The organism is Enterococcus sp. AZ126 (genome assembly GCF_051714545.1).
In the GTDB taxonomy this organism is placed as follows: domain Bacteria; phylum Bacillota; class Bacilli; order Lactobacillales; family Enterococcaceae; genus Enterococcus_L.
Map to the genome: position 1 here is coordinate 2,652,881 of NZ_JBIOSB010000001.1, position 57,671 is coordinate 2,710,551.

Annotated in this window: 47 protein-coding genes (2 of these 47 running past the window's edge); 41 read left to right on the forward strand and 6 right to left on the reverse strand. The window is 34.5% G+C overall.

All coding sequences use genetic code 11. The features are described from left to right. The 5 genes from IGI43_RS12525 to IGI43_RS12545 form a co-directional block, all read left to right on the forward strand. Positions 1 to 842: the 3' portion of a hypothetical protein gene (locus IGI43_RS12525; protein ID WP_438758121.1), read on the forward strand. It extends 445 nt beyond the left edge of the window; only the last 842 of its 1,287 coding nucleotides appear in the window; its start codon lies off the left edge, out of view; its stop codon occupies positions 840 to 842. Between the two features lie 10 nt (positions 843 to 852). Beyond that, positions 853 to 1,176, forward strand: a complete 324-nt coding sequence (locus IGI43_RS12530) for a hypothetical protein (RefSeq protein WP_438758122.1) — start codon at positions 853 to 855, stop codon at positions 1,174 to 1,176. A gap of 4 nt (positions 1,177 to 1,180) precedes the next feature. Continuing rightward, entirely contained in the window at positions 1,181 to 1,459 is a 279-nt protein-coding gene (locus IGI43_RS12535; protein WP_438758123.1) for a hypothetical protein, read from the forward strand. Positions 1,460 to 2,175: 716 nt separating this feature from the next. After that, on the forward strand, positions 2,176 to 3,630 hold the full coding sequence (locus IGI43_RS12540; protein WP_438758124.1) for a glycoside hydrolase family 1 protein: 1,455 nt from the start codon (positions 2,176 to 2,178) through the stop codon (positions 3,628 to 3,630). After that, positions 3,631 to 4,974 (forward strand): PTS sugar transporter subunit IIC, encoded by a 1,344-nt coding sequence (locus IGI43_RS12545; protein ID WP_438758125.1) that lies wholly within the window; start codon positions 3,631 to 3,633, stop codon positions 4,972 to 4,974. A gap of 51 nt (positions 4,975 to 5,025) precedes the next feature. Here IGI43_RS12545 and IGI43_RS12550 read toward each other — a convergent pair whose 3' ends face one another. Next, a complete protein-coding gene (locus tag IGI43_RS12550; RefSeq protein WP_438758126.1) occupies positions 5,026 to 5,769 on the reverse strand; it encodes a MurR/RpiR family transcriptional regulator in 744 nt (247 codons plus the stop codon). Positions 5,770 to 6,352: 583 nt separating this feature from the next. Here IGI43_RS12550 and IGI43_RS12555 point away from each other — a divergent pair. The 6 genes from IGI43_RS12555 (at position 6,353) to IGI43_RS12580 (ending at position 13,674) form a co-directional block, all read left to right on the forward strand. Continuing rightward, positions 6,353 to 7,948, forward strand: coding sequence for a type I restriction-modification system subunit M (locus IGI43_RS12555; RefSeq protein ID WP_438758127.1), 1,596 nt, complete (start codon positions 6,353 to 6,355; stop codon positions 7,946 to 7,948). Beyond that, a complete protein-coding gene (locus IGI43_RS12560; RefSeq protein WP_438758129.1) occupies positions 7,938 to 9,053 on the forward strand; it encodes a restriction endonuclease subunit S in 1,116 nt (371 codons plus the stop codon). The genes IGI43_RS12555 and IGI43_RS12560 overlap by 11 nt, the downstream gene beginning before the upstream one ends. Positions 9,054 to 9,067: 14 nt before the next feature. Continuing rightward, on the forward strand, positions 9,068 to 12,226 hold the full coding sequence (locus IGI43_RS12565) for a type I restriction endonuclease subunit R (RefSeq protein ID WP_438758131.1): 3,159 nt from the start codon (positions 9,068 to 9,070) through the stop codon (positions 12,224 to 12,226). A gap of 199 nt (positions 12,227 to 12,425) precedes the next feature. Then, a complete protein-coding gene (locus IGI43_RS12570; protein ID WP_438758132.1) occupies positions 12,426 to 13,040 on the forward strand; it encodes a DUF4230 domain-containing protein in 615 nt (204 codons plus the stop codon). Next, positions 13,027 to 13,287 (forward strand): hypothetical protein, encoded by a 261-nt coding sequence (locus IGI43_RS12575; protein WP_438758133.1) that lies wholly within the window; start codon positions 13,027 to 13,029, stop codon positions 13,285 to 13,287. The genes IGI43_RS12570 and IGI43_RS12575 overlap by 14 nt, the downstream gene beginning before the upstream one ends. Before the next feature lie 21 nt (positions 13,288 to 13,308). Continuing rightward, positions 13,309 to 13,674, forward strand: a complete 366-nt coding sequence (locus IGI43_RS12580; protein WP_438758134.1) for a hypothetical protein — start codon at positions 13,309 to 13,311, stop codon at positions 13,672 to 13,674. 103 nt (positions 13,675 to 13,777) lie between these two features. Here IGI43_RS12580 and IGI43_RS12585 read toward each other — a convergent pair whose 3' ends face one another. Next, positions 13,778 to 14,668, reverse strand: coding sequence for a tyrosine-type recombinase/integrase (locus tag IGI43_RS12585; RefSeq protein WP_438758135.1), 891 nt, complete (start codon positions 14,666 to 14,668; stop codon positions 13,778 to 13,780). Between the two features lie 90 nt (positions 14,669 to 14,758). On the opposite strand from IGI43_RS12585, the gene IGI43_RS12590 reads away from it, so the two are divergent. Beyond that, positions 14,759 to 15,763, forward strand: coding sequence for a hypothetical protein (locus IGI43_RS12590; RefSeq protein ID WP_438758136.1), 1,005 nt, complete (start codon positions 14,759 to 14,761; stop codon positions 15,761 to 15,763). On the opposite strand, the gene IGI43_RS12595 is transcribed toward IGI43_RS12590, so the two are convergent. After that, positions 15,758 to 16,465: a methyltransferase domain-containing protein gene (locus IGI43_RS12595; protein ID WP_438758137.1), complete on the reverse strand. Its 708-nt coding sequence runs from the start codon at positions 16,463 to 16,465 to the stop codon at positions 15,758 to 15,760. The genes IGI43_RS12590 and IGI43_RS12595 overlap by 6 nt on opposite strands. A 181-nt stretch (positions 16,466 to 16,646) precedes the next feature. On the opposite strand from IGI43_RS12595, the gene IGI43_RS12600 reads away from it, so the two are divergent. The 5 genes from IGI43_RS12600 to IGI43_RS12620 all read left to right on the forward strand — a co-directional run bounded on the left by IGI43_RS12600 (position 16,647) and on the right by IGI43_RS12620 (position 19,727). Then, positions 16,647 to 17,066, forward strand: a complete 420-nt coding sequence (locus IGI43_RS12600) for a hypothetical protein (protein ID WP_438758138.1) — start codon at positions 16,647 to 16,649, stop codon at positions 17,064 to 17,066. A gap of 246 nt (positions 17,067 to 17,312) precedes the next feature. Then, positions 17,313 to 17,759, forward strand: coding sequence for a hypothetical protein (locus tag IGI43_RS12605; RefSeq protein ID WP_438758139.1), 447 nt, complete (start codon positions 17,313 to 17,315; stop codon positions 17,757 to 17,759). Further along, positions 17,759 to 19,117 carry a triacylglycerol lipase gene (locus IGI43_RS12610; protein ID WP_438758140.1) on the forward strand — a complete coding sequence of 453 codons (1,359 nt, stop codon included), beginning with the start codon at positions 17,759 to 17,761 and terminating at the stop codon, positions 19,115 to 19,117. The genes IGI43_RS12605 and IGI43_RS12610 overlap by 1 nt, the downstream gene beginning before the upstream one ends. A gap of 19 nt (positions 19,118 to 19,136) precedes the next feature. Further along, positions 19,137 to 19,448 carry a hypothetical protein gene (locus IGI43_RS12615; RefSeq protein ID WP_438758141.1) on the forward strand — a complete coding sequence of 104 codons (312 nt, stop codon included), beginning with the start codon at positions 19,137 to 19,139 and terminating at the stop codon, positions 19,446 to 19,448. 15 nt (positions 19,449 to 19,463) lie between these two features. Next, a complete protein-coding gene (locus IGI43_RS12620; protein WP_438758142.1) occupies positions 19,464 to 19,727 on the forward strand; it encodes a hypothetical protein in 264 nt (87 codons plus the stop codon). A gap of 222 nt (positions 19,728 to 19,949) precedes the next feature. On the opposite strand, the gene IGI43_RS12625 is transcribed toward IGI43_RS12620, so the two are convergent. Next, positions 19,950 to 21,254, reverse strand: coding sequence for an ISL3 family transposase (locus IGI43_RS12625; protein WP_438758143.1), 1,305 nt, complete (start codon positions 21,252 to 21,254; stop codon positions 19,950 to 19,952). Positions 21,255 to 21,608: 354 nt separating this feature from the next. Between IGI43_RS12625 and IGI43_RS12630 the strand changes: the two genes are divergently transcribed. From IGI43_RS12630 to IGI43_RS12640, 3 genes are all read left to right on the forward strand, one after another. Then, entirely contained in the window at positions 21,609 to 21,839 is a 231-nt protein-coding gene (locus IGI43_RS12630; RefSeq protein WP_438758144.1) for a hypothetical protein, read from the forward strand. Between the two features lie 853 nt (positions 21,840 to 22,692). Then, complete coding sequence (locus tag IGI43_RS12635) at positions 22,693 to 22,899, forward strand: helix-turn-helix domain-containing protein (protein WP_438758145.1); 207 nt, start codon at positions 22,693 to 22,695, stop codon at positions 22,897 to 22,899. 29 nt (positions 22,900 to 22,928) lie between these two features. Continuing rightward, positions 22,929 to 24,191 carry a hypothetical protein gene (locus tag IGI43_RS12640; protein WP_438758146.1) on the forward strand — a complete coding sequence of 421 codons (1,263 nt, stop codon included), beginning with the start codon at positions 22,929 to 22,931 and terminating at the stop codon, positions 24,189 to 24,191. Positions 24,192 to 24,823: 632 nt separating this feature from the next. Here the strand turns inward: IGI43_RS12640 and IGI43_RS12645 are convergent. Continuing rightward, positions 24,824 to 25,801, reverse strand: coding sequence for an LPXTG cell wall anchor domain-containing protein (locus IGI43_RS12645; protein ID WP_438758147.1), 978 nt, complete (start codon positions 25,799 to 25,801; stop codon positions 24,824 to 24,826). A gap of 527 nt (positions 25,802 to 26,328) precedes the next feature. Here IGI43_RS12645 and IGI43_RS12650 point away from each other — a divergent pair. The 6 genes from IGI43_RS12650 to IGI43_RS12675 all read left to right on the forward strand — a co-directional run bounded on the left by IGI43_RS12650 (position 26,329) and on the right by IGI43_RS12675 (position 33,990). Next, positions 26,329 to 27,471 carry an LPXTG cell wall anchor domain-containing protein gene (locus IGI43_RS12650; RefSeq protein WP_438758148.1) on the forward strand — a complete coding sequence of 381 codons (1,143 nt, stop codon included), beginning with the start codon at positions 26,329 to 26,331 and terminating at the stop codon, positions 27,469 to 27,471. Between the two features lie 638 nt (positions 27,472 to 28,109). Then, positions 28,110 to 28,937 (forward strand): PRD domain-containing protein, encoded by an 828-nt coding sequence (locus IGI43_RS12655; protein ID WP_438758149.1) that lies wholly within the window; start codon positions 28,110 to 28,112, stop codon positions 28,935 to 28,937. A 147-nt stretch (positions 28,938 to 29,084) separates the two neighbouring features. Beyond that, a complete protein-coding gene (locus tag IGI43_RS12660) occupies positions 29,085 to 30,974 on the forward strand; it encodes a beta-glucoside-specific PTS transporter subunit IIABC (protein WP_438758150.1) in 1,890 nt (629 codons plus the stop codon). Between the two features lie 36 nt (positions 30,975 to 31,010). After that, a complete protein-coding gene (locus IGI43_RS12665) occupies positions 31,011 to 32,474 on the forward strand; it encodes a glycoside hydrolase family 1 protein (protein ID WP_438758151.1) in 1,464 nt (487 codons plus the stop codon). 125 nt (positions 32,475 to 32,599) lie between these two features. Further along, complete coding sequence (locus IGI43_RS12670; protein ID WP_438758152.1) at positions 32,600 to 33,064, forward strand: RNA polymerase sigma factor; 465 nt, start codon at positions 32,600 to 32,602, stop codon at positions 33,062 to 33,064. A gap of 2 nt (positions 33,065 to 33,066) precedes the next feature. Next, entirely contained in the window at positions 33,067 to 33,990 is a 924-nt protein-coding gene (locus tag IGI43_RS12675) for an anti sigma factor C-terminal domain-containing protein (RefSeq protein WP_438758153.1), read from the forward strand. Between the two features lie 154 nt (positions 33,991 to 34,144). Here IGI43_RS12675 and IGI43_RS12680 read toward each other — a convergent pair whose 3' ends face one another. After that, entirely contained in the window at positions 34,145 to 35,521 is a 1,377-nt protein-coding gene (locus IGI43_RS12680) for an MDR family MFS transporter (RefSeq protein ID WP_438758154.1), read from the reverse strand. Positions 35,522 to 35,876: 355 nt separating this feature from the next. On the opposite strand from IGI43_RS12680, the gene IGI43_RS12685 reads away from it, so the two are divergent. From IGI43_RS12685 to IGI43_RS12755, 15 genes are all read left to right on the forward strand, one after another. Then, a complete protein-coding gene (locus tag IGI43_RS12685) occupies positions 35,877 to 36,872 on the forward strand; it encodes an SPASM domain-containing protein (RefSeq protein WP_438758855.1) in 996 nt (331 codons plus the stop codon). 78 nt (positions 36,873 to 36,950) lie between these two features. After that, positions 36,951 to 37,802 carry a formylglycine-generating enzyme family protein gene (locus IGI43_RS12690; protein ID WP_438758155.1) on the forward strand — a complete coding sequence of 284 codons (852 nt, stop codon included), beginning with the start codon at positions 36,951 to 36,953 and terminating at the stop codon, positions 37,800 to 37,802. 303 nt (positions 37,803 to 38,105) lie between these two features. Continuing rightward, positions 38,106 to 39,563 (forward strand): DUF4822 domain-containing protein, encoded by a 1,458-nt coding sequence (locus IGI43_RS12695; protein ID WP_438758156.1) that lies wholly within the window; start codon positions 38,106 to 38,108, stop codon positions 39,561 to 39,563. Positions 39,564 to 39,652: 89 nt separating this feature from the next. Next, complete coding sequence (locus tag IGI43_RS12700) at positions 39,653 to 40,642, forward strand: DUF916 and DUF3324 domain-containing protein (RefSeq protein ID WP_438758157.1); 990 nt, start codon at positions 39,653 to 39,655, stop codon at positions 40,640 to 40,642. Next, entirely contained in the window at positions 40,617 to 40,892 is a 276-nt protein-coding gene (locus IGI43_RS12705; RefSeq protein ID WP_438758158.1) for an LPXTG cell wall anchor domain-containing protein, read from the forward strand. Before IGI43_RS12700 ends, IGI43_RS12705 begins: the two co-directional genes overlap by 26 nt. A 1,423-nt stretch (positions 40,893 to 42,315) precedes the next feature. Next, positions 42,316 to 46,545, forward strand: coding sequence for a MucBP domain-containing protein (locus IGI43_RS12710; RefSeq protein ID WP_438758159.1), 4,230 nt, complete (start codon positions 42,316 to 42,318; stop codon positions 46,543 to 46,545). A 17-nt stretch (positions 46,546 to 46,562) separates the two neighbouring features. Then, positions 46,563 to 46,919, forward strand: a complete 357-nt coding sequence (locus IGI43_RS12715) for an LPXTG cell wall anchor domain-containing protein (RefSeq protein WP_438758160.1) — start codon at positions 46,563 to 46,565, stop codon at positions 46,917 to 46,919. Continuing rightward, a complete protein-coding gene (locus tag IGI43_RS12720) occupies positions 46,920 to 47,729 on the forward strand; it encodes a WxL domain-containing protein (protein ID WP_438758161.1) in 810 nt (269 codons plus the stop codon). Positions 47,730 to 47,875: 146 nt separating this feature from the next. Continuing rightward, positions 47,876 to 50,731, forward strand: a complete 2,856-nt coding sequence (locus IGI43_RS12725) for an InlB B-repeat-containing protein (RefSeq protein ID WP_438758162.1) — start codon at positions 47,876 to 47,878, stop codon at positions 50,729 to 50,731. A gap of 297 nt (positions 50,732 to 51,028) precedes the next feature. Further along, on the forward strand, positions 51,029 to 51,808 hold the full coding sequence (locus IGI43_RS12730; protein WP_438758163.1) for a WxL domain-containing protein: 780 nt from the start codon (positions 51,029 to 51,031) through the stop codon (positions 51,806 to 51,808). Between the two features lie 95 nt (positions 51,809 to 51,903). Further along, entirely contained in the window at positions 51,904 to 52,974 is a 1,071-nt protein-coding gene (locus IGI43_RS12735) for a DUF916 and DUF3324 domain-containing protein (RefSeq protein WP_438758164.1), read from the forward strand. A gap of 16 nt (positions 52,975 to 52,990) precedes the next feature. Then, a complete protein-coding gene (locus tag IGI43_RS12740) occupies positions 52,991 to 53,656 on the forward strand; it encodes a YccF domain-containing protein (RefSeq protein WP_438758165.1) in 666 nt (221 codons plus the stop codon). A 22-nt stretch (positions 53,657 to 53,678) separates the two neighbouring features. After that, positions 53,679 to 54,383: a signal peptidase I gene (lepB, locus tag IGI43_RS12745; protein WP_438758166.1), complete on the forward strand. Its 705-nt coding sequence runs from the start codon at positions 53,679 to 53,681 to the stop codon at positions 54,381 to 54,383. Positions 54,384 to 54,407: 24 nt separating this feature from the next. Continuing rightward, positions 54,408 to 55,052 carry a signal peptidase I gene (lepB, locus tag IGI43_RS12750; protein ID WP_438758167.1) on the forward strand — a complete coding sequence of 215 codons (645 nt, stop codon included), beginning with the start codon at positions 54,408 to 54,410 and terminating at the stop codon, positions 55,050 to 55,052. Positions 55,053 to 55,070: 18 nt separating this feature from the next. Further along, on the forward strand, positions 55,071 to 57,671 hold the 5' portion of the coding sequence (locus IGI43_RS12755; protein WP_438758168.1) for a YfhO family protein. 15 nt of this gene lie beyond the right edge of the window; only the first 2,601 of its 2,616 coding nucleotides appear in the window; it begins with the start codon at positions 55,071 to 55,073; its stop codon lies beyond the right edge, outside the window.

The following is a 57,671-nucleotide window of genomic DNA, read 5'->3' on the forward strand; positions in this document are numbered from 1 at the left end:
CTTCTTCAAATGCCCAATATGCTTTAGGAGCATTGGATTCAAAAGATAAATTAAACCGAGTGAATGGTGCCTTTCTTTATCAAGGACCGAATGCTTACTGTATGATGACAGAAAAGCAACGAAAGCGAGTGGCTCAGTTAAAAGACCGTATCTTTAATTTCGTAGATGAAAAAGATATTGTGCCTATTGGATATAGACATACAGATTGGAACATTAAATTGTCACATGTAGGAATGCTTATTTTTGTTGATTCAAAGAAAAAAGGAATGATCGACCAACATATGTGGGGCGGGTATCAGTTTAAGAACGGAAACCTACAAGTAACGAAAGAATCGTTAGTACAATTCCAACAAGCAAAACATGCGTATAATATGTTGATTATGCGTGATCAAGTAAAGAACTTGGAACAATTAAAGAAGAAATTCACGGCAAGCGGTGGGGGTCTGTCATCTGGTGAACAAATTTATTTAGATGATAGCCGAGCATTAGCGGTTGTGAACCATGCTTCCTCAGAATTTGAAACAGCGATGTTATCAGTTGTGATGGTGTATCAAACAGGCATACAAAACGCAGAAAAATTATGGATAGAAACATTATCTGATGCCCGATCGATCGGTGTTGATTTATCTGAAGGAGAAATCAAATCTGCCTTAGCAGAAGGTGGTTGTACAGAACGAAGTATTGTGACAGAACCCGTAAATGAATATAAAGAAAAGATAAATAAAGCCAAAAAAATGGCTGAAAAGTTCCAACAATTAGCCCAAGAAATACGAAGTAAAATGAATGAACTTGTTCAAAGAGATAAAGAACTAGCGAAACAATTAAAAGGGCTTGTTTCATAGAGGAGAAAAAATGACTATAGATGCAGAAGAAAAATTATTCCAAGAGTATCAAAAAACTAGAGCCGATTTAGAAGAACAAGAAGATATCGTGAAAGTCTATCTCCGAAATGGAGCGGATTATACGCAAGAACTGTTGTATCAAGTACGGCAAGTAGTAGGAAAAAGAGAGCGTTCTCTGGATTCATTGATGGATATACAACGAGAATTACAACGCAATGAAGCGAATTACTTGGAAGAATTAACCCAAGAACGAAAAATATTGATTCAACAACAAGACGAAACGGAATATGATTATCGAAAAAAACGTCAAGAATTAATCCAACAGGAGGACTAAAGGGATGTCAAAAGAAGCAAAAGAACGGGAACAAAAAGCACGAGAAAAAGCGTTCCGAAAAGAAAGTCAAAAAATAGCGCTGCGTGGACTGGGACAAAGTACAAGTGCCCAAATGAACACGGATAAAGAATCAGTCAAAGTAAAAGGAGAAAAAGGGATGAGTGAAGCGTCTGCGATGATTGGATCAACAGAAAGCTCCTTTCAAGAATCAGTGAAAGGTCAATTTAGTAAAAAGGTAACGCAAGTATTTGAGGAACAAAAACAAACGTTAGATTCTTTTTAATAGGTATTTTCCCGAAATTTCATTCTAGTTCATTTGCCGTGGTCATGGCAATTATATACGTTATTTATGAAAAGTATAACAACTAATGAAAAAAGCTGGCTCTGTTTTGTATCTTGAGTAAACTGATGTATCTAGCTCAAAAATAATTATATAGTATATCTATGAAGATCAATCATCTTAAATAGTGATTGGTCTATTTTTGTGTTTTAAGGAGGGAAATAAAATGTTTAATAACAAAGAGAAACGCTATGTTACGAATGGAGTGAACGAACAAGTATCAAAAAAATCCAATTATATTGCTGGAACTTGATCGACAAAAAGAAGTGAAGCTGAAACCGAATTAGACTACTTACAAATCTTTGAATTCAATCCAGATAATCAACGCCAAGCAATTGAAGTGATTCATCAACAAGAAGAACCATTTTTCACTGATTATCATACCTGCACAATAAATGGAATAATGCCAGATGTCCAAATTGAAAAAATATGGGGGATAGATGATGGTAGTCATCATACCAGAAGACTATTAATTGGCATTTTTCTAAGAACCGACTACAACAATCATAAAGGAGAAAAACATGAAAAAAAATCGACCGAGAACATTTCCCTGTTTCATAATCTTGCAACGCGTTTCACATTTTAAGAAAACGGTTACAAAAAAATATTATTTCAATTATGATCAAGTTGTACAAATATTATTGAAATGAGGAATGTATATGCGTCACATAAAATTAGATCCATTTCCCGTTAATTTTTTATGGGGAAGTGCTTCTGCTGCCTATCAAGTTGAAGGAGCCTACAAAGAAGATGGAAAAGGACTATCTGTTTGGGATACATTTGCTAGAAAACCTGGAACGACATTTAAAGATACAAATGGTGATGTTGCAGTAGATCATTATCATCTATTTAAAGAAGATGTGAAATTAATGGCGGAACAGGGACTAAAAGCTTATCGTTTTTCCATAGCATGGTCTCGTATTTTCCCTAATGGTAAAGGAAAACTTAATCAAGCGAGGCTAGATTTTTACAGTCAATTAATTGATGAATTATTAAAATATAATATAGAGCCGATTGTTACTATTTATCATTGGGATCTTCCTCAAGCACTACAAGATGAGTACAGTGGTTGGGAATCGCGCAACATAATTGAAGACTTTACACATTACGCAAAAGTTTTATTTGATGCTTTCTCAGGTAGAGTGAGATATTGGGTAAGTTTGAATGAACAAAACGTTTTTATCACTCATGGCTATCTACTTGGAACTCATCCACCGGCAGTTCGCGATAGCAAGCGAATGTTTGCTGCCAATCATATAGCCAATCTTGCCAACGCTTCTGTCATTAAAGCTTTCAAAAAAGGTGGTTACTCTGGAAAAATTGGTCCGAGTTTTAATTATGGGCCTGCATATGCTTTCGATAGTAATCCTTTAAATGTTTTGGCTAAAATTGATACAGAAGAACTAATGTCTTATTTTTGGTTAGATGTTTATGCAACTGGAAAATATCCACGAACCGTATTAAAACAATTGGAAAAGTTAGACTTAGCTCCTGCTATTACCGAAGATGATCAGAAATTGTTACTAGAAGGCACGCCCGATTTTATCGGGTTAAATTACTATCAAACGGCCACTGTTGAGAAGAGCACGAACGATTCATTTTCAAAAGAACTAAAGATGAATAACTCTGGGAAGAAAGGAACTAGCAAGGAGCTAGAAATTCCAAGAATTAGTAAATTTGTTAAAAATCCCTATCTTGAGCAAACGAATTGGGACTGGACTATTGACCCGGTTGGCATTCGTATCGCTCTGCGAACAATTGAAAGTCGTTATCAACTACCTGTATTAATTACGGAAAATGGTTTGGGTGAGTATGATAAGCTTGAAAACAAGAAGATTCATGATCCTTATCGTATCGAATATTTAAAAAGGCATTTACAAGAAATTCAAGAAGCAATTTCTGATGGAGTGAACGTTTTAGGCTACTGTACTTGGAGTTATACAGATTTGCTTAGTTGGTTAAACGGTTATCAAAAACGCTATGGTTTTGTTTATGTTGATCGAGATGAAGCCTCAGAAAGGACTTTAAAGCGTTACAAAAAAGATAGTTTTTATTGGTATAAAAAAGTAATCGAAACAAATGGTGGTTTTTTAAACGAACAGGAGGAAAAATAAATGGAAGCTTTAGAAAGATTTTTGAACAAATTTATTGGTCCTATTGCTCAAAAAATGAACAATAGTAAGTTTTTTAGCGCTTTGGCTGAAGCGTTTATGAGAACAACGCCAATTACATTAGGTATTGCCTTATTAATGATCATTGGTAATTTCCCCATTAGTGCATGGATCGATTTTTTAGCAAAAACTGGTATGAATGTTCATTTTAATGCAGCATTAGGGGCAACTATCAACCTACTTTCAGTATATGTTACGTTCAATTTTGCATATATCTATTCTAAAAAAGAAGGACATGATCCATTACCAGCAGGTCTTTTAGCAATAGGCTCGTTTTTCTTATTAATGCCCCAAACCATTCAAACCTATACATTAGAAAAAACAGTAACCGAATTTCCAGCGCAAGTTGTTGTCTCAGCAAGTAATAATGTAGAAGCATTTGCTAGCAATTACACTGGTGGTAGTGGTTTATTTGTTGCAATCATGGTAGGGTATTTTACGGCTATTTTGTATAGTTTTTTTATCAGAAAAAACTTAATAATTAAAATGCCTGATACTGTTCCATCAAACGTTTCAGAATCATTAAGTCCAGCTATTCTATCTGGTATTATATTGGCACTTTTCTTTATTGTAAGAGTTTTATTCTCGTTTACACCATTCGGAAACATATTTGAATTTATCACAACATTGATTCAAACACCATTGCAAGCATTGACTGGTTCGCCCATTGCGATTATCTTAATTTACACTCTAGCAAATACGCTATGGTTTTTTGGTATCCATCCAAATATGGTTTATGGAGTTGTAATGCCTGTAATGACAGCAAATTTATTAGCAAATATGACCGCATATCAGCAACACCGTGAATTGCCCTATCTTACTATGGCAATAGTTGCTTTTGTTTGCGGCAATGCATTTGGTGGTCAAGGAAGTACGTATGGCTTGGTAATATCAATGTTCACTGCAAAATCTGAACGCTATAAACAATTATTTAAGCTAGCAGGTCCTCCCGTTATATTCAATGTCAATGAACCTTTGATTTTTGGAATGCCCTTAATGCTAAATCCATTCTTTTTTATCCCGATGATCGCTTCTCCGCTATTAATGGGTAGTGTTGCCTGGGGACTACTGTCAATATTGGATTTCTCTAAGTATAACCCTTTGATTGCGTTACCTTGGACGACACCAGCACCAATTGTAATGGCACTTAAAGGTGGTTTTAACTATCTGATTATCTTTTTTATCGTATTGTGTATCAACATTTTAATTTGGTATCCTTTCTTCAAAATGGCTGATAGAAAAGAATATGAATTGGAGCAAGAAATAGCTCAAGAACTTACGAAGTAATTGATGAAATGATAGAGATCAATAATTAAAACTAAAATAAGCTGACCGGCATTAAATACGTTCCTGTTTTTTTAGCAAAAAAGCAACTAAATATTCAATTAAGGCAACAGTCGGTAATTGAGATGATAAATCAAAATTGTATGGTAAACGTCGATTTTCTATATAATAAGGAATGTTTAGAGTCGAAAGCTTAGCCAAAGTATTATTATGTGTATTAGTAACACTAATTATTTTTTGATTATTTGATGTTAATAGCTGAACTGTTTTAATTATTTCAGCGGTCTCGCCTGAACTAGAAAAAATGAGGCATATGCTATCATTTTGTCGTTTAGAATCAGAAAAAAAGGGTGCATAAGGTTCATTTGAATGCATGGATTTAAGACCAATAGTATTCAATTTTCGCGCTGCATAACTTGCCATGATTCCAGATGAGCCCATTCCGACACAGTAAATAAAGTTTGCTTGATTTAATAAATTACTTGCTATCTCAATCTGCTCGTCTATGTCATCAGCAAACACTTGATTAACAAAAATTTGTTCAAGTGATATCGTATCTGAGATACCCTTTCCAGCAAGTTGATTTATTTCATTTTTCATATAGTTTTGAAAATCATAATATGAAGAAAACCCACATTTTTTTATAAATCTTGTAATCGTTGAAGGAGAACAAGGAATTTGTAACGCAAGTTTGCGAGCCGAATAAGTAACAATAGTTTCTAAATTTCTAAAAATATAATTTTGAATAATTTCATCAGCATCAGACAGATGTTTGATATCTGATATTTTTTCCAGCATTTTATTTAGCCTACTTACTTTTTAAATTTATATGTAAATTATAGTGGACACGCTTATATAAGTAAAGTAGTGTTTATTGCCATTAGTTACAAATTTTAGGTGGTCTACCCATGAAGAAAATTCTTGTATTGGATATTGGAGGAACATTTATTAAATATGGTCTGATTGCTGACGGGAAATTAGAACTAGTTCATCTGTCATGCGAACTCGATCCGAGCAGATCAAGCAGCTATACCGAATCTTTATTCAAAAGATTACCTTTACGCCAGATAATAAAGAGCACTTACAATTGAGGATATATTTTGACCAATCAATCATTGATCAGCTGAACAAGCACTATAGAGAAACCGTATCCCCTTCAGAGAATACGGTTCTTTTTGTCTTAACAACACCGTTTCTCTTTACTGTATAGTACCAATGATTAATCGGATCGACTGTGATCGGTCTCGTATCAATTCCCTAGCGGTTCATAATCACTAGGGGAACTGTTCTGGAAGTGCGTAACACACTCTTTGATTCTTTTCCCCTTTTTTTCAGTTTGATGATAAAATAGAGACATGACAAGTAGTAGGAGAGTGTAAAAATGGGAGCAGAATTAAATCATCAATTATTTAGTGCCGCAGATAACCTACGCAGTAAAATGGATGCGTCTGAATATAAAAATTATTTATTAGGATTGATTTTCTATAAATACTTATCTGACAAACTACTGGTTCAAGTGGTGGAATTAGCCGATGAATCGCTAGAAGAATATGACACCCAAGAAAAACAAACGAAACTGTATGAAGAATTAGTATCTGACCCAGACGTTAAAGGTGACCTACTAGCAACTATAGTTGATACGTTAGGTTATGAAATTGAACCGAAATATCTTTTCCATGTATTAGCGACACGAGCAAAACAAAATATCTTCCAATTAAACGAACTGAATACCGCTTTTATTCACTTATCCACGAACTATGAACAGTTTAATGGTTTATTCGATGATGTGGATTTACAGTCTAAAAAACTAGGATCAGATGATCAACAACGCAATGTGACGATCACCGAAGTCTTGAAAAAATTAGATGCGATCGATGTTTTAGGGCATGAAGGAGATGTCATTGGTGATGCGTATGAGTATCTAATCAGTGAGTTTGCCTCTGAAGCGGGAAAAAAGGCAGGAGAGTTTTATACGCCACATATGGTCTCTGATATGATGGCTCAAATTGTCGCAATCAACCAAGAAGATAAGAAGCTTTTTAGTGTATTCGATCCAACGATGGGTTCAGGATCATTGATGTTAAATGTGCGGAATTATCTAAATTATCCTGATTCAGTGAAATACCATGGACAAGAATTGAATACGACGACATATAATTTAGCCAAAATGAATTTGATCTTACATGGGGTAGAAGCGGAAGATATGAACTTACGAAATGGCGATACGTTGAATAAGGATTGGCCAACGAATGAACCCTATACCTTTGATTCTGTCGTGATGAATCCACCCTATTCAGCCAAATGGTCAGCAGATACCACATTCCTAGATGATTCTCGTTTTAATCGCTATGGAAAACTAGCACCGAAATCAAAAGCAGATTTTGCCTTTCTTTTGCATGGCTATTATCATTTAAAAGAAACAGGAACGATGGCGATTGTCTTACCTCATGGTGTCCTCTTTAGAGGAGCAGGTGAAGGTGTTATTCGTCAGAAATTATTAGAAGATGGCAGTATTTACGCAGTGATTGGGATGCCAGCGAACTTATTTTTCGGGACATCCATTCCAACTACGGTGATTATCTTGAAAAAGAATCGAACGAATCGTGATGTCTTATTTATTAATGCCAGTAAAGACTTTATTAAAGGCAAGAATCAAAATAAGTTATCCAAAGAAAACATTGATCAAATCGTAGCTACTTATAAAGAACGAAAAAATGTGGAAAAATACGCTCATTTGGCTAGTTTTGAACAAATCAAAGAAAATGACTATAACTTGAATATCCCGCGCTATGTAGATACGTTTGAAGAGGAAGCACCGATTGATATGGCAGCCGTTGGTAAAGAAATGAAAACCATCCAAGCGGAAAAACGAGCATTAGAAAAAGAACTGTATGAGACTATTGCATCTTTACAAACTAGTTCAGAGAATGAAGCATGGCTTAAAGGGGCTTTAGAGGTGTTTGATTATGGGGAATAGAAAACAACCAGAAATTAGATTTAGTGGATTTTCTGACGATTGGGAACAGCGTAAGTTAGGGGAAGTGACCGAATCATTCGATGGAAAGCGAGTTCCCATTGATTCAGGTCTTCGTGTTTCAGGTGAATACCCCTATTATGGTGCTACGGGAATTATCGATTATGTTGATGATTATATATTTGATGGTGAATATGTTCTACTTGCTGAAGATGGAGCAAATATCACTATGAGGAATTATCCAGTAGCTTATTTAACCCAAGGAAAGTTCTGGTTAAATAATCATGCTCACATTATGAGGATGATAGATGGAAGTAACTATTTTTTAGTTCAAATATTAGAAAAAATAGATTATATGAAATACAACACAGGAACAGCACAACCAAAATTGAATAGTAAAGTAGTTAAAAATATTGAATTTAAACTTCCACATGTTGAAGAACAACGAAAAATCGGTTCCTTCTTCAAACAACTCGACAACACTATCACTCTTCATCAGCGTAAGTTAGATTTGTTGAAAGAACAGAAAAAAGGTTTCTTACAAAAGATGTTTCCAAAAGCAGGGGCAAACACCCCAGAGATAAGATTTGCGGGATTTACTGATGATTGGAAAGAGCGCAAGTTAATTGATGAAGTAGTAAATATAGGAACTGGTAGGAGTGTTTTTTCTTCAGGAGTAAAGAAATCGGAGTTAACTCCTTATGAAGTTTTAGGATCAACTTCAGTTATATCTTATGCTAGTGACTTCGATCATTCAGGGGAGTTTGTTTTGACAGCTAGAGTAGGAGCTAATGCTGGGAATTTATATACATTCTCTGGAAATGTAAAAATAAGTGACAACACTGTATATATTCAAGCTAGTAATTTGAATTTTATTTATTATTTACTAACTAAATTTGATGTAAAAAGACTCTCTTTTGGAACAGGTCAACCATTAGTTAAAGCCAGTGAGCTAAAAAATTTAATTTTATATTTTCCAAATAAAGAAGAACAACAAAAAATTAGCTCATTCTTCAAACAACTAGACGATACGATCGCTCTAAATCAAAAGGAACTAGATCTACTAAAAGAAACCAAAAAAGGATTTTTACAAAAAATGTTTGTGTAGGAGGAACGGGTTGAATGAACACCATACATCGGGATGAAGCAGAAATTGAACAACGATTGATTGATGTTCTAGGGGAAGGACACAATCAATGGACGTACCGGCCAGACATCAAGTCAGAAGCCGCACTTTGGCAAAATTTAAAGGAAAAAATCACGCAAAATAACTTGTTTGAATTAGGCGATGTCCCACTAACAGAAAAAGAATTTGAGTCAATCAAAACTGAACTTTTATTGAAAACACAAACCCCATTTTATGCCGCTAAGTGGTTAAAAGGGGAGAATGGCATTGCGCGCTTATCAATCGAGCGGGAAGATGCTTCATTAGGTAGATTGTCATTGATTCTTTATTCAAATCAAGATATCGGTGGAGGAATTTCCACCTATGAAGTCGTTCATCAAGTAGCCAAGCAACGAGAAAGCATTGACCGTCGAGATCGTCGCTTTGATGTGACCTTATTGATCAATGGCTTACCGATTGTCCAAATTGAATTGAAACAAGTAACCGCTAAGGATGGTGTTTATCAAGCCTTCAATCAAATTAAAAAGTATGCGGAAGAGGGACTGTTTCGGAATAATATCTTTTCGACACTCCAATTATTTGTGGTGTCCAATGAACAAACCACGCGTTATTTTGCCAATGCCTTACCAAAAGATATGCATAAAAAGTTCTTATTTAGCTGGCGAACCAAAGACAATAAGAAAGTCGATCAATTGTACGAATTTTGTAAGCAAGTCTTGAATATTCCGGATGCCCATCGTTTGATTGCAAGTTATACGATTGTTAGTGAAGATCAAGACAATAAAGCCTTAATGGTATTACATCCTTACCAAGTCCATGCGATTGAAGCACTATTTACAGCAGCCAATAAACATCAATCAGGTTACGTTTGGCATGCGACGGGTTCAGGTAAAACGTTGACGAGCTTTGTCGCAACCAAACTCTTAGCACGAAAGTCAGGGATTGATCGCACGATTATGCTGGTCGATCGAAAAGACTTAGACAACCAAACAACGAGTGAGTTTACCAAGTTTGCTTCTGAATTTAACACAGGAATTTCATCAGGAGACGGAAAAGCCAATAGCTTGATTGTTGGTACAGGAAGTGCCAAAGAATTAAGTGATACGCTGTTGTCAGATGCCAACTCCAACGTGATTATCGTTACTACACGTCAAAAATTAGATGCAGCCTTGAAGTATGCGCGAAAACAAGAAGCGCAAAAAGGAACGAACCGCTTTGAAAAATTAATGGGGCAACACATTGTGTTTATCGTCGATGAATGCCATCGTGCGTTAAGTGCAGAAAATATGGAAGAAACCAAGAAATTCTTTCAAAATACTACTTGGTTTGGTTTTACAGGAACGCCTATTTTTGAAGAAAATAAAAAACAAGCCAAAGGGAAACTGGCACGAACAACCTATGACCAATATGGTGATTGCCTACATACTTATACGATTAAAAATGCGCTAGAAGATGGTGCGGTTTTAGGTTTTCAAGTAGAACATGAAACAACAATTGAACCAACCTCAATAGATAACCAATTGTATCGTCAGTTAATGAATGACCCAAGCTATGCTTCATATACACCAGAGCAGTTGAACGAAGAAGTCGATGCGATGACTGACGTTCAAAAGGAAGCTAGTTTATCAAAAGAAATCTATGTGCAAGAGGAACATATTCAAAAAGTCATTCATAAGATATTTCGTCCAGATAACGCCTATACGAAGTTTGATTTCCGCAATGGTCGTCCCACGAAAGCCGCGATTTTAACCACTAGCTCAATCGCCATGGCAAAACGATATTATCATGCAATTAAGGCTATGACAAAAAATAGTGAATGGATGCAAGAAACCTTTTCGAATCATCCTATTCGCGAAGGAAGAACGATGGATGATCCTGATTTTCCACGGATTGCGATCACCTACTCCTTAGAAGAAAACAGTGATACGTCACAACAAGAGCAAGAAGAAATGACGGCGATTATTCAGGACTATAATACGTATTATCGTACGGCTTGGTCCCTACAAGATATTGAGCGTTATAACGGTGATATCAACAATCGTTTAGCACGAAAGAAAGCGGAGTTCAAAGAATTTGGTCGTCAAGTGGATGTAGTCATTGTTGTGGATCGTTTATTGACGGGATTTGATGCACCAACGATTCAAACGTTATTTGTGGACCGTAATTTAGAATATGCAGGATTGATTCAAGCTTTTTCACGAACCAATCGAACCTATCCAGAGAAAACCAAAGGATTAATTGTGACCTTTAGAAAACCAGCAACGATGGAAGAAAATGTTAGTAAGGCGACGAAGCTTTATTCAGAAGCACAAGAAGAATCTGGGCTGATTTATCCAACATATGAAGAATCGAAGAAACGATTCAAGAAGGCGTTTCGTATGCTAAAAGAAATCACGGAAACAACAGAAACGATTGATGAACATACACCGATTGAAACGCGTGTGGATTATGTTAAAGCTTTTCAAGAGTTTAGTCATGCCTATGAAGCATTGGTGACTTATGACGATTATAATAACGATATGGAACAATCACCTGCATTGAAAGAACAAGTATCGATTCTAGAGGAACAGGTAGGAACCTATGAAACAGTCAAAGGCTCCTTGATGAAGGGCGAAGAGGATTCGGAAGTTATCGAGGAAGATTTTTCGGGAATTACCTTTTATAGTGACGCCTCAGTGAAGTTATATGACATTGATTCTGCTTACATTGACCAATTATTAGGCACCTATGCCGCGAATAGTTCAGATGTACGGGAAGAACTTGAAAAAGCGTTACAAAAACTAAATAAGACAGAGCAAGTCAAAGAAGTGTACCGTTCGATCTTAGCAGCTATTGATCAACAACAAGTAGCAGAACATGAAGATATTTTCAGTCTGAAGCGTCACTATTTCACTCAAGAGCGTAATCAACTCATTCATGTATTTTCCAAAGAATGGTTTGTATCAGAAGAAGAGCTTCAATCCTCAGCAATGCAATATATGATTGGGATGGATCCCATCCCTAATATAGGAGCCATTATAGAGAGCAAAAATTATGAAGGATATAAAGCGATTCATCCAGAAATGAAACTATTTAAGTATCCACAAGCGATGAAACGAGCGTGGAGAGAACTATTGAATGAAGCGATAATTCCGTTAGAGGATGAATTGAGGTAACCGATTGAAAAATTGTCTGTATTTTTTTATATAGATTTTATTGGAATTCTACATCATAAAGAACATATTGGAGGAGAAAAATGGTAAAAAAAGTATTTTGGTTACTATATGTTATGTTAATTGTTTTAATGGTATTTTTAAATCCATTGATTAGTCTGTTACTAGTAATAGCTGGGACAATAAGGTTGGTGGTTAAAAAATGAAAAAGATAACAAAATTTTTAAGTTTTAAAGTATCTTTATGGATTCTTATATTATTAGTTGTTATTTCGATAGGTTTTTATATCTATGGAAATATAAATGCAATTTCTTCGGGCACTAAGAGTTCCTATTCTATGGTTCAATCAATTGAAAAAGTAAATGAGCAAGTATTTTTAAACGTTGGTATCGCAACAGTTATTTCAAGTTCAGAACATACTGAATTTCCGTTGACGAAAATAAAAATTCCTTTGACTGAAAAAAAAGCATTGATTGTTGTAAATTACAAAGCGAAATTAGGCATAAAAAAATCTGTAAAAATTGAAATGAAGAAAGAGCAGGAATACAAGATAATTGTTCCTAAATACGAAGTAATCGGTATTAGTTTGGACAAAGATAATCCTTATAAGGTCTATGACAATTCTGGGGATATTCTAAGCTATTCAACCAAAGATATTGATACAGGGGAACTAGTAACTGATGAGTTATCTGATGAGATGCAGAATAAGTATTTGAAAGAATATAAAACGCAAATGGATGAATCGGCAAAAGAATACTATGAGACCTTATTCAAGGCTGTAGATACTGAGAATAAAGTAGAAGTTGTCTTCGAATAGAATTGTTGAGATACGTAAAATAGGAGGAAAATGTAATGGAGCCAAAAAAGAGAATAAGGACTTAAAAATTGAAGAAGCAGAAATTTCATTTATAAAATGGATAGTAGAACAAAAAATACCTGTAATTCTAGTATTAACTAAGTGTTATGATTTGACTAAAGCTATTCTACTAAAAAAACAAATTGAACAGCTTGTTTTAGATGCGAAAGCTGTCGTTTTAGTTCTCGCAAAAGAATCAGATAACTAATTAGTTTTTGGGATTGAAGACTTGATTCAGACAACTGTCGATTGTTTGCCAGAAGGATTACAGGTTTCTTTTATTCATTCGCAAGAAGCGTCAATTAATATTAAACATAACGAAGCATTGAAAGTAGTGGCCGGGGCAATGGCAGCAAACTTTGGAACAGGATTCACACCAATACCAGGAGCAGATGCCCCTAGTATGATGGCCTCTCAGTCAATGATGATCACGAAAATAACAGCAACTTATGGTATCGATATTGATAAGCAAAAAATTGAAACGGCGCTTGCGGGAATGTTAGGTGTTTATACGGCTATGATCTCTGGAAAGGCAATTGCTGGTGGGATCACAAAAATGACTCCTAGAAAAATAATATCATTATGTAGGAGATGAAAAAATTTTATTCTGTAATATACGTATTTGGAAAAAATGTGTAGAAATAAATATCTGAATATAAATTAGGGTAATTGATTGTCGTAATTACCCTAATTTTTTTTTATGAATTATTTCTAAAACCGTAGAGAGTAAGGACCTTATGCTTACGGGTAGAAGAAACATTCGTATAAATTTCAGTTGTAGAGATATTTGAATGTCCCAAAAGTTCTTGAATATCTCTTAAATTTGCACCATTATTTAACAATTGTGTTGCAAAACTATGCCTTAAATAATGGGGAGTAGACAAAGAATTGATTTGAGATAAATGCCTATATTTTTTGTAAATATTTGATATTCCAAAGATCGATAGACGAGTCCCATATTTATTCAAGAAGAAAGCATCCTCATTAGATAGAGGGCTATATTCTTTACGAAAAGCCAAATAATCATTGATTATTTGTTTTGATATATCAGTAGGTAAAAAAAGAATTCGTTCTTTGTTATTTTTTCCATGAATAATCAGATCACCGTTATTATAGTCACGCATGTTGATATTACTTATTTCACTAATTCGAAGACCTAAATTAATCATAATCTCTATGATTGCCATATCTCTTAAGTGGTCTCGCCTTTTTTTTGCAGATAATGGATTATAGTTCTTGACGCTAGCTGTTAATTGACGAAGTTCTAGCACGCTTAGAGTTTTTGGTAATTTTTTTTCTTTACGTATAGCTACAATAGGCAAATTTTTAAGTAACAAATTTTCTTTTTCGTTTAGAAAACGCCAAAACATTTTGATTGAAATCAATTTTCTTTTTTTTGTGCTAGATTTGTAGTCACATGTTTGAAGTAAAAAGATAGTGTAATTAGCAAAACAATCATCAATAGTTTCATAAGTAGGATCGTAGTATTTTCCAAGTTGCTGTAAATCAGTTGTATAAGCGTGAATTGTTTTAGTCGAAAGATTTTGCATTTTTTTATAAATAATAAATCTATTGATATAGTGTTTCATATGTTCTCCTTAATAAAAGTTTATATTTTTTTACAACATATATGATATAATAAAACTACTAATAATACGCAATTATTTGGAGGTTTTAAAGTGGAAAATAGAACTATTTCAACTAATTTTTCAATTACAGGAATCAGTAAAACAAATAACCGAGACTATATAGAAGCTCTAAAAATATACAATATGGTTACCCCTCGTGAAATAAAAACAGATTCTAATGAAATCACGAAGATGCTTGAAAATGAAGAAAAAGAAGATTTTAAAGTATTAGGGTTTATTCTGAAGTATAGTGATAAAGTTAGTGGCCTAGCAATTTTATCTTACTTAGAAGACTCGAAAAGTATTTTGATTGAGTATATTGCTATTGAAAATTCTATTCGTAATAATGTATCGTTTTTAACCTACTTAAATTTATTGCAAACCTTTATTTCTGAACTACCTCTAGATGTTGCATACTGGATAGTTGAAATTAGTAATAAAGACAACGGAAAAAATGTGGACAAGGAAAGTAGATTTTTTCGAAAACTTTTGTATTTAGAAAACTTTGGTGAATTAAAAGCTTTATATCATACTCTACAAATTGGTTTTGATAACTTTGAAAGTTCATTTGAAGCAAAATTATACATACAAGCAGATGACAACGTTCCTACACTTTCACGGCAAACATATATACAAATAGTGAAAAGTGTTTATTCTTATTCAGTTGAATGGTTTAAAATTTTTAATAGTGATAACTTGTCCAATAAATTTGAAGAAAAAACCGCCAAGAACTTGATAGAAATAGAAAAATCTACGAAGAACAATCCTAAAGTGCATATTGAATATTCTAACTATGGTAGTTTAAAAAACAAAGATTACATTGAAAATACAAGTAAGCTTCTTCCATCAGAAGAAAACATTTCAAATAAAAAAATCTTCTTGTTTGCAATCATGGGACTAACAATTGGGGTTGGACTGATATTTGGTATGAACAAACTACTTGATTATCTTGGTATAAAAATGAGTGAAATTAATTCAATAGTAGGAAGTGTTTTCACGATAATATTCGCGCCAATAGTTTCCATTTTAATTGGAAAAAACAAAAAAAAATTATAACTTTATAGCTGATATTATTAGGTTATCTGAATGATTTTTAAAATAAGGGATCTTTTCTAAAAAAGAGTCAAATTTATCAAAATATGCTGCCTTGTTTTCATTTTGAGAAAACCTAAAGTGTAATGAGCTAAGTATATGAAATTTTTTGGTCATGGTAATTTTAAAGCCATAACTATTTAAAATACTTTCAATGTAAGAAGGCGAATAAACCCATTGTTTATGATATGAATTATAATATTTTAAATCCAATATTTCAGCATCCTTTTTATAAGCTTTTGTTTTAAGGTGCTCAAACCCCCAACTACTCTCAAATTCTAATATAAGTTGTCCTTTACTTTTTAGAACTCTGGATATTTCGGAAATACTTGCTAAGGCATCTGTGTAATTAAGGACACTACCTACACAAATGACGCAATCAAAACTATTATCTGGATATATTGTGTTTTCAATACTTCCTACGGTATAATTTGGAAAAATGTTGATTTTGTTTTCAGCTAAGTCTAAATGTTCCATTTTGTTTGATAAATTATAGTCACTTCCTCCAGAACCTGCATTCAAAATGTAGTGGTTAGCTGCTATATTTTGATTGAGTATAAATTTTTCAATAATTTTTCTCGAATATGTATACCATTTATCTTCTTGCCAAACTGCATCAACTTCTTCATAAAATTGTTTCACTTTTTCTGTATCAATTTTTTTCAAATAAAAAACCTCCAAATAATTGCGTATTATTTGGAGGTTTTAAATCAATTTAGATTTTAGAAAAATATCATTCACTTCCGATACGCAGAACCGTATCATAAATAGGGAGATTTTTGGAAATATAATACTGATCTAATACTCTTTTAAGTTGATAGATATAGGTTGGGAAGGGAACAGGTTAATGCAAATGAATGAATTATTGACCGAAAATGAAGTAGTTAAAATTATGATGAGCTATTTAAATAGTCAAGGGTACACAATAGAAAGATACGCAACTACAACACAAACAGGAATTGACATTGAGGCATTTAAAAATGGAAACAAAATCTGTATTGAAGCCAAAGGGGCAACGTCTTCAATGAAAGATTCTGCTAGGTATGGTAAGCCATTCAATGATAATCAAGTAAAAAATCATATTGGAAAAGCAGTAGTTGCCGCACTAAAAGTTTTAAACCAAGAATGCAAAGATACTATTTCTGCTATTGCTTTGCCTAATAATGCTACGCACAGGAAACAAATTGATCAGATACAAACACCACTTAAACAATTAGGTATAAAAGTCTTTTTTGTATCTAAAGATAGTGTGTTGGATTATTTTTGAAAATTGCAATTAGGTAGTAAGAAAATGAAATTTAGTGATGTTTGTTTAATTGAGAGTATGTTGACTATGAAACTATATAACACCAACTTTACACTCTAGATATTGTTAATACGTAGTTTTATGAATTCAATAATTGTGTTATAGTTAATTTACTCTTACTTTAAGGAGAAACAAATGAAAAAGAATATACTCATAACTTTATCTATAATAGTTTTAGTAGGTTTAATAATTGGAGGGAAATGGTACATGGATAGAGAAAAAGATAAGCAAGAATTATTAGTGATTCAAACTGATTTAGCTAATTATTTGTATAATAATTACGTACTATCTACTATTGATGAAGAACAAAAAAAGAAAATATTTAACGAATTTAATAATGGGAACGGTGATTTAACAGAGTCTCAATTTTTTGAAAAATTAGAAGGAATGGAGAAGAAGATTAGTATTGAAAGCGTTGAGTTCACGAATTTTTCAGTCACTCCAATGAATACAGTTAGAGTTTATTTTAAACTAAACAATGTTTATGAAGATAGTGTTTCTCTAGATACTGTTTCAGCAGAAAATGATAAATTAATCTACAACATACGAACACTTTCGGGAGAAGGTCCATATTATCTTGAGGAGAAACCAGAAAAAACAGAAGCTAGTATGCCCTCTCAAAAAATTATTTATTATCACGGGACGGTGAACTAATGGATCAAAATAGACAATTTTCTGATCAAGTTTATCAAGTTGAAAACGGAAATGTACCAGTTAATGAACGATCACAAAATAAAGAGTATATCATTCTAGATAAAGTAGACACGAATAAAGATAAAATTGGTACAGATAAAGCTCCAAAAAACAACAGTATGCAAGCCATGGTTGTAGCAGAAATTAGGGATGAATATAAGGATAAAAAAACAGAATATTTGAAGCAAATACCTGGGTATCCTGAATCAGTCGTAAAAAAAGACATAACGATTGCCTATGCAGGAACAAGTGGATGGCAGGATATAAAAACCGATGTCCGAGAAATCGCTCAAAATGACAAACATGCAAATGGTGCTTTTCAGTCTGCTTTAGATTATGCTAATGTTATTGAGCAACGCTATTCTAAAAAAGATGGCTACACTATTTCTACTACAGGGCATTCATTAGGTGGCGCAGAAGCTATCTATATTGCTGTTTTAAAAGGATATAACGCTATTACATATGGTGCTGCTGGTTCGGGTTTAACGGATGCACAGATTAAAAATTATAAAGGGGTTATTGTTAATATCTATGATACATCTGATACGGTAACTAGTGGTTGGATGACTGGTGGTCAGAAGAAAATACCATTCTTAAGTATAGGCATCGATAATAAAGGGTGGAAGTTATTTGGTCATTCAAGAGATCAATTCAAAGTAGATAAAAAAGGGAATTATATTAATAAATACGGAGATATAGTCATTTATTCTGACTTAAATGGTGGGATATCAATTGAACAAACCCTTTTAGCGCAAAGTATTGTTGAAAATAAGATGCAAATGCGCAGATTAGAACACTATGGTGTACATAAGAGTGGCAGTAAAAAAGAGTACCAACAATTAAAAAAAGAAAATGAGTGGCTTCAAACTCAAATTGATAGTTTTACCAAATTGAACGTTTTACGTAAAAAATTTACTGCTAGTGGTGGCGGTTTATCTGGAAATGAACAAATCTATTTAGACGATAGCCAAGCGCTAACCATTGTAAAGCTTGCATCTTCAAAATTTGACATGGCAATGGAGAACGTCGTAAAGCTCTATAAAGATGCCATTAGGGAATTAGAAGAAATATGGCAAGAAGGACGTTCGACGATTCAAAGTAATTGTCCTGACTTATCTTATGGCGAAGTTTTAGATGCTATGCAGGCAATAGGTTGTACGGAACAAACCATGGTGACGATCCCTTCACAAGAATTTCAAGAAAAACTAAGTTTAGCACATCAAATGAATAGTAAATTTAGTACCCTAACCAAAGATATTACTGCAAAAATAGGTGAATTAGTTCAACGAGACCAAGAATTAGCGAAACAACTCGCCTAAAAAAGGGAGAGATACGAGTATGGATCAAGAAGAGCAAGCATTAGCGGATTATCAACAAACGAGACGACAACTTGAAGAAGAATCTGACGCATTGACGAGAATTAGGCGACAAGCGGAACAAGCAACGAATGATACCTATTCTGAAATGCAGCGGCAGGTACAACGATTTGGTGAAACAAATGAGCCTATGGAATGGGCAAGACGTGAGCTATCACGTCTTGAAGAAGATTTTTTCTCAGAATTAGACAGAGAGAAACGGACCCTTTCGTTAAAAGAAGACGAAGCAGAACAAGCCTATCGAAAAAATCTTCAAGAACAAACTAAACCGTAAAAGGAGTATGATTACGTGTTAGAAGCAATCGAAAAACTATTAAAAGAATATAAAAAGAATTTACAAAAAATGAGCGCTCAAGCCACTGCAATGGCACTTATTCAAAAAAAAGATAGTCTTATGAAAAAAACAAAAAAATCTGGAGAAACGGAATCAGAAAGTGCAAAAAGTTCGATTACTTCTGCAACAAGTGGTCTAGGGGAGACAGTAAAAGGACAGTTTGGAAAGAAAGTAACACAAGTTTTAGATGAACAAGGAAAAATGCTAGATAAATTTTAATTAGAATAAATAAAGGGTGACGAAAAAAGCGTGGAGATGAGTGTGTTATATCCGAGAAGAGTGAATTAGTATTATGAAGTTAAACTGATGTATCTAGCTCAAAAAAAAACTATATATTATATCTATGAAGATCAATCATCTTAATCGGGCTCTTTGTCAACTAATGTTGGTGAAGAAAATCCAAAGAATTAAATCAATGATGAAGCCTAGAGGGAAATGCCTCTAGGTTTTTCTATTTGGTTGAAAAAGAACAGACCCAAAGCATAAAGTAATTCTCAATTTAAAATTATAGAAGTTACGGAAGCCGTAGGCATTTCTCTTTAATACTTTGATATGGTTATTCAAGCATTCTAACGGTCCGTTGGAATAAGGCAAATCCAACGCATTTTTAATGCCCGTTTGAACTTTTTTAAAGGTAGTAATTGTTGTTTGATAATAAGCTGGAAGCCTAGAATAATCTTGTTCTAATAACACGTGAAACCGTGTGTAATCTCTTGTTTGTATGGCATAGAGAAAATCCTGATAACAGGTATAGCCAGCTTTTAATTCTTCATCATAGGCAAGTAATCGATCCACGAGTTCGGTTTTTGTTAAATAAGCACGGAAGGAAGAACGCCATTGGCGTTTTTCAAAATGGAGCTTCGATTGATTCTTTTGAAGTAGTTTCCAGTATTTCTTCAAGTGACGGTATTTTTTTGCTTCTACAGATCCTTGATGGAGAAAGGTATTCATTCGTTGAATGCGGTGTTTTAAGAACGTTCGCCCAATGTGTTGCACAATATGAAAGCGATCAAGAACAATCTGAGACTTGGGAAATAGTTTCTTAATTAAAGAAAAATAAGGCGCATACATATCGCAAACAATGTATTTTACACCTTCACGAACAGATAAAGAAAATCGTGAGAAATAGCGTTCTAAAAAAGGCAACTGGCGGTTTTCAACGACATCGAGTAATTGCGTTGTTTGTCCATCCATCATAATGAAACTCATAGAGGCAGCGACTTGTTTCACTGATTTAAATTCATCAAAACAAAGAACTTCTGGCAAGATGAGTCGATTGATTTTTTGGGGTTCGTAAAACTGTTTCAATACGCGATAAACAGAGGAAACAGAGACCTTCTTTTGACGGGCAATTTCGGTCATAGACGAAGTGTTTCGTAGACGCTCGGCAATCGAAAGCTTAACTTTCTTAGAGATCGAGCAACACTTTTCGATAAGACTTGTTTCAGCGACAAAAGTTCTATCACAAGAATGGCAGAAGAAACGACGTTTCTTCAAGCGTAAGTATGTTTGGTATTCAGAAACATCATTCAGTAAAATCAGACAGGTTGTAAAGCTCCAACGAATAATCGATCCGTCTTCATGGGCACCACAATGAGGACAGGAGTGCGCTAAATAGTCCAACGTACCAGAAAACTCCTGGCAGATCCGTCCTTTAATGCGTTCTTTTTTTAAAGAATTTTCATTAAAAGTAATGTTTAAGTCTAGAATATCTAAGGTTTCTTTGATAAGATTTGTATAGGACATCTTGATTTCCCCTTTTGATTGGTTTTAGGCGACTTAATTCTAAAGGATATCAGGGTGTCTTTTCTATTATTTTGCATTAAAAAAGATGCCGGTGATTGTTCACCAACATCAAAAAGTATAGAGCCCTTAATCGATGATTGGTCTATTTTTGTATTTCAAGGAGGGAATAAAATGTTTAACAACAAAGAAAATCGTTACATCACAAAGGGAGTGAACGAACAAGTACCAAAAGAAATCCAATTATATTGCTGACAATTGATCGACAAAAAAAGAAGTAAAGCTGGAACAGAACTAGACTACTTACAAATCCTTGAGTTCAATCTAGATAACCAACACTAAGCAAAGGAGAAAAACATGAAAACAAACCAACCAAGAAAACGTGCAGCTATTGTCAGTCTTGAACTGGTGAAAGAAGCCTCAACTTTTTACGCAGCTAGAACCTGTACCAGCCCTCAATATGTTTACGAGTTATTCGCTCTGTTTATTGAAACAAAAGACCGAGAACATTTGGTGGTCGCCGGTTTAAACGTAAAAAATGAACCAACGGCTATTCAAGTTGTTCATATAAGAACCATCATTTCCTAGCGATGTCTTAAAGATGGTGTTGTTATCCAATGGTATATCTAGTTATGTCAGGCATAATCACTCTTTTCACTAGCGGGTATTGAACTTGCGGCTAAGCTAAAAAAAGACTGTCGGTTCCTTCAAATCAACTAAAAAATCATTGAGACTATTTTACCAGAGTTCAAAATATGTTTCAGCTTAAATTCTAAAGCTTCTCCGAATTTAATTAATTATTGTAATACGATAATTAATTTCCTTTAAATGATAATAAAATATTGTTTGATTGTGATTCTTGTGATATGATAATCGTAAAAGGAGGACTATCTATGAATATAAAAAGATTTTAAGGAGTTCTAAATTAATTTATATGTGTTTGAGAATACTTAGTATTATGTGTATTATCCTGTTTTTTGTATCAATTATTTTCTTTGTACTTAGGAAAAATAATTTAATTGTATTTCAAGATTCAACGTATTTACTAAATTTTTCTACCCAAAGTCACATAGTTTATAAAGAAATAGATGATAGTGTACGTTCTTTTTTGAGTATACCGTTATTGTTAGTAAACGGATACGTATTTTACCTAGGAAGTAATTTTTTTGGTCAAATAAGTGATGGATGTACTCCGTTTTCCGTAAATAACTATCTTTTATTAAAAAAAGTTGGAGCGATATTAATAATAACTAACTTATTGATTCCAATTATTCATTCAATTTTACTCTCAATAAATAGTCCGCAAGGCTATTATATTTCCATAGGGATAAGTATTGAAGTGCTTGTTGGATTTATTATTTATTGTTTAGGGGAAGTATTTGAATACGGAGTCAGCTTACAAAATTTGTCAGATGAAACTGTCTAATAGGGGGGAGAATAATTGGCGATCATTGTGAGATTAGATAGAGTAATGGCAGATAGAAAAATTTCCCTCAAAGATTTAGCAAATGAGGTTGGAATTACCAATGCCAATCTATCAAAGTTAAAAAATGGAAATGTAACAGCCGTTCGTTTTAATACATTGAATGCCATATGTAGAGCATTAGATTGTCAACCAGGTGATTTATTTGAATACAAAGATGAATAGAATAGAAAAAAATAATAGGAGACAATAGTTTGAAAAAAAATAATCCAATAAAAAAAATAAGGAATTGGAAACGGAAAAAACTAATTCTAAGTATTTTATTTTTACTCTCAATTATAATCATATTTATAATTATAAAGAACAATAATAACTTTTCTGTCCAGAAAGAATTTCCAAAACCTGTTGGAAAATACACTGTTGGACGAACTCAAATGGACTATAAGTATATAGCTTCGGATAATATTGAAAGAGAAATAACCACTGTAATTTATTATCCCTCGGATACTGATGAAGGAAAGAAAACTGCTGAATATGGATTTTCAGAATTTCAAGAACAAAGAAGTAGATTTCTAAAAGATGCAGAGAATGCTAAAGAAGATAAACTGTTTAATCCAGATTTCAAAACATGGTCGTATGAAAATTTGAACGTTTCAGCCAAGAAAAAACAATACCCTGTAGTTTTCTTTAGTCCTGGAGCAGGAGCATATGCGGAACAAGGAACAGTTTTTGCTCAGGATTTAGCAAGTTCAGGTTATATCGTAGTTGCCATGGGACATGCTGAATCAGGAGTAAACAAATTTCTTGATGGTCGAGTTGAAGGGGTGTCTTCACGATTTATTGATAGTTTATCAAATTATACTTCAGAATTTTTAGATAAAATCAAATTTCGTTTATATATAGCAAAGTGGAAACTTCCAGAAAAAAGTGCTATGAAAACATCAAGAATGTTGACAGCAGCGCCAAAAGGGATAGAATTTTCAAAGTATGCTGAATTACAAAGTGAGGATATTAGTTTCGTAGCAGATAATTTGTATAAGATGAATTCTGGGGAAATTGATTCTATTTTTAAAGGACGTTTACAGTTAGATAAAGGATTAGGTATCTTTGGACATTCTTTTGGAGGTACAACAGCTGCAATGGTCAGTCGTGATGATGATCGGTTTGTTGGGAGTATAAATTTAGACGGAAATATGCTAGGGCTTTTAGATAGTGACTTAAAGAAACCATTTTTACAATTGGGAACAGTCCTTGCCTATAATACAAATACGTTTCTTCTTCAAACGAATAGTAATGATACCTATTTTGCTATTATAGATGGTGTTAAACATGGAGACTTCTCTGATTCTCTATTTACTGCAACTGAAAAAAGTCAACGTGGTTCTAGAGATGCCTTAAGTCAGCGAACCATACTTTCGACATATATGAAAGGTTTTTTTGATAAGTATTTACTGAAAGAAGATTCTAACCTTGATCGATTAAATTATGATGGCGTTCGATTTTTTAAATCTCAATAGAAGTGGATAGATGTTTATAAAATAAATACAAAAAAGTGTAGGGACCCAAAGATACCTAAAATATGCTTCCTCCATTCTTTGAAAGAAGCGGGTGTTAAAATTCCAGTAAACACAGAAAAAATAATCAAGTTATGAATAACAAATTGTATTTTATCTTCCAAAAAACAACTATATACTATAACTGTGAAGATCAATCATCTTAAGTGGTGATTGATCTATTTATATGTTCAAAGGAATAAATGTTTGATAACAGAAGGAACATTGTTCAGAATAAACTTGGGGAAATGATGAGAAATGTGGAGTTTTAGAGATATCATTCACACATCGAAAAAGTTGATTCTTAGTATGAAGCGTAAAAAGATCGTAACAACTAGAAAAGGTACAGGACAAAAGAAATCATAACTTTTGTCCTGTACCTTAAATGAAAAATAAACGTTGGAAACAGAAGCCATTCCTTCAAAAATAAGCTGAAATTGGTGTGTTTCACAGTACTTACTTGGTCATGAAAATTTGAGGAAATATCAACTAGATACCAGTTCTCAACAGTTCGTAAGCTTACTGTACTACGTGGCAATTTTCATAAACTTCTTCCAGAGTTAAGCGCGTCTGTCCCATCCGCTTATAGGTTACTTTTATTTGTTCACTTTTCGTTTCTTAACTAGAAACATACTGAAGACGCCAAAGATTGTCAATAAGCCGCTGGTTTTTAAAGTATAATTATTTTTTTCGCCAGTTGACGGCAACTCTTTGCTTCCTGATAATTTAGGCTTAGTAGAATCTGTCGTACTTTCTGATGGCTGAGTGCTAGAACTATTAGTTGTTTCTGTAGTAGAGTTTGTAGTATCTGCCAACGGGATTTTGAATTGTGTGCTTTCACTAAATTCTACTCCATCGGGTGAAGAAACTATTGCTGCCATCAAGCGGCCACGCTCGAAGTTGTCTGCTGAAATAGAAAAGTTCCCGTATTCATCTGCTACAGTAAAAATCTGTTTGAACTCTTCACTAGTAGCTAAACCAACCTTGTAGAAATTAATTTTGTGATTCGGCAATGTTTTTCCGTTCAGTATATGAGTTTTTGCATCATAAGAAAGCTCTGGCGCTAGGATAGTATTGATGTTGTTTTGCACTGAGTAAGAACAAGTGATTAAATAGGTTGTTTTTTCATCAAGATCAGCTAATATCTTAGTTACATGAATCCCTACTGTGTCAGTAATGAACTCTTCACCATTTTCAAAGCGATAATTTGTAAGTTTTTTGTTTAATGATTTCTCTATGCCGACTTGAAAATCAAAAGCACTGATTCTATCTCCTTTTTCATGAAAGGCAGTAATCTCTGAAGAAAGGTCTATTTCAACAATGGAACTGGTAATAGGATCTTCTCTTTTGTCGGTCTTGCTTGGATTAAATGGTGTTGAGGTGTCAGGTAGTATATTCTCGTTTGTGGAACTATCTGAGCTTTTTTCTGATTGATTGTCAGATAGTGATGTTTCTGTGGTTTGAGTAGAGCTGTTCTCCAACTCAGTAGGAACTGTTTCTGCAAATGCTTTTGAATTAATACAAAGAGATAATGTTAAAATACTAACCAATCCAACAAACTTAATTTTTTTCATTTTTACGTCCTCCTAAATGTGATTGAAATACTTGTAACAATATTGTAACTTAAATGACTTTAAAATGCAATGAATTTTGAACTTATAAATATAAGTCTTAAAATGAATGAGAAAGTGTCATAATGTTTGTTGAGGGAATTTGTTTTAGATGATATAAAATTGAGTACGATTATTAATTAATTTCATATTAGGTGTCTGATCTTTATAGAAATTTTTTAGATTTGGTCTACAAAAGAAGTATCTCTTAAGGACTAAGTAATTGAATGATCATCAGTGTATTTATACGATAGAATCAGTGATGTAAATTATTTGAAGTTCCTTTTTTACTCAATTTAGCTTATATGGATATAGAAATATCTAAAAAATTTAAGGAAAGATATATTTTTTGAGAGATACATCAAATACAAATTACTGCAGTTTCTTAAGATTTTTTTAAGAAAAACAGCATAAAAATACCTTTATTTCATTTGTGTTACAATGATTACGAAAAAGACAAAAATGTTACTTTGGAGAGGAGCTTAAAAATGATGAGAACGTTTAAATTGTTAGGGGTAGGCTTTTTATTGGTAAGTGCGGTTGCTTTTACAACTTCTGCTGTGTATGCAGATTCTGAGGAAGTCAGTGAAGGGACTGTTCAAAAAGCTGAAAGTAGTACTGAAGAGGATATAAAAGTAGAGGAAACTACAGAAAGTACGGATGTTCCAAAAACTAAAATTGCTGAGGAAAAATTAAAACTATGGGATGTTTTCTATGACAGCAAAAATATGGAAATTGTCGGGAAGACAACTCCTTATGCACTGATTGTAGCGGAATCATTAGATAATCCTGAGCTAGCTAACGGATTATTCAAAGCTGATGCGAATGGTTCATTTATTGTTGTTAATCCGCCATCAGGAATTAACAGAATAACTGCTAGTTTGGACGATAAAAAAAGTGACCCAGTTGATATTGAGGTAACGAAGCCAAAAGCAGAACCTTCTCTCGCTATTTCAGAAACTATTTTTAATCAAAAAACAAATACATTTACGGGGAAAACAGCACCAAATGCAACTGTAAGTATGTATGTTCCCAGCACGATGGGACAAGGATCTGTTAAAGCTGATGCGAACGGCATATTCATCATAGTAGATCAATTCAGTCCTGGCTTGGTGATGATATTAACAGCAACTGACTCACAAGGAAAAACTGGAGAGCCTTATAGTTTTAGAGCACCAGAAGTGCAAGCGTTAGATTCCTTAAAAATTCTACAAGTTGACTATGATCATGAGACTAAAACACTTTCTGGAAAAACAGCACCAAATGTCAGAGTATCTATTGATTATTTAGAAGGAACTGGACGTTCAAGTATTAATTCAGATGAAAATGGTTATTTTTCTTTAGTTGTTGAACTTAGTCCTGATAAACAGATTGTTTTAAGAGCAAATGATACAAATGGAAATTGGGGTGAAAAGTATCCTTTTACTGTTCCTAAAGTTTCAGCTTCAGAAACTAAAGAATCTAAAAATAATGCTACTAGTCAAACAGAAAAAGCTAAATCAAAAGAGAAAACTAAAGGTAGTTTACCAAGCACAGGAACAATTCAAAATACTATTTTATTTGTTTTAGGTATCCTGTTACTTATCGGTGTAATTATCGGTTTCAAGAAGAAAGTGACTGTGTTAAAAAAGTAAGAGCCAATTAATAGAAGTAACCTAAATTTTTAGTTAATGGATGGATAAAATTCATTAAAGTAGATACAAAAAGAGAAAGTACTCAAGTATTCCTAACAGGTGATTTATCCATTCTTAATAGAAGCGCCTGTTAGAGTGCTAGTAAACAAAGAATAAATACTATATACTGATCAATCAACTTAAGTGGTGATTGGTCTATTTTTATGTTTAAAGGAGTAAATAAATGTTTAATATGGGGACAAATATTTACTAGGATTATTCTAATTTAACATAGAAAGCTTAGGCCATAAGTCCAAATAACAGTCAATTTGACTAGTATCTAGATTTTTTTAAAAAGGTAAATTACGATTTTTGTCGTATTATCCGACAAAAATGAATAAAACTTTATTAGGTTCAAATGTTAAGTAACGTTTTGTAGAGAAAAAAATAAATTTATTTTATTTACGAGAGGATTTTTTTGAACATCTATTATTTCGATTTGACATCGCTTTCATCTTGTGTTAAATTGAAAACAGATATAAGAGGAGTGTAACTGACTCGATCAGGCACCACCAAATCTACTGTAGGATCAATCTACTTTAGTTTGGTGTTTTTTTGTTTTTCTGACCTAAGAGTAAGAGGTGATCAGAATTTATACAATGATAAAATCACTAAATAATAATCTTGTCCTGGCGGTGAACGATGGCGCAGAAGAATTTGTATTATTTGGCAAAGGAATTGGTTTTAAAAAGAAAAAGGGGGATGTCATCGATCATACATTAGTGACAAAAATTTTTGAGTCAAAGAACCAAACGCAAAATTTCAGTGCGATTTTAGATAATATCTCATCTGAGGTGCTATCTGCTACGGAAAAAATTATTGAAAATGGTGAAAACGAACTAGGTAAAAAAGTAAATGCTAGTATGATCGTTTCATTATCCGATCATATACAAGCTGCGATTGAACGACTTAGAAACGAGCAAGTAACGGAAAGTGCTTTACAGTGGGAGATTCCATTTTTATATGTTAAGGAATACGAGATTGGGAAGAACGCGTTATTACTAATTGAAGAAGAATTAGGTGTATCATTACCGGAGAGTGAAGCATCGTTTATTGCATTGCATTTTGTCAATGCACAAGATGGATTAGAATCAATGGACGAAACGATGCTAATTACAACAATCACTAAAAGTATCGTGAAGATAATTCAGTCGCTATTTAATATCGTGTTAAATAAGTCTAGCATTCATTATTCCAGATTTGTAACACACATTCGTTATTTTATGAATCGCCAACTACGTAACCAAGCGTTCATAGCTGAAAATGATAATGGTCTTTATCGAATTATTCAGGAACAGTATCCTAAAAGTTTCGCATGCGGTTTGATCATTCGCGACATGTTAAAAAATGAGTATCAAATGGTTATTCGCGACGATGAACTCTTATATCTTGTTATTCATATCCAAAGAATCACCAAAGAAAATTGAATCTTTTTTGAAAAGGCGTGTCATTGCATTTATAAGCAAGCATTAACCTGAACAAAAGTTTGAATGATTATACGTTATACGTAAATTCATATAAATTTTTGTTTGGGTTTTTTTGTTAAAAAAAGACAAAAAGAAAAGAGGGAGAAAATGAATAAAAAAGAATTAGCCAAACAGATTGTGGCTGACTTGGGTGGTATAGAGAATATCAATCAAAGTTGGCATTGTATCACTCGATTGCGTTTTAATGTTAAAGATAAAAACCAAGTGGAACTAGAGAAGTTAAAAGAATTAGATGGAGCAATTGGTGCGCAATTTCAAAGTGGACAATACCAAGTGATCATTGGTAGTGAAGTAGAAGCAGTATTCGCTGAAGTTTCTTTACTTTTAGGTGAAACGGACGTTTCTGATAATGAGCAAAGTGAAACAGCTAAAAAATCTATTTTAGATAGTATTTTTGATACTGTATCTGGTATTTTCAATCCTATTTTACCTGCTATTGTTGGCAGCGGGTTATTAAAAGGAATTATGGCGCTATTAGTCAGTTTTGATTTGTTATCTGAAACCAGTTCAAATTATGAAGTTTTAGGGTCTATTTCGGATGCTGCTTTTTATTTCTTGCCTTTTCTAATTGCTTTTTCAGCAGCTAAAAAATTCAAAACAGATGCTTCATTGGCAGTAACTTTAGCCGGAGTATTGATGTATCCAACGATTATCCAATATGCGATTGGTGGCGAGGTAAGTAGTTTAAAATTTTTAGGGCTAAGTATTCCAATGAACAATTATTCTTCTTCAGTCCTACCGATTATTTTAGGTGTTTGGCTGTTAAGTTATATCAATAAATACATTAAACAGGTAATTCCAAAATCACTAAGTATTGTATTTGTACCATTATTAACGCTGATCATAACAGCTCCTGTAGTATTACTTTTTATTGCTCCTTTGGGAAATTATATGGGTATATATCTCCAACAATTTTTCACGTCATTATTCAATATAGCTGGTCCTATAGCAGGATTACTGATGGGAGGCTTGATGCCGCTGATTGTGATCACAGGAATGCACTATGCCTTCTTTCCTAGTACGTTTGCTAGCTTTGAAAAACTTGGCTACGATTTAGTCCTATTACCAATGAACTTAGTCGCAAACTTTGCTCAGGCTGGAGCCGTTTTGGGCGTATTATTAAAAACGAAAGATGAAAAAATGAAACAACTATCCGTTTCTACTCTATTGCCAGCATTTTTTGGTATTACGGAACCCGCGATTTATGGTGTAACGCTCAAATTAAAACGTCCATTTTATGCAAGTTTGATTGGTGGCGCAACGGGTGGAACTATTTTTGGTCTGCTATCAGTAAAAGTTTTTTCTTTTTCTCAGCCAGGTATTACAGCGTTGCCCTCTTATATTGAAAAAGGCACGAATAATTTTATCTATGCCTTAATAGGTATTACAGCGAGCTTTGTAGTTGCTTTAGTATGTACGCTACTCTTCTTGAAAAATAGTGAATGTAATGAAGAGGAAGTCAAAGAAGTAGAAACAAGCAATCAAAAGAGTACTTCGAAATTGAGTATTAAAAATGCACCCATTCATATTGTTTCACCATTAACAGGAGAAGTTCATTCTTTAGTTGAATGTTCAGATAACACGTTTGCTTCAGAGTTAATGGGCAGAGGAATAGGGGTAATTCCCTCCATAGGAGAGGTTCGTACACCATTCAATGGAACTGTAACGACAACGACCAAAACCAATCATGCGATTGGATTAACGTCAGTTGAAGGAGTCGAATTATTAATCCATGTTGGCATAGACACAGTAACACTAAATGGAGAAGGGTTTGAATGCTTTGTTAGAGAGGGAGACTCTATCTCTAAAGGAGACTTATTAATACAATTTGAGATTGAACGAATCAAAAAGGCAGAATTGAGTCTATTTTCACCGATTATTGTCACTAATACCGCTGATTTTTTAGATGTTCTAACAACAACTAAAGAAGGAATAGTGAATGCAAATCAAGATGAGTTGTTCATTGCGGTTAATTAATAGTATAAAAACGAGTATAGTAGGAGGAATTTTACAATGAAAGAATTACAAGCAGGTTTTCCAAAAGATTTTCTATGGGGCGGGGCAACAGCTGCAAATCAAATTGAAGGAGCTTATTTAGAAGATGGTAAAGGATTATCTACATCAGATTTTGCAGCTTACAAAGATCCTTATATAACAGGTAAAGTCGATAATTTTACATTTAATGTAAGTTCAAAAGAATTAGAAGCGTATAAATCCCATCCAGAAAAATATCTGTTTCCTAAAAGATGGGGCATTGATTTTTATCATCGCTATAAAGAAGACATTGCATTATTTGCTGAAATGGGGTTTAAAACATTTAGAATTTCGATTTCTTGGGCGAGAATTTTCCCCACGGGATTAGAGGAAAAACCAAATGAAGCAGGGCTGGATTTTTATGATAAAGTATTTGATGAATGTATAAAATATGGAATTGAACCGTTAGTAACGATGTCTCATTATGAAATGCCGATCACATTGACTGAAAAATATAATGGCTGGGTAAGTCGAGAATTAATTCCACTATTTGAAAAATATGCCCGTACTATCTTAAAACGCTACAAAAATAAAGTGAACTATTGGATTACATTTAACGAGATGAATATGGATATGAATAGTTTATATACAGGTGCAGGAACACTTGAAGACCTGGTTGAAGATACATTGACAGCGACGTATCAATCTTCACATCATCAGTTTTTAGCCAGTGCTAGAGCTGTAAAAGCCTGCCATGAAATTATTCCAGAAGCTAAAATCGGCTGTATGATCAATCAAATCGAATCATATGCAATGACGACAAAACCAGAAGATCAGTTACAAGCGTTAAAATCTAATCAATTAAATATGTTTTATCCAGATGTTCAAGCACGTGGTGAATACCCTAGCTATATGGCTCGCTATTTTGAGGATAATGCTATTCATGTAGTGATGGAAAAAGGGGACGAGGCGTTATTAAAAGAAGGAATTGTAGATTACGTTGCAATCAGTTATTATATGTCACATGTGACTGAAGCTAGAGAAGATGCTTCAAAATTAGCAGGCTCATTTGATAGTCCAATAAAAAATTCGTATCTTGAATTAACACAGTGGGATTGGCCAATCGATCCTATTGGGTTACGTATTTCTTTAATAAAATTAAATGATCGCTATGAAAAACCATTGTTTGTTTGTGAAAATGGTTTGGGTGCAAAAGATGAATTGACTAACAACCAAAAAATTCATGATGACTATCGCATCGATTATTTGAAAAAACATGTGCTTCAAATGAGAGAAGCAATTAGAGATGGCGTTGATTTAATGGGGTACACCACTTGGGGATGTATTGATTTGATTAGTTGTGGAACTTCTCAAATGAGTAAACGGTATGGATTTATCTATGTAGATCAAGATGATAAAGGACAGGGAAGTTTGGCACGCTACAAAAAAGATTCGTTCTACTGGTATAAAGAATGCATTGCATCCAATGGAGAAACTCTATAAAGTATAAAATAAAAGCTAAAGTGATTCGTCTTTCACTTTAGCTTTTATTTGTTTTAACATTAAGAAATCTTTTTGTCCACTTTTCGGATAGTTCATACGTTGTATATATGAAAGGAGAAAATAGAATGAAAAAGGATGTGACATTTGAAGAATCATTGCTTTTGTTGGGGCAAGAAGTAATAGGTTCATTAATAAAAAAAGGGAGTACGATGGAAGATGCTGAGGATGCTGTATCTCAAACATATAATAGTTTATTTTCTTCACTGATGTATATTACACAAGAAAATTTGCGTCCATGGTTTTTTAGAGTATCGTTCAATAATTATATTGATTTATTTAGAAAGAAAAAACGAGAAAAAGCCTATGTTTCCGATTACCTTGGGATTCAGCCAGAGCTGATCAGTGAATCTCAAAATTTTTGGATGATCATTGATCCACTAAAAAAAGAAGAACAAGAACTGCTTATTCTTAAGTATTATTATGAGTTATCATATGAATCTATTGCTGTCATGCTAGATCTAAATATAGAAACTGTAAAGAAAAAATTGTACAGAACTAGAAAAAAATTGAAGGATATTTGGGAGGATTAGGGATGGATTTGAATAAAAGTATTAAAAAAGCTAAAAGAAAGCAGTTATTGATTATAGGTTGTATCTCAATTTTTAGTTTTTTTGTTCTATCAGGAATAATGGTTATTGTATTAGATAGAGCGGCTGCAAATAATTACTTTGAATTAAATAAATCGTTGTTTGACTATCAAGCGATTGCTTCGCCTAATACACAAATAGATTCGCAAGTAATTTCTAATAGTTCTATATTAGGAGGCGAAGTAGTAACGAATCAATCAAAAAATATAAATGGCTATATCGTGCCTTGGAGTAATTTAAAAAGTCGGTATAGTATTTTCAGAGGTTCAGTCGATTATAATGAATTAATGCCATCTTGGTATCAGTCCTCTAAAAACTCATATGAATACAATCGTCAAACTAAACAAAAAATCGCTACATTTTACAACCCAAATATTGAAAATTATTATGATGATGTGGAAAATGAACTGGATGAATTCAATCATATGGAACATTCTGTCGCAGAAGTTGCACTCTCTTTTGATAAGCCTTATTCTTACAGTGAAGTAAAGCAAATGATTCCAGAAAATCTTAATGTAGTATGGTTGTATTTGTTTTCTGAAGAAAGAGATGAACACTTAGGACCGTCTGGAACACCAATTTATGGGTTTCAATTAAATGTGAATGAGGAGGGTGACATTGACCCGCAAGCAGATAAAGAGAACTTTTTCAGTTCCTTTAAAGCATATTCTGTACCTATGAATAATAAAAAGATAGACACCTTTATTCGAGATAACGAAGACAAGAAAGTTGAGGAGTTAAAGATTTTAGGCGTAATGGTTACCGGACAAGGGGAAAATTTAGTGCGTTTGAAAGACAAATCATTCGTTAGAGGCAGTTCCATAGGAGTAACAGCACCGATCGTACCATACATTACCCCGGAAAAATAAAAAGTCAGCTCAGTGTAAAAAATACACAAAAAGAGATCAATCATCTTAATCGATAGTTGATCTCTTTTTCTTATTAAGTAATTATAGAAACCTTCTCGTTTAAAACAAATGAGCAAATCCATTAGGATACGTATTTAATATAGAATAAATGAATCTAATCGCATTTTTTTGGTACTTTCAATGTTAGAAGTAATGCAATGACACAAAATATTGTCGCGACTAAAAAAGAGCCGCGGTATCCATCTAAACGTTTTAATTCTCCAGAGGTATTAGCAGAGTAGCTCGTAACATAGGTCATAACACTGATCATAATTGCAGTACCAAAAGAGCTAGCTACTTGTTTGGTCGTTTTATTGATGACGGAACCATCACTCAACTCAGAATCAGGAAGAGCATTCATACCGAATGTCGTTACAGGCATCATTACCATAGAGATGCCTAATAAGCGAAATGTATAGAGAATGATGATGAAAACCATTGGTGTAGTTGCTTGAATGAATACAAATGGAAAAGTGAAAATTGTTAGTAACAACATTCCTCCAATGCATAAGTTTCTTGCGCCATATTTATCGAATAACTTTCCGGAAATAGGACTCATTATACCAAAGATCAACGCACCCGGAAGTAAGGATAGTCCTGAAACTAATGGAGAATAGTGACGAACGTTTTGTATATACATTGGAATAACTAATTCAAAGCTAATCATAGCCATATTCGATAGCGCGACGAGATAACATGAAAGTTGATAATTTTTTTGTTTTAAAGGTTGCAAACTTAAAAACGGAGAGGTGATCTTTTTTTGGCGATAGAGAAATAATCCTAAAAAGATAGAACCGACTAATAAACAGAGTAAAACGAGCCAGATATTTACGTGACTTGTAGAGACTATGGATAGACCGTAAAGTAATAACCCTAGGCCAAAACTTGATTCAATAATTGACAAAATATCAAGCTTTGTTTTTTTGATGGGCAATACAGGTTCCATAAAAAATAAAGCCATAATGATTACTAGAATAATGATAGGAATAAGCATTAGAAAAAGCGCATGCCATGTATATTTCATAAGAATAAATCCAGATAAAGAAGGACCGATCGCTGGTGCTAATCCAATTACAATACCGGCTAGACCCATTATAGATCCGCGTTCATTTTTTGGAAAAAGAGAAAGCAAAACAGTTTGAAAAAGAGGCATGGAAATCCCTACACCCACAGCTTGGATGAGTCGACCGGCAAGCAAAATTAAAAACGTTTGCGCAAAAAAGCTAAGAGTCGTTCCTGTCAAAAAGATAATTAATGAAGCTAAATACAGCTTTTTTGTATTCACTTGATGAAGTAGCCATCCTGATAAGGGAATAACAACCCCAGTTACAAGAAGAAATCCCGTCGTTAGCCATTGTACGTAATCAGCTGATATAGAGAAATCTTTCATTAATGAAGGGTAAGCAGTTGTTAAAAGAGTCTGGTTTAAAAACATGCAAAATGTTCCTAATAATAACGTGGAAATAAGTAAATACTTTTGTTTGTTAGCCATATAATTTCACCTCTACTGTTTTTCTGATACTAGTATACAAACAAATGATTCCAGTATTTCATAAAATAATGACGCTTACTACGACAAAATTAAGAAATAAAAAGATGTATTTTAGAGGCTCCTAAGAGATAACAATTTCTGTTCATCGATTTTCTCGTATCATGCTTAGATGATATGAAGAAAACTTAATGTGTTTGTTGAATTTTGTACGTTTTGTTCTTAAATAGGACAAATGAACTAAATAGTTCGATTGAAAGGGTGTAGAAATAAATACTTTTATCCCAGCTTTTTTTTAACTTTTTTAATATCTGTCGCTTTGTTTATTTAGTTTCAATTCAAGAAGATTAGTGGTGTAATAGTTTTTTTAAATTCAAAACTAAAGAGTATTAATCGATATATTTTGGATAAAGACGATGAAGTAACTTTTGCTTTTCAGGGTGGAGAACCTACGATGGCTGGACTTACCTATTTTCGAGACTTTATAGACACAGTGAAAGCCCAAGCGAAAAAAGTGAAGGTTCATTACTCGATTCAAACGAATGGCACAATCGTTAATGAGAAATGGTGTGCTTTTTTTAAACAGAATGAATTTTTAGTTGGATTGTCGATTGACGGACAAGCACATCAACATGATTTAAATCGTGTGGATCCAAAAGGAAAAGGAACCTTTCAACGTGTCTTACAAACGAAGGAGTTATTCGATGAGTATGAGATTGAGTACAATATTCTCTGTGTGTTGACCAATTCCTTGGCGAAAGATGCAAAGAACGTTTTTAGATTTATTCAAGAACAAAAAATCGCATATATTCAATTTATTCCTTGTTTAGCTGATTTAGATGCTGAAGAAAACAGCATCTATGCTTTGACACCTGAAGGTTTTGCCAGTTTTTATCATCAATTGTTCTGTTGTTGGTTGGATGAATTGGAAAATGGAAATTATATTAGCATCAAATTATTTGATGACCTCATCAATTTGTTGGTAAAAAGACAAGTAACGGCTTGCGGTATTTTAGGCAATTGTCGGGTGCAGTATGTCATTGAAGCGGATGGAAGTGTGTATCCATGCGATTTTTATGTCTTAGATGAGTATCGTATGGGGTATATTCAGAAACAAACGTTAAAAGAATTATTTGAACAAGAGGTGTCTAAAGAATTTCTATGTAACCGTCTATCATTACCAGATAAATGTTACGACTGCACCTTCAAGCCAATCTGTGGTGGTGGCTGTAAACGAATGAAAGACGTGATGTATGTTGACGAAGGGTATTGTGGCTACGCAGAGCTGTTAAAGGAATTTATACCGAAAATAGACAGGATTTTAACCTTAGTCCAGAAAAGTCAGATCGGATAAAAAATAGCTGTGTTACTCTTATTGAAGTAGCCAATACGATTTTTTTCAATTAGTTATTTTAGAAAGAGGGAATGATTTATGATTCAAATTCCACAAGGGACATATCGTATTGGGACAGATAGCTTGGATGGTTTTGAGGCGGATCGTGAGGGACCCAAACTTACTATTGACCATCCAACCTTTTTGATTGATGAGACGACCGTTACCAATCAAGAATTCAAAACTTTTGTGAACGCTACGAGCTATCTTACAGAAGCTGAACGCTTCGGTTGGTCTTTCGTTTTTCATTATTTTCTAAGTGAAGAAACAAAAAAATGTAGCCAATTAATCCCTAATATGAGCTGGTGGTATGCTGTAAAAGGAGCAGATTGGGCTCACCCAGAAGGGCCAGATTCCGATATTGTAGGACGCTTAGATCATCCAGTAGTACAGGTTTCGAGAAATGATGCTATTGCGTATTGTCTTTGGGCAAATAAACGTCTGCCGACTGAATGTGAGTGGGAAATTGCAGCAAAGGGAGGAACTTCCTATGAGAAGTATCCTTGGGGGGAAGAATTTTTAGCTGATGGAAAACATCACTGCAATATTTGGCAAGGAGTATTTCCAAATGATAATACCACGGCAGATGGCTTTGCGAGTACAGCACCTGCGAAATGGTACGAACCGAATGCTTTTGGGCTGTATCAACCAATCGGGAATGTGTGGGAATGGTGTAGTAATCCAGCGCGGATTGAGTTGATGACGTTTCAAAAAGAAAGTAGCCAATACTTTTGGGAACACTTTCAAACCATTGATGATGAGGTCTATGCAACTCGAGGTGGTTCGTTTCTATGCCATCAATCTTATTGTAAAAGATATCGTATCGCCGCTAGAAATGGAAACACAGGAATGTCCGCAGCAAATAACATAGGGTTTCGTTGTGTCAAATAATAAAATGAGTTACTAATTAAGAAGCATTATAACTGTATCAATTACCAAAAAATCAGAAATGTTAGTTTAGAAAGATCAATCATCCTAATCGATGGTTGGTCTATTTTTGTAGTTCAAACAGCGAATACAAGCACAATAAATCGCTAAATTTATAAAAAGTTTATTTTTAGTTAATAGTCTATTTATTTCTCTTCAGTAACATAGAATATATAGTTACCAATAGACTTTGAGCCAACAAACAAAAAAATATACAACGGTCATTTGGATTGTTTTGTATAAAAATTAGAAATGGAGAGTGTAGAGATGAAAACGGAAATAAAGAAAAAACAGGTTTATGGTTTTTCACTTGCAGCGATGTTACTAGCATTTGTTTTTCTATTTAGTGGAAATAGTGTATTTGCGGCAGAATATGAACCAAATCAAGTTTTAGGATCAACAAATTGGGAAGGTACGTTTGTATATGATGCCAAAGGAAATGATGTAACGACTGAAAATAGTGGCTTTATTGGCAGAGCAAGATATGATTCAACCACGAATCGCTATGAATTTTTTGATAAACAAACCAATGTCAGCCGTGGAGATAAAGGTGTTTTCTTTGTCACTCAGGATGGTAAGAAAAGAGTGTTGTTATCAGAATTGGGTTACCGTGTCGTTGTAGATATGGTGAGATTAGATGAAAATATGTTTACTTATCGTAGAACTGGTGTACAAAAAGATGGTTCTCAAGGAAATGTTTTCGTGGAGCATGTACCATATAATGGTGAATTGACATTTACCTCACAAGCACCTGTATTAAATAAAGAGACAGGAACAATCGTGAAAGATCAACCAGGAAGAACAATTTTAAGTACAACAAAATGGCAAGGAACAAAAGCCTTTGATGAAAACGGAAATGACGTATCTGACTACAACAGAGGATATCTAGGTTTAGCTCGTTATGATAGCAAATCTGGAAGATATGAATTCTTTGATGTACAAGGAAACGCAAGAAATGATTATGGCTATTATGATGTTATTAACGGAAACAAAGAAAGAACAATAATTTCACTTGGTTCAAACTATGCAGCGACTTTGGAGTTAACAGAATTAAACAATAACCGTTTTACTTACGCTAGAAATGGGAAAGATGCACAAGGAAATGATATTGCAATCACTGTCGAGCATGAACCCTATACAGGAGAATATCCATTAGACTTTACCTTTACACCAGCGGACGAATTGATTGTACAACCAGCAGCTAAAGTTCCTAATCAAGATGATTTAACAAATAGTAATGCTGTCGTAGAAGTTGAAAGTATTATGAACTCTGGGACGGTTAAATTTAGTGAAGATGCAAATACTGAAGCAAGTATTGTTTTTTCTAAAATAAATACAAAAGACAAACAAACACTTGTAAATGAAAAAGAAGCTGGAAAAGCAGCAATTAGTATTATTGATACACGTACAGGAACAGAGGAAAAAAATGACTGGAATGTACGTACAAAATTATCTGATGGACCATTTGGGAATAAAGGGTTTCTTTTAAACCAATTAGGTGTTGTACTGACACCGTCAACGCAAGAAGGCTCAATTGAACCCGCTGCAAACGTAACGATGAATGATACTGAAGAACATCAAGCGTTTACCGTTGGGTATGAGCAAGGAAGTAATGAAAGAAAAGCAGTTACATTGAATCCTCAATTAACAGTAGCAGATACTAATTTACTTCAATCAGGTGTGTATGGTGCAAATATTACTTGGACATTAACGCCGAAAGTGTAATCATAAAGAAAAGAAAAAGCACTTATCCAATTTAAGAAAGTTGCTTTTTCTTTTTTCTACATATTAATAAATGAAAAGGAGTGGTGAAGATGAAAAAAAATAGGTGTAGTAAATGGTTGATCAGTTTGATTTTATGTTTCCCTTTTTTCTTTTTTCTTCCTATAAAGGGGTTAGCAAATAACTCTGGTTTTTATGTGACCCCTGTTATACCAGAAAATCAGTTGGAAAATACGGTTGATTATTTTAATATTGGTGTTCCAGCAGCGATGGATCAAACACTGGAAGTCGTTATCGTGAATGAATCTTCAGAACCAAAAAAATTACAATTAGTTTTACTTGATGGTATGACGACCAAAGATGGAACAATCAGTTATGACAAAGACCATACATATGATGAGAGTCAGCGATATAGAATGTCAAAAATAGCAAAATTGGAACAAAATGAAGTAACGGTGGAACCAAATAGCTCTGCTACAGCAAAGATACAACTAAAATACGATATAAGTGATTTTTTTGGTACCATTTTAGGTGCCATCAATGTGAGTGAAAAAGAAGAAGATAGTGCACAAGTCGGTGTGAACAATTCTTTTGCGTATAATATTCCAATAAAAGTAAGAGTAGCGGAAGAAAGTAACGAGAATGAATTGAATTATAAAGGGGTCAAATTGAATGCAGAAAAAACAAAACAAACCTTAGATGTAACATTTCAAAACCCCAATCCCACTATTCTTAGAAATTTAAATTTATCTTTTAACGTTTATAAAAAAGAGAAGCCTTCAGATAGTCTTTGGTCGAGTGAAATGAAAGAAGTTGAATTAGCACCGAACAGCTTATTTTCTCCAGAGCTATCACTGATAGATTCTAAGCTAAAAGCAGGAAAGTACGTCTTGAAGATCGTCGCTAAATCGGATGTGATCGATCGTTCATGGGAAAGTGATTTTACTATTTCTGCTGCAGAGGAACAATCGATGAATGAAGGAGTAGAGATTCTTTCTGAAAGTAATCAATGGTGGCTAATAATAGGAGCTATCTTAGTTTTAGGAGGGGCGGGATATGTATTGTATAAAAAGAAATCTTAAGTATATAGTGATTACGATTTTTATGTGTGGCTTTGTATTTAATCTGTTCTTGAAGACGGTTCATGGAGAATCCATTGTAAGTGATGCAACCGTTGAAGTAGTTCAGGAAGATCCTGCTGTAATACCAGAAGATCATGCACAAGACCAACTCCCAAAAACGAATGAGCAAATGAATCATTTTTTTGTATGGCTAGGAATATTGATGATCATTTTCTGGGCAAAAAGCCTGTACGACAAATTTAGACTATAAGATATCACTTTGTAGATAGTTGGAAATAAAATAGCCATTCAATGAAATTTTTAAAAAGGCATTGCTTCTGCTCCCGCCGTTTAGTCGGATTCTTTAAGGTTAGGATATAACTCGTAGAGTTATGATCTAGCCTTTTTTTGTTTTGATAATATCTGACCTAATGAAAGGAGTCGGTTTTTTAGTTTATTCATCCGAAACTTAAAATAATGATGGGATCGTCGAAGTTTTTTCTTCAACACAGTCATAACAGTTAGTTAAAGAAACAGGAATCAACAGTTAAAATGTCTAATTTAGATATAAAATGAATTTGAATTTTATAATCATAATGTTGATTAAAAATGAAAATAGGTCAAAAGAGAGATCGTTTGTTTTACGTTCTTAAACTTAAACGATTGATACAACAATGTTAGTCATCGTGCATGCATAGGCTTGTAGTGAACGATATGCAAGTAATAATTTAGTTACTTCTGTTATATATTAAGAGAAAATAAAGAAGGATTTAAAAAGGAGTATTTGAACTCTTTTTTTTTTGGTCAAAAATAGCAACTTTTTTTCAAAATTTTGTTTAAATTAACAGGATTTTGATCAAATAAAAAAATTATTGATAAAAAAGTGAGTAAAATAAGGGTTAAATTTGTTTTTGATTAAAGTAAACTAATCTTTTTATTATCTAAAAAAGCTCCCTAATAATGGAAATAGAACTAGAAACATTTTTTATGGATAATTTATTTGTAGAATATTTTCTTTTAAAACGCTAGTTTAGCGATGTTTTATTTATGAACGAGAATAATAAGCGAAGTGATCCACCTAATAAAATAGAACCTAGAGTCAGGTGTTTTTTCACGGAAACTAATATTTTTTATTCTTCGAAAAAATGCGTTTTGCTTTGGAGATTTAAAAAGGAAATGAACCATTTTTATATAGATTTTATTTATTTTTTATACTATGATTAGAAAACGGCGATGCCTCTATTGAGTAAGAAAGCTTATGAATGCTAGTTATTCTCTTATTTTTGAGATGAAACAACCTTGTAAATATTTTTTTAAATATCCGAATAAAATGATATAAAAAAGAAATGCTTTTCATTTGACGGATGCAAATAAAAAAGTATTTGGTTGAGTATTATACATATAGAAAAAACGTTAATCATTTGTTCATAGCTTATTTATTTTAAAGAGTCATGCCGAAAAGAATTTCTTGTTTCTACTATATATAGTAAAAACAAAATCTATTTAAATAGAAAACTGGAAAGTAGGCGATAAAGTTATGTCTATTATCCGCTAGCTCTTGCCAAACAATCCAGTAAAAGTACCGATGCCTATTCTTGACTTCAGTGATGAGCTAACACACATGAGTCGAAGGAGGTGATGTTAAATGTAGTCTGAGATTCCTTGTGCTAAAAATAAAAAGAAAGGAGAAATAAATGAAAAAGCAACAAATGAAAAAGCTGTACCTTTTTGCGGGACTTGTTTTTATAGTAACTCTTGCTTTAGGTGTAACGTTAAGTCGTACAGCACCAATACAAGCTTCGCCTGGTACACCTGATGCCCTTGAAAGAGGATTAGAGCCGGTAGAAAACGAGCAAGGATTGAAGTTCACACCGAAAGTTTTGGTCTTAGCGCAAAATGCTGCTTTTCCGAGTTTGACAACAGTTGCTGGACGTAATCTACTATTTTCAGAACAAGTGATTCCACAATCACAGTACGGAGCAACCTATAAGTATGTCGATGAAAATGGTAATGCGAAAGCGCCTAGTAGTGCTCAACCAGGATTTCAAATCATTTATGTAGAAGTCACTGAGAATTACGAATTAACAAGTATTCGCGTACCGATTCCAGTAACCGTGACAGATGCAGGAACAACGATGACTACAAATAATAAAGCTGCTATTCAAGCAGAGTATACCTCAGGAAAAATTGTTTTATATCCAGATGAAGTCAAAGGAAAAGATACAGTACAACTTCAAGAATTAGTAAAAAGCAAGACAACTCCTCGTGCTTGGAATGCGGAGACAGGTGAGGAGGTTCCAACAAAAATAGCAAGTACAACAATTTCTACAACAACTGTGGGTTCTTATAAAGCAACCTTAGAAGCCGATTTAGGATCAGAAAAAGCAACAGCCGAGAAAAATGTAGTAGTATTTGGTGCTGATCCACTAGCTTTTGTGACAGTTGTACGAAATGGAACGCTAGCATTAAGTACGACACCCACGAACCTATTCTCCAAAACGCAAACTTTGAATAGTACAGTTAATACGAATGCGACCTATCAATTTGTTGATGAGAATAACACGGTATTAACTAAATTTGATACAAGCCAAACTGGTTTCAAATGGGCCAATGTAAAAATGACCGACAAAACCAACACAGCGATTTCAACAGTAATCAAAGTGCCGGTCAGTGTCACTAGTACAGGTACAACCATTACGACAGCTTTGCTCACAAATAAGGTAATGGTCAAAGCTGATCCAGTAACCATTTATCCTAATGAAACAAAAGGAAAAAGCAAAAGTGAGCTACTTGAATTAATTGAATCAAGATCTAATGTAAGTGCTTGGGATATGAGTACGGGAGAAGCAGTTCCAGTGTCTTATACAAACACAACGGCAGTTAATAATTCTGTGGGCTCTTATACGGGTACGATCACTGTAGATTTCAATGGAACAGAGGCGTCAACTAGTCGAGCAGTTACTGCATTTGGCGCCGATCTAAAAAATCCTAAATATTTCAATGTTCAAAAAGGCGTACCCTTTTCAATGGGGACCAACGGCGCAAGTGTCTTTTCAAAATATCAAACGGCTACAACTACTGTAGCAACAAATGCAACCTATCAGTGGGTAACTGATGAAACTGGAACGAAGACAATGTCCAATTTTGTTTCCGACTCAGTAGGTCATAAATCTGGTTATATTAAAATGACTGACAAAAACAATACGGCTATTTCAACAGTTATTGAAATTCCAATGAATATTTTTGCTGACAATCGTACGTTAGATCTAGGTTCTGGGACGGGATTAGATTACCAATCATTTATTCCTAGAAGCGATATAGCTGGTAAAACAGTGCCGCAAATAAATAGTATCTTAAATGAAAAAATTATTTTAGGTGCTTGGGATTTTGCTGAAGGAGAGTCCTTAGATGCAACAGTCACTTCTTCCAACATTGTTCAAAGCTCTCGTGGAAACAAGACTGTTGAAGTAACGGTAACAACGAAAGCAGGACAGACAATAAAGAAAAATCTTACAATTACGATTGTTCCTGATGATATATTCGGCGACGACACTATTAGTGATTGGGTTCCTGTATTAAAGGGGACTACTCAAGGATACATTCAAAATCCGATTAACAACTCTAGAGCAGGGTTTGTTAATCGCGGGATGCCAGCGGATTCTATGACCTCTGATTTAGGCTTTGCGGTGAGAGACTCTGCTGGTAGGGGCTATGTTTATAGTGCAGGACTAGGTCGCGTATCTGATATTCCAGGAGTTGACGGTACTTCTTTATACCCATACAACACTACACCTTCTTATGTATGGAATCGATCTAATGGTCTTGGCTGGTCCTATGTAGGAGGTTCAGAACCAACAACGAATAAATATACGATGAGCTCTACCCATTTCTTACGCAATGGAGATAAGCTAAAACAAATCATTGTAGACTCAGAAAGAGAAGTTATTTATGTTTATGATATTTCGCTAAGTCAAAATTTGAATTTCTCTATTCGCTTGGATATGTATAATTCTTCGACTAATAATAGAAGCTTTTCGATGCTTGAAAGTGTTGATACAGATTATTATAGTGACACCGTTCCGCTTTATGCGCTGGGAAATAATGCTGGTTTTTATATGCTTAATGGATCAAACAGATTCACGATCAAGCTGAAAGGAGCTCAAGGGAATTGGTTATCTGATTATACTAAATATAATGCAGGCGCTCTGGGAATGGTTAGTAGCAACTCCTTTGGTGACGATTATAAGACAGCACAAACAGAAAGCCGAAATTTATCACAAGGAGTAGTGATTGCATCAGGTATTGACACTGCCTATCAGCTTGGTGCCCCTTGGAAAGATGTTGCACCTGATAAAGCATTGAACACAGGCTATGAAGTGTTTGCTGGGGCTGAATTGCCATATATGGTACTTGACACAACTCCGAAAGCTTTGAATATTTATCAGGATCATACCGAAGAGTTGCAGGCAGTTTATAACTTAAGTAGTATTCCTGCTGCAGGTAATACTGGGAAAATCAATGTCACATATCCAAATGCGAGTAAAACGACAATCCCATTTACTGCAGACAGCCAAAAGAAAGCTACTGGGAACCTGACAATTCCGAGAAATACGTTACCAGAACAGCTGAATGATCAGTCTGGAACAATCAAATCCTATGAAACTGGGCTGCTGGCAATCAATGAGACTGAAGGTGCAATGAAAGGTTTACCATCTAATGAGTACTCATTTAAAGTTAATGTTTATAATTTAGGTGCGACACCAATTGCCCAAACAGTTAAAAAAGATAGTAGCTTTACAAAAGCTGCTAGTGCGGTCGTTAAAGATGGCGTCGTTTTACCAGGGCATACAGCAAAATATGAGTATGTCACGCCAGTAGATACGTCAAAAGTTGGCTTACAATATGCAGAAGTAAAAATGACTGACACTAATGAACCAACTCGGACTACTATCATTCAAGTACCGGTAATGGTACTTGACGGCACTGTACCATCAACTGGGGTAGTTATTACTGCAAAAGATTTCGAACTAAACAAAGCAGATGTTTCTGGTTTATCAAAAGCAAAATTAGATGCGTTGATTATAGAGAAATCTGAAGCATTCGCCTGGGATGTTACAACAGGTTTAAGTGATGGCATTGAATACTCTATTAAAGCAACAACTTTGACGAACAATCCTGAGTTTGATTCAACTTACACTGCCACCATTCAAGCGAAAAAAGGTGCAGCAACTGCAGAGACAAAAATTAATATTGAGGTTCTGCCAGAGTCTACAACAGCAGATTACACAGTAAAATTCGTTGACGAAAAAGGAAATAATTTACGAGAACCATATGTTGGAACAGAAGAAACTGGAACGACCATTAAATTAAATGAATTGACTGCAATACAAGATATTATCAAAGAACTGCAAGCTGATAATTATGATTTAACAGAAAGTCCCTTTGGTAATGTTCTGCTAATTAGCAATGGAAAAAATGAAGTTGTTTATAAGTTTAGTGGGACATTAAAACTAATTTCAGCTCCGACGGTTTTAGACTTTGATATTAATAAGGTCAATATAGCTGCGGCAAGATTTACAGATCCTAAGGTTGTTGGAGAGCCATTGGTTATCTCTGACACTCGAGCTGATAAGGTGAAATGGCATCTAAAAGCTAAGCTAGATCAACCATTAACAAGTTTAGAAAATAACACAGTGGTTATTCCAGAGTCAATCAAATACAACAATGATGATGAAGAAATTACCTTAACAGATGAAGATGTGGTGATCTTTAGCCATACAAACACCGTTTCTGGAAGCTATGATATTACTGAAGAACATTGGTCTAAAGGTGATGGATTTTTAATAGATCTAGCACCAGGAGCAGTTCGGGCACTTGGGAAATATCAAGCGAAAATGACGATCACTTTGGAAAATGCGAAGTAGGTGAATGGAGGAAAATGATGAAAAAAAGAGTTAGTTTAATAAAAATCGCGCTTTCTTCTATCTTAGCACTCGCTTTTCTAGGGCTATACGCAGGAAATGTCATTGCTGAAGAAAATCCGGAAGTTTCTGTGAAAGGTGAAATTACACTATTTGAAGAAAGGGCTGTAGATAGTAGTGAGCCGCCAATTTCTAAACCATCAGGGACTACGCCGGACGAAACGGTAAAGCCTAAAGGCAAGCTTCCCTCTACTGGTGAGTTGGTCAAATATGGTTCTATGATGAGCGGTGGTTTATTACTAATCGTAGTTACACTTTTCTATTTCATAAAAAGAAGAAAAGTGCGGACTGAAGCAAAAGAAGGGAGAGATGAATAGGTGAAAACAATTCATTGGATTTCTTCATTATTACTGCTTACTACTGGAATGCTAAGTAGTGCTATCCCAGCTGAAGCACAAGAACCAACCCAAGCAAACGGAGAGATGGGCATTACTTTTGACGGACTGGTCGATCCAAACTTTGGCATTCGAGATCCAGAAGCGCCTAAAAATGAGTTGACGACGGATGAGACGTATGGCAAGACAACAGGTCCTTTAAGAATCGATTTTGTTCCAAATCTCAACTTTAATAGTAATAAAATCGTTGCAGGAGATATTGACTACGCGGCTGATGCCTTATTATTCAAAGACGTTATTTCACCGAGAGGCTATTTTATCCAAGTTTCAGATTATAGAGAAGATAGAACAGGGTGGAGTTTACAAGTACGACAAGAAACACAGTTTATAAATCAAAGTAAGGCAAACAGTCAATTAAATGGTGCAGTTCTTTCATTTGATAAATCGTGGACCAACACACCAAATGGTGGCAGTCGCCATCCAGATGTTTCTAAAGAAGTAATTCGTCTAAACAATATAGGTGAAACTTATACATTAGCGAAAGCTGACAAGGGAACAGGTGGGGGAACGTGGAGTATTACATTTGGCGCATCGCATGATAATAAGAATAATGAGACGCCGACATTTAGCCCACGATTAGATGAAGCAGGTCAGCCAGTTATTGATTCCGCTAAGGGAAATCAAGCGGTTTATATGAATGATGCCGTTCATTTGTCCGTGCCTAAAGGTACAGATAAAGAGCCAGGAACGTATTCAACAGTATTAACATGGATCATTTCCGAATTACCATAAACACACGCATTAACAAAGAGGAAACACAAATGAGATTCACACACAGTAGTTGAACAATTCAGAAAATTTATCTTTAAAAGATAGTCCAAGAAATCGAATGTATTTTTCTTTCTGGAATAATACATTCGATGGGAGGAATCATAGCTATGACAAAAAAAATGAAAAAATTGATAGGGATCGTCCTGTTCGTTGCTCTTAGTTGGCTTTTTGTATTCACGAAAGCTGAAGTCGTTGAAGCATACTCTTGGAGTAAAACGCTTGGCAACTCTCCTAAAGTCGTTCAAATAGATCCTGAAAATCCAAACATAGGTGATGTAGACCCGAACGCAATTAATCTAGGGCTAGTTGGGGTAGATAACACGATATCTATCTACAATACAAGTGGGGTATTAACTAAAACTATACCTCTGTACCCAACTTCAACTGTTTATCACAATAATTTCATGCCGAATGAAACGGCTAGAGTGTCAAAAGCCGGGATTTACAAAGGTCGATATGTAGATCTAATGTTTAAAAATACCGGAGTGTATAGCGGCAATATAGACATAAGTCCAAACGGTACAGTAACATTTTATCGTGCGAATACCTATGAGGCATATGCAAAATACTTGACGATGAAGATAGTTGATCATGAAACGAGTGAAGAATTTAAGGATAACACTTTTTACATGCCAACATATATGGGAAGTATTGGCTATTCGCTTGGAAATTACGTTAAAGGCTATGATAAAAGCTTGACTAAGGCTTATTATATCCCATCAGCAGATGCGTTTTTAAAGAGCAGTGCATACCTTGATACTACATCTAATGCAGCGTTTGATTTCATGTCAGCTCAAGGAAGCAATAAAACTGGTGAAGGCTATTTTACAATTTATGGACAAACTAGCGCAGCTGGTTATTCATTTGGAAGTATTACCAGTAATAGTGGCTCTGCAACGGCAATGCCTTTTTTCTCACCAGGGCTGAAATCTCCATTACCAGTGGACTATCTTCCATTAGCAATTCCAAAGACGGCTAGCCCATCTGCGGATCAAAAGAAAATGGAACTGACGATGAAACAAGAGTTAAGCAAACAAACTATTGATAAGTATGTTCCCGATAATGATAGTTTTAAATTAACTATTACCGAAGAAAATACCGATTTTCTAGATATCCAAAAAAATGATTTCTCACTCTTTATGAATAATCAAGAGGTTGTAAATGATGGCACAGCCTATGTTTTAGATCTAGCTAAGTCGGGAGATAAGACAACAATCACGGTTAATTTAAAAACGAGTTATCTTAAAGAACAAAATGGCATTGCACAAGCGAAAGCAATAGAAATCCGACAAAGTTCAGCAATAAAACAGAATGAATCTGACATGAAAGCGGCTATGAATGAACAAAAATTTACAGTACCAATAGCTGCGAAACTTTCATATGATCTGAAATTTGATGAAGCAAGTACTCTTAAAAAAGAGATAAATACGCCAAATCAAGATGTTGCATTAGCGCTGACACCACCATTGACTGCGGATATCACAGCAAACTATATGGTTACCTCGGGAACAAAAGTAAGTGATATTCCAATAGATAACTTAGTTAAAAATCTTAGAAATACGATGTACGATTGGGATCAAGTCACAGCTTCATACGCTAGTCCGACAACGAACTTAAATGGTACGGGAAATCAAATTATTGTGGTCAATCTAATTAGTGACACATTTGGAAACAAAGTACCAGTGAATGTGACAGTCAGAGCTCAGAGTAACTATATTTTGAGCTACAATGCCAACGGCGGACAAGGAACACTACCCGCACAAGCGACATTTACTTCATCAACGACTGCCACAGTAGCGAGTGGGGCAACTTTATCTAAAGAAGGCGCCACCTTTATGGGCTGGAGCTTAGAATCCGATCCAAAGAATCAGACTAAAATTTATAAGCCGGGAGATAAATATGGTACCCTAGCCGCTGAAAAGAAAAGTGCAACGCTCTACGCGGTCTGGAAATTAGATGCAGTTTTGTATACCTCTTGGGATGATAAAACACCAACTAAAGAGTTAAGTAAAACCATTTATAGAGATACTACTGAAACTGTGCTTCCATTTTATTGGAAAACCACAGACAAAGTAAAATATAAAGTCAATGTAAGCTTGAAAGATGAAGTTATCTTGACTAAAACGATTGAAAATACAGTGGATGATCAGCAGTTAACCAAAGCTGAGCTCGCTATTTTATTAGCAAAAGTACCAGACAATGGCAGTAATGCTTTAACGGTGGACTTTTACGAGCTAGATACTACAGGTGATGTTCTCAATCCATTGAAGCCAAGTGATACATTGAATCTGGCACTTACTATAGAGGTACCGCCTATTTCAGAATATACGGTGAATTTTATTGATGAAAAGGGCAATGCTTTGCACGATCCTTACGTTGGGTCAGGCTTAACAGGTTCCGTGGTGAAACTTAGTGACGTAGAAGAAATCAAAGCTATTGTTGATGGCTTGAAGGCTGATAATTATAATCTAATCGAAAGTCCAGCCGATGAATTTTCTATCAAATCAGGTGGCAGTAGTATGGATTATAAATTTTCCGGACTATTAACGCTACTTTCAGCACCAAGCTCATTAGATTTTGATATCAAAAAAGTCGACATTAGAGCTGAAAAGTTCACGAATCCAGAAGTTAAAGGTGATCCATTAGTCATTTCTGATACAAGAGCTGACAAGCTGAAATGGAACCTTAAAGCAAAATTAGATCAACCATTAACTAGTTTAGACAACAAAGATGTGATTATTCCTAACTCGATCAAGTATAACAACCAAGATGAGGAAATCGCATTAACAGATGAAGATGTCGTGATTTTAAGTCATACGAATACAGCATCTGGGCAATACAATGTTACACAAGAGCAGTGGTCTAGAGGAGATGGGTTTATGCTAGATTTAGCGCCTGGTGCAGTTAAGGCACTTGGCAAATATCAAGCAAAAATGACGATTACGTTGGAAAATGCCAAGTAATCAGAAAAAAATAAAACATGGGTCAATTCAGCCTATGGAGCTGGGTGCTTAGCATGTGATTTTTAATGTAGCATAAAATGCAAAGAAAATAGCATCATGCCTAAGCTTTTAGATAGTCTGGATGCTCTGGTGAATTGACCCGCCCGACGATATTGTTTTTTCATATTAAAGAAACAGTTCGTCAATCCCTACCTGGAGGGATTAAAAAAATCAGGAACATATATAACGGTGCTAACTTGGATTAACGCCAAGCTAACATAAATAAAAAAAAAACACACATCATAGGAGGAAACACAAATGAAATTAACACACAAATTAACTGGAGCAGTATTATTGGCAACTTTAGGCGTAGCGGTAGCAGTACCAGGGATCACAAAGGCAGAAGACGCGTCTCACTTCAAAAAAGGTGATATGGATATCCAATTCACTCGTAATACAGACGAAGATACAAACACAACTCGTCCTGTTTTCACTGATACAGATGGTTCAGAAGACTCAGGCATTATCTCTGGAACGATCACTCGTCCTTTAGAATCAGTTATCTTCGGTGTTCAAGATGTAACACCATTATCTTTTGGCGGACACGCAGTAGTGAATGACGGAAGCGCACGTACATTCTTTGCTAAAAATTATGTTGAAGAAAAAGGTGCAGCAGCAAACCATGTGATCATTAAAGATACACGTAGCACATTAGATCACAAGTACAAATTAGAAGCAAAAATTACAAAACCAATGACTACAACAATTGAGGGTGAAGGTGATCACGCACTTTCAGGTGCAACATTAACGTATACAAATATTGGGATCAAATCAACTCAAGCAGCAGATTTAGCATTGAGCGCTGATACAATCGCGGCTCCTTCAATTGATGTAACAGAAGAGGGTGTAATATTCATCAACAACGAATCAGAAGGTAAAGGAATTGGACAATCACTAATTCACTTTGGTGTATTATCCGATGTAGAAACTGAACAAACTTCTGATAAATCAGTGAAATTAACTGTTCCAAGTGATAAAGAAATCATTGAAGGTAAATATAAAGGTGAAGTTACTTGGACAATGTCTAACACTCTATAATTAAAATTTTTAATACCTATCAGTATTAATCGCGAGTACCGATCTAAGAGGATCGGTACCGCACTTTAAAAAAAATGACTTGAAAGGAATCGACGATGAAACAATACTTTAAACAAGCAATATTTTTATTACTATACATAGGCTGTCTATTACTAATAATCCCACAAACTACATATGCACAAGATGGAGACGGGGAGATCGGCTATAGCTACAAAATCATAAAGCCGGAAAATCAAATTGGTAGTGCTGGTTATTTTGATTTACGAATGTCACCAGAGCAAAAACAAACCGTCGAAATCGAGCTATACAATATGACAGATGGTGAATTGGGTGTTGATTTATCTGTTCATAGCGCAAAAACAAACAGTAATGGTGTGATTGAATACGGTCCGGCAAAAATTGAAAAGGATCCATCTTTGAAATATGACATAGGAGATATTGTAAAAGTCCCTGAAACTGTTACTCTTGCACCGAAAGAAACCAAAAAAGTCCCTGTTGATATTTCTATGCCAAAAGAGAGCTTTGATGGCCAATTGTCTGGTGGGATCTATCTGCAAAAATCTGAAACAGAAGCAGAGAAAAAAGCAAGTGAATCAGCTAATGGTGTAGTAAACAAATATGCCTTTATCATAGGGATGTTGCTAAGTGAAACAGATACAAAAATCCAACCAGAACTAGCTTTAAACAAAGTATATGCAGGTTCATCAAACTATCGTAATGCCTTTTTGATCAACTTTTCAAATTTGGAACCGACCTATGTAGAAGGGATGACTGTAGATGCTAGAATTTTCAAAAAAGGATCAGATGAAATCTTATACGATTCTAAAAAAGAAAATTATCGAATGGCACCAAACACACAGATGACCTTCCCGGTTAATTTAAACGGTGAACAATTCGCTCCTGGTGATTATGATAGTCATATCGTCGTTACTGCAGGAGATAAAAAATGGGAATGGAAAGAAAGTTTCTCAATTACACAAAAAGATGCAGATAAATACAATGCACAAGACGTCTCACTTATCCAAGACCGAGGCATAAACTGGGTCATGATTGCGATGATCGCTGGCGGAGTTTTAGTTCTCTTGTTCGTTATCTTCATTGTGGTTCGCACCACGTCGAAGAAGAAAAAGAAGAAAAAAGCAGTTAAGAGAAAAAAAACTAACTAAAGAAAGGAGGTAGAATATGACTATACTAGATTGGCTGTTTATCGGTTGCTGTTCTGCCTTCCTTATAGCCTTTGTTATTGCGTTGTTTTCATTTGCACTTTCATTTGCAACAGCCAAAGATTTTAACGAGCTGAAGAAAAGGCGCCCTAAAAATAAACAAAAGCGAAAACGATGGCAGCGTAATAGGCAACAACTGAAAAAGAAGAAAAATGCACAAGTAAAACGAGGAATCATTTTCATCGTTTTAAGTATCCTCTTTCTTAGTGGTGGCCTGTATGCCCGTTACTATCAATTAACAAACTTATCTAAAACAGACGGGAATATCATTGTGCAAAGCTATTTTGTTACGGATGAAGTCAACAAGACCTTAACGAGTCTTCAAAATGGCTCTGATGTTGGAGAATCGAAACAAAAATTGATGGAATTGACTTCTCTTTTAGCATCTTACGGTAGTTCTACCCCTTCAAATGGTCTTTCAAAAGAAGGACAAACATTACTGAATCGTTACTATGTTCAACTACGTGAATATGGCTCAAATACCTATTCGCTTTCAGAAGAACAATTGAACAACCAAGAGACAGTTTCAACTTATATTAATGATTTGAAACGAATTGAGCAAACACAAAAAAAAGTTTTTAAAGAATTTAATGTAAATGAAACAGCATTAAAGCAAAAAAAATAAAGTGAATCAAAGGGGTTTTATCATGAGTGCCAAAAAGAAAAAACCTTCTCACTCACGCCCTAAAAACACGTTGGATAAACAAGCTGGGACTTCTGTTAAAAAAAGGAAATCCCAAAAAAGCGATCCGACATACATAAGAAAGAAGAAAAAAAGATCAAAACAAACGATTAAAAAGAAACAAAGGCAAACTTGGCAGACATCTATTAAACGGTTGATACTTGAACTGGGACTGAGTTTGATTTTGTTGGGGACTGTATTGTATCTGTTATCCTTCTTTACATTTACTTTTGCTAAGGTAGAAGGCTATTCAATGGTACCTACATTGAATAATGACGAATGGGTTTTTGTCAGTAAGTTAGCTAAGCCGAAGCGATTTAAGTTAGTTTTACATAAAGATCCAAACACTAAAGAAACTTCAGTGAGAAGAGTGATCGGTTTACCAGGTGAATCGATCAGCTATAAAGATGACCAATTATACGTCAATGATCGTGATGTATTTGAGCGCTTCTTGGAAGATGAAACGAAGCGGGCAAAAAACAGCGGCAGTGTTTACACAACCGATTGGTCTACAAAATCAGAATACGTTCCTAAAGGGAAATATCTGGTTTTAGGTGACAATCGTCCGTATGCCTCAGATAGTCGAGACTATGGTTATGTGGATGAAAAAGACATTGTCGGCGTTGTAGAAATGAGAGTCTTACCATTCCACCAGATGCAACAATTCTAGCAAAGTTAGTGACCCGAAGAAAGGATGGTTCCTATAAAAAATAAGAATCAAAAAAAAATAAATAAGCGCATTGCGAATGAAAAAGTAGACGAAAGAAATCCAAATCGCAAAAGAACAGCATTAAAATATTTTAAAAATGCTTGCTTTTTACTTGTATTATTTTTAGGCATTCTATTTTTGATAAAGATCAAACCTCATCAAGTTAGTGGTGAATCGATGATGCCTACTTTAGAGAACGGAGATCGTCTATTTATTTTAAAAAATGAAGACCCACAGCGTTATTCGTTGATCACTTTCGAACCAAAGGGAAATAAAGACGAATCATACATAAAAAGAGTGATCGGAATGCCAGGTGATCGCATTTGGTTAGATCAAAATACCGTTTATTTAAATAGTCAAATGGCTGAAACAAATCCCACTCCACCAAATGAAGAAAACCTTTCAGGTGTTGAGTTGCCCGATGGGACGTTAAAAGTTCGCGTAGACTGGGAAATCGCAGCAGAATTAGAGGGATTATCAACGATTCCAGCTGATCACTATTTTGTGTTAGGCGATAATCGAAGACATTCAACAGATAGCCGGGAAATGGGTTTGATCGATCAAGATCAGATTGAAGGCGTCGTAAAATTTAGATACTTTCCGTTTAACCGACTTGGTACGATTGATTAAAGAAAAGCGAGGATATACATGAAACAACAAAATAGAAAAATATTTTTCAAAAAAAATAGCGCAGCAATCATTCTTAGTTTTCTTTTACCGGTTGCAATTATGGCAATCAGTTACTATCGACTAGGAATCTATCCAACGAGTGACCGTACGATTTTAGCTAGTGATGCATTTGGTCAGTTAGTCAATTTTTATTCAGGATTTAATAATATGCTTCATGGTGACCAGTCCTTCTTTTATACTTGGTCAGGTTCATTAGGACTGAATTTTGTGTCTTTAATGAGTTATTATACCAACAGTTTATTCAGTTTTTTGGTATTTTTCTTTGACAATCTACATATGCCGGATGCGATGTACATCATATTATTGACTAAAATTGGCGCTATGGGAGTAACTTTTTGGGTATTTGCTCATAATACATTTAGAATACCCCAGTGGACGAAAGTATTTTTAAGTGTGTCGTACGCTTTGATGAGTTTTACGATGGCGTATTCCATTATGCTCATGTGGATGGATGCAATGGTTTATCTACCTTTAATTTTATTAGGGATCCATCGCGTTATGGATCGACAAAGGCCTGTGCTATTGTTTATCAGCTACTTTTTATTATTTATTACAAATTATTATATGGCTTTTATGGTCGGTTTGTTTAGTTTTTTATATTTTTTCATTCGTGTGTTTACAGAATGGAAGATCTACAAGCGTTCGATCGTACCTTACTTGATCACATCACTATTGGCAGGTCTGGCTTCTATGATCATTATCTTACCGTCGGTGCTTGATTTAAGAACCAACGGAGAAAAGCTTGACTCGATCAATAGCTTTATTACAAATGATGTTGGTCCTTGGGATTTTGTTGTAAAAAATATGACTGGTGTTTACGATACCTCTAAGTATGGGAGTAGTCCGTTTATCTATGTTGGCCTGTTACCGCTACTATTTTTCATTTTTTACTTTGTGACGAAAAAAATCCCGCTAAAAAATAAATTATTATTCGGTGGTTTACTATTAGTCATGGTTGCCAGTGTCTACATTCAGCCATTGAATCTATTTTGGCAGGGAATGCATTCGCCAAATATGTTCTTATTCCGTTATAGTTTCCTTTATTCCGCTCTAGTCTTGATATTAGCTGGTTTTGGTTTGGAAAAATTTGAGAAAAAAGATCTCAATATACTCGGCAATATTATGCTGTCACTTGTCGGTATTTTTATCGCAGCTGCAATTCTTTCCAACAAAAAAAGATATGGCTATATTACACAGGAGACTTTGATTATCACGGTTATTTTATTAGTAGTCTATGTACTGCTCTTTATTCTTAAAGATAAATTGCCAAAATATAGATGGTTGATGCCAGTTTTACTGATTAGTGTAATGTGTGGGGAAATGTCGTTCAATACACATCAAATCATGTCAGGGATCGATAAAGAATGGGGCTACACAAGCAAAGAACGTTATACACAGGGGTATAAAGATATTGAACCGTTAGTGGAAAAAGCCCAATCAATAAATGATACCTTCTATCGACTTGAAAACTTAAACCCAATCAGTAGGACAGACAGTTTTAATTACAATTATTCTGGTGTAACAATGTTTTCATCGATACGTAATCGTAATTCTTCACAATATCTGGATCGTTTAGGCTATCGTTCAGAAGGAACGAATTTAACCATTCAGTATGAAAACAATACGATTTTAATGGATGATCTATTGGGAGTGAAATATAATTTAGCCAAAAATGACCCTCAAAAATACGGCTTTAAAGAAATTGAGACACATGGTGATTATACTCTTTATGAAAATGAACATGCCTTACCATTAGGAGTCCTAACAGATCAAGGTATTTATGAAACGAAAAATAATAACAATCAAACAGCATTGGTCCAATACTTATCAGAAATGAAAGAGCCGCTTTTCCAATTTACTGGCTTAACAGAAGTTTCTCGAACCAATATGATCGTGCAAGAATCTGGTGATTTTACCTTATATTCTGAAGAAAGCAATACTGGGGAAGAAAAAAGTATTACATGGGAAGTCAACGTCCCAGCCCAGACACAAGCTTATCTATCATTAGATACTAGAGCATTGAATAGTGTTGATAATGGCTCAGTAGAAATCAGTGTTGATGGGCATAAAAATGTCAGCGGACTGTCTTCAACAGGTACTTATTTTAATCTAGGACATTATGAACAAGCAACGAAAGTCAACGTTACAGCTAAGTTTATGGGCAGCTCAGTGGTACAAGCCGTTCGTCCGTCAGTTTTAGTTTTAAAAACGGATGTACTGGATCAAGCAATCACTGATATCAGAGAAAAAGAAGTTCCTTTTAATGTTAAAGGCAATCATGTTGAAGCCAAAGTTACGACAGAAAAAGAACAAGTTATTTTCACAACGATCCCTTACGATCCAGGCTGGAAAGCAACTATTGATGGAAAACCGACAGAAATCAAGGCAGTTCAAGATGCTTTGATCACCGTTAAAGTTCCTAAAGGAGAACATACTGTTGAATTAACGTATTATCCTGAAGGAATGAAACTTGGCAGCTTATTATTTATTAGCAGTGTCCTGTTATTTAGCGGCTACGTCTATTGGTATCAGAAAAAACAACAAAAAATAAATCAAAAG

What these genes read in the sequence shown, in the direction of transcription:
- IGI43_RS12530 (WP_438758122.1), top strand. Translation starts at nt 853, where the DNA reads ATGACTATAGATGCAGAAGAAAAATTATTCCAAGAGTATCAAAAAACT.
- IGI43_RS12535 (WP_438758123.1), top strand. Translation starts at nt 1,181, where the DNA reads ATGTCAAAAGAAGCAAAAGAACGGGAACAAAAAGCACGAGAAAAAGCG.
- IGI43_RS12540 (WP_438758124.1), top strand. Translation starts at nt 2,176, where the DNA reads ATGCGTCACATAAAATTAGATCCATTTCCCGTTAATTTTTTATGGGGA.
- IGI43_RS12545 (WP_438758125.1), top strand. Translation starts at nt 3,631, where the DNA reads ATGGAAGCTTTAGAAAGATTTTTGAACAAATTTATTGGTCCTATTGCT.
- IGI43_RS12550 (WP_438758126.1), bottom strand. Translation starts at nt 5,769, where the DNA reads ATGCTGGAAAAAATATCAGATATCAAACATCTGTCTGATGCTGATGAA.
- IGI43_RS12555 (WP_438758127.1), top strand. Translation starts at nt 6,353, where the DNA reads ATGGGAGCAGAATTAAATCATCAATTATTTAGTGCCGCAGATAACCTA.
- IGI43_RS12560 (WP_438758129.1), top strand. Translation starts at nt 7,938, where the DNA reads ATGGGGAATAGAAAACAACCAGAAATTAGATTTAGTGGATTTTCTGAC.
- IGI43_RS12565 (WP_438758131.1), top strand. Translation starts at nt 9,068, where the DNA reads ATGAACACCATACATCGGGATGAAGCAGAAATTGAACAACGATTGATT.
- IGI43_RS12570 (WP_438758132.1), top strand. Translation starts at nt 12,426, where the DNA reads ATGAAAAAGATAACAAAATTTTTAAGTTTTAAAGTATCTTTATGGATT.
- IGI43_RS12585 (WP_438758135.1), bottom strand. Translation starts at nt 14,668, where the DNA reads ATGAAACACTATATCAATAGATTTATTATTTATAAAAAAATGCAAAAT.
- IGI43_RS12600 (WP_438758138.1), top strand. Translation starts at nt 16,647, where the DNA reads ATGCAAATGAATGAATTATTGACCGAAAATGAAGTAGTTAAAATTATG.
- IGI43_RS12605 (WP_438758139.1), top strand. Translation starts at nt 17,313, where the DNA reads ATGGATAGAGAAAAAGATAAGCAAGAATTATTAGTGATTCAAACTGAT.
- IGI43_RS12610 (WP_438758140.1), top strand. Translation starts at nt 17,759, where the DNA reads ATGGATCAAAATAGACAATTTTCTGATCAAGTTTATCAAGTTGAAAAC.
- IGI43_RS12615 (WP_438758141.1), top strand. Translation starts at nt 19,137, where the DNA reads ATGGATCAAGAAGAGCAAGCATTAGCGGATTATCAACAAACGAGACGA.
- IGI43_RS12625 (WP_438758143.1), bottom strand. Translation starts at nt 21,254, where the DNA reads ATGTCCTATACAAATCTTATCAAAGAAACCTTAGATATTCTAGACTTA.
- IGI43_RS12630 (WP_438758144.1), top strand. Translation starts at nt 21,609, where the DNA reads ATGAAAACAAACCAACCAAGAAAACGTGCAGCTATTGTCAGTCTTGAA.
- IGI43_RS12645 (WP_438758147.1), bottom strand. Translation starts at nt 25,801, where the DNA reads ATGAAAAAAATTAAGTTTGTTGGATTGGTTAGTATTTTAACATTATCT.
- IGI43_RS12650 (WP_438758148.1), top strand. Translation starts at nt 26,329, where the DNA reads ATGAGAACGTTTAAATTGTTAGGGGTAGGCTTTTTATTGGTAAGTGCG.
- IGI43_RS12655 (WP_438758149.1), top strand. Translation starts at nt 28,110, where the DNA reads ATGATAAAATCACTAAATAATAATCTTGTCCTGGCGGTGAACGATGGC.
- IGI43_RS12660 (WP_438758150.1), top strand. Translation starts at nt 29,085, where the DNA reads ATGAATAAAAAAGAATTAGCCAAACAGATTGTGGCTGACTTGGGTGGT.
- IGI43_RS12665 (WP_438758151.1), top strand. Translation starts at nt 31,011, where the DNA reads ATGAAAGAATTACAAGCAGGTTTTCCAAAAGATTTTCTATGGGGCGGG.
- IGI43_RS12670 (WP_438758152.1), top strand. Translation starts at nt 32,600, where the DNA reads ATGAAAAAGGATGTGACATTTGAAGAATCATTGCTTTTGTTGGGGCAA.
- IGI43_RS12675 (WP_438758153.1), top strand. Translation starts at nt 33,067, where the DNA reads ATGGATTTGAATAAAAGTATTAAAAAAGCTAAAAGAAAGCAGTTATTG.
- IGI43_RS12680 (WP_438758154.1), bottom strand. Translation starts at nt 35,521, where the DNA reads ATGGCTAACAAACAAAAGTATTTACTTATTTCCACGTTATTATTAGGA.
- IGI43_RS12690 (WP_438758155.1), top strand. Translation starts at nt 36,951, where the DNA reads ATGATTCAAATTCCACAAGGGACATATCGTATTGGGACAGATAGCTTG.
- IGI43_RS12695 (WP_438758156.1), top strand. Translation starts at nt 38,106, where the DNA reads ATGAAAACGGAAATAAAGAAAAAACAGGTTTATGGTTTTTCACTTGCA.
- IGI43_RS12700 (WP_438758157.1), top strand. Translation starts at nt 39,653, where the DNA reads ATGAAAAAAAATAGGTGTAGTAAATGGTTGATCAGTTTGATTTTATGT.
- IGI43_RS12705 (WP_438758158.1), top strand. Translation starts at nt 40,617, where the DNA reads ATGTATTGTATAAAAAGAAATCTTAAGTATATAGTGATTACGATTTTT.
- IGI43_RS12710 (WP_438758159.1), top strand. Translation starts at nt 42,316, where the DNA reads ATGAAAAAGCAACAAATGAAAAAGCTGTACCTTTTTGCGGGACTTGTT.
- IGI43_RS12715 (WP_438758160.1), top strand. Translation starts at nt 46,563, where the DNA reads ATGAAAAAAAGAGTTAGTTTAATAAAAATCGCGCTTTCTTCTATCTTA.
- IGI43_RS12725 (WP_438758162.1), top strand. Translation starts at nt 47,876, where the DNA reads ATGACAAAAAAAATGAAAAAATTGATAGGGATCGTCCTGTTCGTTGCT.
- IGI43_RS12730 (WP_438758163.1), top strand. Translation starts at nt 51,029, where the DNA reads ATGAAATTAACACACAAATTAACTGGAGCAGTATTATTGGCAACTTTA.
- IGI43_RS12735 (WP_438758164.1), top strand. Translation starts at nt 51,904, where the DNA reads ATGAAACAATACTTTAAACAAGCAATATTTTTATTACTATACATAGGC.
- IGI43_RS12740 (WP_438758165.1), top strand. Translation starts at nt 52,991, where the DNA reads ATGACTATACTAGATTGGCTGTTTATCGGTTGCTGTTCTGCCTTCCTT.
- lepB (WP_438758166.1), top strand. Translation starts at nt 53,679, where the DNA reads ATGAGTGCCAAAAAGAAAAAACCTTCTCACTCACGCCCTAAAAACACG.
- lepB (WP_438758167.1), top strand. Translation starts at nt 54,408, where the DNA reads ATGGTTCCTATAAAAAATAAGAATCAAAAAAAAATAAATAAGCGCATT.